Source organism: Xanthomonas sp. D-109 (assembly GCF_017746095.1).
In the GTDB taxonomy this organism is placed as follows: domain Bacteria; phylum Pseudomonadota; class Gammaproteobacteria; order Xanthomonadales; family Xanthomonadaceae; genus Xanthomonas_A; species Xanthomonas_A sacchari.
Window position 1 is genome coordinate 56,154 of record NZ_JAGHWV010000010.1, and the last position, 41,745, is coordinate 97,898.

At 69.7% G+C, this 41,745-nt stretch carries 33 protein-coding genes and 1 pseudogene (1 of these 34 cut by a window edge); 19 read left to right on the plus strand and 15 right to left on the minus strand.

Going from position 1 to position 41,745, the window contains the following annotated elements; genetic code table 11:
* Positions 1 to 921: the 3' portion of a sugar MFS transporter gene (locus J7357_RS10835; RefSeq protein ID WP_209246369.1), read on the plus strand. The gene continues 384 nt to the left of window position 1, outside the view; only the last 921 of its 1,305 coding nucleotides appear in the window; its start codon lies beyond the left edge, outside the window; the stop codon is at positions 919 to 921.
* Positions 922 to 1,138: 217 nt separating this feature from the next.
* Here J7357_RS10835 and J7357_RS10840 read toward each other — a convergent pair whose 3' ends face one another.
* The 9 genes from J7357_RS10840 to J7357_RS10880 form a co-directional block, all read right to left on the minus strand.
* The gene (locus tag J7357_RS10840) at positions 1,139 to 1,627 is read right to left on the minus strand and encodes a transcriptional repressor (protein WP_010343476.1); all 489 of its coding nucleotides are present in this window, start codon (positions 1,625 to 1,627) and stop codon (positions 1,139 to 1,141) included.
* Positions 1,628 to 1,643: 16 nt separating this feature from the next.
* Positions 1,644 to 3,050 carry a glutamate--tRNA ligase gene (gene gltX / locus J7357_RS10845; protein WP_209246371.1) on the minus strand — a complete coding sequence of 469 codons (1,407 nt, stop codon included), beginning with the start codon at positions 3,048 to 3,050 and terminating at the stop codon, positions 1,644 to 1,646.
* A gap of 165 nt (positions 3,051 to 3,215) precedes the next feature.
* Complete coding sequence (locus J7357_RS10850) at positions 3,216 to 4,100, minus strand: carbon-nitrogen hydrolase family protein (protein ID WP_209246373.1); 885 nt, start codon at positions 4,098 to 4,100, stop codon at positions 3,216 to 3,218.
* Positions 4,097 to 4,702, minus strand: coding sequence for a GNAT family N-acetyltransferase (locus J7357_RS10855; protein ID WP_209246375.1), 606 nt, complete (start codon positions 4,700 to 4,702; stop codon positions 4,097 to 4,099). Before J7357_RS10855 ends, J7357_RS10850 begins: the two co-directional genes overlap by 4 nt.
* A gap of 288 nt (positions 4,703 to 4,990) precedes the next feature.
* Positions 4,991 to 5,419: a hypothetical protein gene (locus J7357_RS10860; protein ID WP_209246377.1), complete on the minus strand. Its 429-nt coding sequence runs from the start codon at positions 5,417 to 5,419 to the stop codon at positions 4,991 to 4,993.
* A 22-nt stretch (positions 5,420 to 5,441) separates the two neighbouring features.
* Entirely contained in the window at positions 5,442 to 6,761 is a 1,320-nt protein-coding gene (creD, locus tag J7357_RS10865; protein ID WP_041500348.1) for a cell envelope integrity protein CreD, read from the minus strand.
* A gap of 220 nt (positions 6,762 to 6,981) precedes the next feature.
* Positions 6,982 to 8,424, minus strand: coding sequence for a two-component system sensor histidine kinase CreC (gene creC / locus J7357_RS10870; protein ID WP_209246379.1), 1,443 nt, complete (start codon positions 8,422 to 8,424; stop codon positions 6,982 to 6,984).
* 1 nt (position 8,425) lies between these two features.
* Entirely contained in the window at positions 8,426 to 9,136 is a 711-nt protein-coding gene (gene creB, locus J7357_RS10875; protein WP_209246381.1) for a two-component system response regulator CreB, read from the minus strand.
* Positions 9,137 to 9,193: 57 nt separating this feature from the next.
* Positions 9,194 to 11,131, minus strand: coding sequence for a GGDEF domain-containing protein (locus J7357_RS10880; protein ID WP_209246382.1), 1,938 nt, complete (start codon positions 11,129 to 11,131; stop codon positions 9,194 to 9,196).
* A 240-nt stretch (positions 11,132 to 11,371) separates the two neighbouring features.
* On the opposite strand from J7357_RS10880, the gene rlmJ reads away from it, so the two are divergent.
* A complete protein-coding gene (gene rlmJ / locus J7357_RS10885; protein WP_209246385.1) occupies positions 11,372 to 12,229 on the plus strand; it encodes a 23S rRNA (adenine(2030)-N(6))-methyltransferase RlmJ in 858 nt (285 codons plus the stop codon).
* Between the two features lie 27 nt (positions 12,230 to 12,256).
* Here the strand turns inward: rlmJ and J7357_RS10890 are convergent, their stop codons facing one another.
* Entirely contained in the window at positions 12,257 to 13,222 is a 966-nt protein-coding gene (locus J7357_RS10890; RefSeq protein ID WP_209246387.1) for a YwqG family protein, read from the minus strand.
* A 132-nt stretch (positions 13,223 to 13,354) separates the two neighbouring features.
* Between J7357_RS10890 and J7357_RS10895 the strand changes: the two genes are divergently transcribed.
* The 11 genes from J7357_RS10895 to J7357_RS10945 all read left to right on the plus strand — a co-directional run bounded on the left by J7357_RS10895 (position 13,355) and on the right by J7357_RS10945 (position 30,509).
* Positions 13,355 to 13,897 carry a GNAT family N-acetyltransferase gene (locus J7357_RS10895; protein ID WP_017909572.1) on the plus strand — a complete coding sequence of 181 codons (543 nt, stop codon included), beginning with the start codon at positions 13,355 to 13,357 and terminating at the stop codon, positions 13,895 to 13,897.
* Between the two features lie 118 nt (positions 13,898 to 14,015).
* A complete protein-coding gene (mfd, locus tag J7357_RS10900) occupies positions 14,016 to 17,672 on the plus strand; it encodes a transcription-repair coupling factor (RefSeq protein ID WP_209246389.1) in 3,657 nt (1,218 codons plus the stop codon).
* A gap of 425 nt (positions 17,673 to 18,097) precedes the next feature.
* Entirely contained in the window at positions 18,098 to 18,418 is a 321-nt protein-coding gene (locus J7357_RS10905) for an STAS domain-containing protein (protein WP_010343460.1), read from the plus strand.
* A 13-nt stretch (positions 18,419 to 18,431) separates the two neighbouring features.
* The gene (locus tag J7357_RS10910; protein ID WP_209246391.1) at positions 18,432 to 20,507 is read left to right on the plus strand and encodes a chemotaxis protein CheA; all 2,076 of its coding nucleotides are present in this window, start codon (positions 18,432 to 18,434) and stop codon (positions 20,505 to 20,507) included.
* A gap of 57 nt (positions 20,508 to 20,564) precedes the next feature.
* Positions 20,565 to 22,703 (plus strand): methyl-accepting chemotaxis protein, encoded by a 2,139-nt coding sequence (locus J7357_RS10915; RefSeq protein WP_209246393.1) that lies wholly within the window; start codon positions 20,565 to 20,567, stop codon positions 22,701 to 22,703.
* 58 nt (positions 22,704 to 22,761) lie between these two features.
* Positions 22,762 to 24,759, plus strand: coding sequence for a methyl-accepting chemotaxis protein (locus J7357_RS10920; RefSeq protein WP_209246395.1), 1,998 nt, complete (start codon positions 22,762 to 22,764; stop codon positions 24,757 to 24,759).
* 48 nt (positions 24,760 to 24,807) lie between these two features.
* Positions 24,808 to 26,724 (plus strand): methyl-accepting chemotaxis protein, encoded by a 1,917-nt coding sequence (locus J7357_RS10925; RefSeq protein ID WP_209246397.1) that lies wholly within the window; start codon positions 24,808 to 24,810, stop codon positions 26,722 to 26,724.
* A gap of 9 nt (positions 26,725 to 26,733) precedes the next feature.
* Entirely contained in the window at positions 26,734 to 27,267 is a 534-nt protein-coding gene (locus tag J7357_RS10930; protein WP_019800357.1) for a chemotaxis protein CheW, read from the plus strand.
* Positions 27,268 to 27,316: 49 nt separating this feature from the next.
* On the plus strand, positions 27,317 to 28,588 hold the full coding sequence (locus J7357_RS10935; RefSeq protein WP_209246399.1) for an EAL domain-containing response regulator: 1,272 nt from the start codon (positions 27,317 to 27,319) through the stop codon (positions 28,586 to 28,588).
* Between the two features lie 9 nt (positions 28,589 to 28,597).
* Positions 28,598 to 29,404, plus strand: coding sequence for a CheR family methyltransferase (locus tag J7357_RS10940; protein ID WP_010341212.1), 807 nt, complete (start codon positions 28,598 to 28,600; stop codon positions 29,402 to 29,404).
* A gap of 28 nt (positions 29,405 to 29,432) precedes the next feature.
* Positions 29,433 to 30,509 carry a chemotaxis response regulator protein-glutamate methylesterase gene (locus tag J7357_RS10945; protein WP_010341213.1) on the plus strand — a complete coding sequence of 359 codons (1,077 nt, stop codon included), beginning with the start codon at positions 29,433 to 29,435 and terminating at the stop codon, positions 30,507 to 30,509.
* Positions 30,510 to 30,745: 236 nt separating this feature from the next.
* Here the strand turns inward: J7357_RS10945 and J7357_RS10950 are convergent, their stop codons facing one another.
* Positions 30,746 to 31,564 (minus strand): AraC family transcriptional regulator, encoded by an 819-nt coding sequence (locus J7357_RS10950; protein WP_209246401.1) that lies wholly within the window; start codon positions 31,562 to 31,564, stop codon positions 30,746 to 30,748.
* A gap of 188 nt (positions 31,565 to 31,752) precedes the next feature.
* On the opposite strand from J7357_RS10950, the gene J7357_RS10955 reads away from it, so the two are divergent.
* From J7357_RS10955 to J7357_RS10965, 3 genes are all read left to right on the plus strand, one after another.
* Positions 31,753 to 33,156 carry an MFS transporter gene (locus J7357_RS10955; RefSeq protein ID WP_209246403.1) on the plus strand — a complete coding sequence of 468 codons (1,404 nt, stop codon included), beginning with the start codon at positions 31,753 to 31,755 and terminating at the stop codon, positions 33,154 to 33,156.
* 29 nt (positions 33,157 to 33,185) lie between these two features.
* Positions 33,186 to 35,168 carry a beta-L-arabinofuranosidase domain-containing protein gene (locus J7357_RS10960; RefSeq protein WP_209246405.1) on the plus strand — a complete coding sequence of 661 codons (1,983 nt, stop codon included), beginning with the start codon at positions 33,186 to 33,188 and terminating at the stop codon, positions 35,166 to 35,168.
* Positions 35,169 to 35,305: 137 nt separating this feature from the next.
* The gene (locus J7357_RS10965) at positions 35,306 to 36,028 is read left to right on the plus strand and encodes a 4'-phosphopantetheinyl transferase superfamily protein (protein WP_209246407.1); all 723 of its coding nucleotides are present in this window, start codon (positions 35,306 to 35,308) and stop codon (positions 36,026 to 36,028) included.
* Positions 36,029 to 36,164: 136 nt separating this feature from the next.
* On the opposite strand, the gene J7357_RS10970 is transcribed toward J7357_RS10965, so the two are convergent.
* Both J7357_RS10970 and gpmA read right to left on the minus strand, forming a co-directional pair.
* Positions 36,165 to 36,416, minus strand: a complete 252-nt coding sequence (locus tag J7357_RS10970; protein ID WP_209246409.1) for an SHOCT domain-containing protein — start codon at positions 36,414 to 36,416, stop codon at positions 36,165 to 36,167.
* A 36-nt stretch (positions 36,417 to 36,452) separates the two neighbouring features.
* Entirely contained in the window at positions 36,453 to 37,202 is a 750-nt protein-coding gene (gene gpmA / locus J7357_RS10975) for a 2,3-diphosphoglycerate-dependent phosphoglycerate mutase (RefSeq protein ID WP_010342084.1), read from the minus strand.
* Between the two features lie 223 nt (positions 37,203 to 37,425).
* On the opposite strand from gpmA, the gene nfi reads away from it, so the two are divergent.
* Positions 37,426 to 38,142 carry a deoxyribonuclease V gene (gene nfi / locus J7357_RS10980; RefSeq protein WP_209246412.1) on the plus strand — a complete coding sequence of 239 codons (717 nt, stop codon included), beginning with the start codon at positions 37,426 to 37,428 and terminating at the stop codon, positions 38,140 to 38,142.
* 29 nt (positions 38,143 to 38,171) lie between these two features.
* On the opposite strand, the gene J7357_RS10985 is transcribed toward nfi, so the two are convergent.
* The gene (locus J7357_RS10985; RefSeq protein WP_209246413.1) at positions 38,172 to 38,606 is read right to left on the minus strand and encodes a hypothetical protein; all 435 of its coding nucleotides are present in this window, start codon (positions 38,604 to 38,606) and stop codon (positions 38,172 to 38,174) included.
* Positions 38,607 to 38,867: 261 nt separating this feature from the next.
* On the opposite strand from J7357_RS10985, the gene J7357_RS10990 reads away from it, so the two are divergent.
* Together J7357_RS10990 and J7357_RS10995 are read left to right on the plus strand one after the other, a co-directional pair.
* Complete coding sequence (locus tag J7357_RS10990; RefSeq protein WP_209246415.1) at positions 38,868 to 39,737, plus strand: pirin family protein; 870 nt, start codon at positions 38,868 to 38,870, stop codon at positions 39,735 to 39,737.
* 364 nt (positions 39,738 to 40,101) lie between these two features.
* Complete coding sequence (locus J7357_RS10995; RefSeq protein ID WP_209246417.1) at positions 40,102 to 40,569, plus strand: hypothetical protein; 468 nt, start codon at positions 40,102 to 40,104, stop codon at positions 40,567 to 40,569.
* Positions 40,570 to 40,745: 176 nt separating this feature from the next.
* On the opposite strand, the pseudogene J7357_RS11000 reads toward J7357_RS10995, so the two are convergent.
* Positions 40,746 to 41,010, minus strand: a pseudogene (locus tag J7357_RS11000) (pirin-like C-terminal cupin domain-containing protein); the annotation flags it as partial.
* Positions 41,011 to 41,745 lie beyond the last annotated feature (735 nt).

Here is a 41,745-nt window from a genome sequence, read left to right on the forward strand (position 1 = left end):
AGCGGCATCACCTTGCTGCAGGTCGCTGCCAATCCCTACGTCGCGGTGATCGGCAGCGCGGACACCGCCTCGGCGCGGCTCAACCTGGTGCAGGCGTTCAACTCGGTCGGCACCACGCTGGCGCCGCTGTTCGGCGGTTACCTGATCCTCGGCCGCTCGGCCTCGGGCACCGCCAAGGGCGATGCGGTGCTGACCCAGGCCGAACGTCTTGCCGACGCGCAGTCGGTGCAGCTGCCCTATCTCATAGTCGCCGTGGCGCTGGTGGTGCTGGCCGTGGTCATCGCCCGCTTCAAGCTGCCCGCGCTCGGCCAGTCCACCCAACGCGCCACCGGCGAGCAGCGCGCCAGCCATTCGCTGTGGCGGCATCGCAACCTGGTGCTCGGCATCCCGGCGATCTTCATCTACCTGATAGCCGAGATCGGCGTGTCCAACCTGTTCATCAACTTCGTGTCGCAGCCGCACATCGGCAACCTCACCCACGAACAGGCGTCGCACTATCTGTTCCTGTTGTGGGGCGGAATGATGGTGGGCCGCTTCGCCGGCAGCGCGCTGATGCGCATGATCCGGCCGGAAACCGTGCTTGCATTGTTCTCGGTCGGCGCATTCGCGGTGATGCTGCTGACCGTGTTCAGTACCGGTCACGTCGCGATGTGGTCGCTGATCGCGGTGGGCCTGTTCCACTCGATCATGTTCCCGACCATCTTCACCCTCGGCATCAAGGGCCTGGGCCCGCTCACCGAAGAAGGCTCCGGCCTGCTGATCATGGCCATCGCTGGCGGCGCGCTGGTGCTGATGCAGGGATGGTTGGCCGATCACGTCGGCCTGCAGCGGGCGTTCCTGCTCACCGCGATTTGCGAACTGTACGTGCTGTTCTATGCGCTATGGGGCGCGAAGACGCCGTCGCCACACGCAAGCGCCTAAGACGCGCGCTCAGGACCAGGCGCGGCAGCGCTGTCCGCTCCGTCAGACCGACCCGCGTCGGCGGGACGAAGGGCCCAAGACCAACCGGAACAGCGCCGCAGGCGAAACATCTCCATCCGCAGACGCTGCCGGTCGAACAGACGCGTGAGGACAGTCGTTCGTCGCCTTCATCCGTCCTGCAGGCATCGGCAATGCGCCTCGTCGATGTCGACAGGGCTCAACCCGCGCACTTCGCGCACAGGCCGTGCACTTCCAGGGTCTGCGCCTGTGGCTGGAAGCCCAGCGCCTTGGCGCGCTGCTCCAGTTGCGCGACCACGTCGCGGTCTTCCAGTTCCACCGCGCTGTGGCAGCGGTCGCAGATCAGGAACGGCACCGAGTGCTGGGCGCTGCTCGGGTGGTGGCAGGCGACGAAGGCGTTGACCGATTCCAGCTTGTGCACGAAGCCGTTGGCCATCAGGAAATCCAGCGCGCGGTACACGGTGGGCGGCGCGTCGGCGCCCACGCCCTTGCCTTCGCGCACCCATTCCAGCAGGTCGTAGGCCTTCACCGGGCGCCCGGCCTCGGCGATCAGCCGCAGCACGTTGGCGCGGATCGGGGTCAGGCGCAGACCGCGCTCGCGGCTCACCCGCTCCACCACCTTGACGAAGTCGGCAGCGTCGTGGACGTGGTGGTGCGGCTCGGTGCAGGCGGTCTTCTTGCTGGACATGGCGGTCTCCCGGGAATCAGCTTCCCGCTGGGATCTTGATGAGCGCGGCATCGATGCGTTTCAAGGCCTCTTCACGACCGGCCAGGTAGACGGTCTGCGAGATGTCCGGGCTGACCTGGGTGCCAGTGATGGCCACGCGCAGCGGCTGCGCCACCTTGCCCATGCCGATCTCCAGGGCGGCGGCAGTGTCGTGCAGCGCGGCGGCGACGCCGTCCAGGCTCCACTGCGGCAGCGCGGCCAGCAGTTCGCGGGCCTTGCCCAGCGCCAGTTCGGCGCCCGGCTTGAAGTGCTTGGCCACCGCCGCGTCGTCGTAGCTGGTCAGCGGGCGATACCAGACTTCGGCCTTCTCGGCCATTTCCTTCAGGGTCTGCACGCGCTCGCGCAGCGCCACCACCACCTCGGCCGCGGCCGGGCCGGTGGCCGGGTCGATGCCGAGCTTGCGCAACTGGAACTCCAGCTGCGGCGCGATCGTCGCCGGGTCGTCGCTCTTGAGGTAGTGCTGGTTGACCCAGCCCAGCTTGGCCATGTCCAGGCGCGCGGCCTTGGAATTGACGTCCTTGACGTCGAACAGGTCGATCAGCTCCTGGCGCCCGAACAGTTCCTGGTCGCCGTGCGACCAGCCCAGCCGCGCCAGGTAGTTGATCAGCGCGTGCGGCAGATAGCCGGCATCCTTGTACTGCATCACGTCGGCGGCGCCGGTGCGCTTGGACAGCTTGGCGCCCTGCTCGTCGAGGATCATCGGCATGTGCGCGAACTTCGGCACCGGCGCGCCCAGCGCTTGGTAGATGTTGATCTGCCGCGGGGTGTTGTTGATGTGGTCGTCGCCGCGGATCACCTCGGTGATGCCCATGTCCCAGTCGTCCACCACCACCGCGAAGTTGTAGGTGGGGTAGCCGTCGGGACGGAAGATCACCATGTCGTCCAGTTCGCTGTTGGCGATCTCGATGCGGCCCTTGATCAGGTCGTCGAACGCCACCACGCCCTCGGTCGGGTTCTTGAAGCGGATCACCCGGTTGGGATCGTCGCGGTGCGGCAGGTTCAGTTCGCGCGCGGCGCCGTTGTAGCGCGGCTTTTCCTGCCGCGCCATCGCCGCTTCGCGCATGGCGTCCAGTTCCTCGCGGGTCTCGTAGGCGTAATAGGCCTTGCCCTGCGCCAGCAACTGCTCGGCGACCTCGCGATACCGGTCCAGGCGCCGGGTCTGGTAGATCGGGCCCTCGTCGTAGTCCAGGCCCAGCCATTCCATCGCTTCCAGGATCGCATCGATCGCCGCCTGGGTGCTGCGCTCGCGGTCGGTGTCCTCGATCCGCAGCACGAATTCGCCGCCACGGTGGCGCGCCTCCAGCCAGCAATACAGCGCGGTGCGCGCGCCGCCGATGTGCAGATAACCGGTGGGACTGGGGGCAAAACGGGTGCGGCAGGCCATGGAACGCTCGAAACGACGGGAATCGGGCGATTTTACCCTGCCGAGCAGGCGGCTGCCGGCGCGCGGGATTCGGGATTGGGGATTCGGGATTGGTACGAGCAGCATTTTCCCCAGGGACAGGACCTGCCACGCCAGGGCGGACCGCTGACGGCGCGAAATCCCGCTCTACGCGAACCCACTCAGTTCCGCGCGCACCACGGCGGGCGCCAGTTGCCCGCGCCAGTCGCGATCGTTGGCCACCTGGGCGCTGGCGCGGCTGGCCTCGAACGCGGCGAAATCCAGTTCGGCGATCGCCCAGACCTGCTCGCCGCGGGTCTGCGCGACGATGCCGTCGGCGGGGAAGCCGGCGTCCATCGGCGCGTACAGCGTGGCCTCGCCGGTGTTCACGTCCAGCGCCGGGCTCCACTCGGCGACGCCGGCGGTCACCGACTGGGCCACGAAGATGCGGTTTTCCAGCGCCCGCGCCAGGCAGCCCACGCGCACGCGGGTGGCGCCGGCCTCGGTGTCGGTGCAACTGGGCACCACCAGCAGGCGCGCCCCGGCCTCGTACTGGGCGCGCACCGGCAGCGGGAACTCGCTGTCGTAGCAGACCGCCACGCCGGCGCGAACGCCTTCGGCCTCGAACACCTTCAGCGCCTGGCCGCCGTCGATCAGGCCGGTGGCCTTCTCGAAGCCGGTCAGCTGCAGCTTGTCCTGCCAGCCGTGGCCGCCGTCCGGGGTGAACCAGTACGCGCGATTGCGGTAGCGCCCCTGGCCGTCGTCGAGCAGGAAGCTGCCGGCGACCACGTGCAGGCGATGGCGCCGTGCCAGGTCGGCGAACAAGGCCAGGTACGGCGCATGCAGCGCCTGGATCGCCGCCAGCGAGGCCGGCAGCCGCGCCGACACGGCGGCGCCGAAAGTCGCGGCCAGTTCCAGCGACAGGTACTCGGGCAGCACCGCCAATTGCGCGCCGGCCTGCGCGGCCTCGCCCAGCAGCGCGGCCTGCTTGTCGGCGAAGGCGGTGAAGTCGGCGGGCGCGCCGATCGGGTATTTGGCGACGGCGACTTTCATGCGGCAGGCTCCAGCGCGCGGGTCCAGAAACCCAGGGTATGCGGCGTTTCGCCGCGGCCGACCTCGTTCCACGGCAGGTGCATGCGCAACGCCGGTTGCGGCTGGTAGCCGCGCTTGCGCCAGAACGCGTCGTTGCCGCGGTAATCCGGCGGCCGCCGTGGATCGTCGGACGCCCGCTCCACCGAACAGAACGCGGTCAGGCGGAAGCGGCCGAGCGCGCGCGCATGCGCCTCGCGCTCGTCGAAGAAGGCATGGCCGACACCGCGGCCGCGGTACTGCGGCAACAACACCGACTCGCCGAAATAGAACACCCCGGCCGGGTCGATCTCGCTGCCGGCGAAGGCCGCAGCGAACGCCTCGGCATCGTCGAGCAACGGCAGCCCGGTGGAAGCGCCGACCACCTGGTCGCCGTCGCGTGCCAGCACGAACACGCTGTCCGGCGAGGCGGCGTAGGCGGCCAGGTAGTCGCGTTCGTAGCCCAAGTCGCCGTCGTAGAGGTACGGCCAGCCGCGGAACACCACGATGCGCAGCTGCGCGACCGCGTCCAGGAACGGCACGATCCCGGCGCCGCGCAGGCGCTGAATGGAGAGCGGAGAGTGCATCCGTGCACTCTACCGCAAGCGTTTCCCTGGCGCTGCCTGCCTGGCGGTGCCCTGGCGCGTGCGTCCTTGCCGCTTCCTTGCGGGGGCGTCCTGCCCGTCCTGTGATGCTTGCGCTTCCTTGCACTGCCTGGCGATGTCCTTGCGTGCACGTCCCTGCCGCATCCCTGCATGAGCGTCCTGCCCGTCCTGTGACCGGCGGTGGCGTCCTGCCACCGCCGGTGTTCCTGTCGTCGATGGCCGATGTCGATCCGGCCCCGCTGTAGCGGCGATCGGCACGGCCACCCGACCTCATCGCCACCAGCGGCACAGCAGCGCCGCCTGTGCCGGCAAGACCAGCAGGCGCGCGCGGCCTTGCGCCTCCCAGGTGACGAAACCCGCCGCCGACACGCCGCTGGCGTCCTCCGCGGCAGCCCGGGCCGGATCGCGGCGCACCGCGCGCCAGGGGCAGTAGCGCCACGGCGCGGCATCGCCCGGCAAGGCCGCACGCGCCTGCAGTGCGCTGGCCAGGAACGTCGCCGCGTCGCCGGCCAGGGCCGCGCGGCTGCGTTCGCTCAGGCGCAGCCACAGGGCGCCGCCGCGGTCGGCGGCGGTGACCAGTGCCGCCTGCGCGCTGCGCGCCAGCGTCGCCGGCAGGTTGCCGGGGTGCAGGCCATGGGTTTCCAGGGCGGCGGGCAGCAGCGCCTGCAGACGCCGATGCAGATGACGGTGCGCGACCATGTCCCGATCTCCTCGCGATGGCTCAGCGCAGCGACGCGCCGAGTTCGTACCAGTCGATCCGGCGGGTGATCCACATGATCGCGCCGAGGATGCCGAACAGCAGCAGCGAGCCCATCAGCAAGGCGTTGTCTTCCGAGGCCAGCAGGCCATACAGCGCGCCGTACAGCACGGTGAGCATGCTGGCGAAGCCGGCCGCGCGCAGGCGGCTGCGCAAGACCCCGGACAGGTAGAAGAACTGCAATCCGATACAGGCCACCGCCGAGACCAGATAGGCCTGCCAGAACGGGATGTGCTCGGACAGGCTGAGCAGCAGCAGGAAGAAGATCGCCAGCGCCAGGCCGACCAACAGGTACTGCAGCGGATGGATCGGCAGGCGCTTGATCAGTTCGAACAGGCCGAAGGCGACGAAGGTCAGCACCACGAACAGCAGGCCATATTTGCTGGCGCGCTCGGCCTGCGTATACACGTCCACCGGGTCGACCAGATCCACGCGCAGCGCATCCAGGTCCTCGCCCCCGGCGCTGACCTGCGCCTGTGCGCCGGTGGCCAGCGACGACAACGCCCAACTCGCCTGGAAGCCCTGCGCGCTGATGCGGCGCTCGTTGGGCAGGAAGCGCCCGCCGAACAGCGGATGCGGCCACGGCGAACTCAGCGCGATCTGGTTGTCGTCGCCCACCGGCACGATCGACAGCGCCTGGGTGCCGTCGAGCACGAACTCCATCTGCACGTCGTGCAGATCGGTCAGCCGACCCTGCTGCGGGTCGGGCAACGCCGGCAGCACGGCATGCACGCCCTTGGAGACGCCGGCCAGGCCCATCGATCCCGGCTGCAGCGGCAGCGCGCGGCCGTCGGCGCGCAGGTTGGGCGTACCGACCAGGCCGCGCACGTCCTGCAGGCCGATCGCCAGGTACGGCGTGCCGTAGCGACGACCGTCGGCAGCGGCGTAGTCGAGATCCTCGAATTCGGCCTTCAGCCGCGCATGCCAGCTGTACACCTGCACCTTGAACAGGCCGATATGGCGCTGCGAGGGCTTCAGTTCGCCCTCCACCTGCAGCCGCCGCGGCGCCTGCAGCACGTAGCCGGTCTCGGTCTCGCGCTTGGTCACGCGCTTGCCGTCGGCGTCGAGCACCGCGACGTCGCGCTCCTGGGTCCACGGGATCACCCGCAGCGGCCCAAGCAGGCGCTGCTCGCCGGCCTTGCTCTGCGACACCCGTTCGACCGCCTCGTCGCGGTAATGCTGGCGGTCCTGCACGGTGCCGCGAATCATCATCAGCGGGATCAGCAACAACAGGATCAATCCGCCGATGGTGGCGAATCGCAACAGCAGCTTCAGGGATTTCATGGCGGCCTCTCGGTTTGGGAGGGCGCCAGGATGCGACCGCTGCGTGGGCGCGGTTTGAGGCGAATTTGAAGTGGGTGTGAAGTGCGGGGAATGGGGAATGGGGATTGGAAAGCCGGCGTACTTGCGACGCGGTGTGCGCCCCACTGTGGGAGGGACTTCAGTCCCGACGCGGGAACGCCGGCAGGCCGCCTCGGCGCACCCGCGCGCGAATCGGCCCGGCTCAGGCCAGCGGCAACGCCAGGCAGGCCACCGCGCCACCGCCGTCGCGGTTGCGCAGGCTGGCGTCGCCGCCGTGCAGGCGCGCCACCTCGCGCACGAACGGCAGGCCGAGGCCGGAGCTGCGCTGGCCGGTCGCCGGACGCGCCAGCGAATAGAAGCGCTCGAACACCCGCTCCAGCGCGTAGTCGGGAACGCCCGGACCGGCGTCCTCCACCAACAGCAGCACGCGCGCATCGGCGCCGCGCTCGGCGCGTAGCACGATGCTCGCGCCCTCCGGCGAGAACGCGATGGCGTTGTCGAGCAGGTTGTGCAGCGCCTGCCGCAGCAGATAGGGATCGCCCGATACCACCAGGGTCGGATCCAGCGCCTGCACCTGCAGCTGCAGTCCGCGCGCCTGCAGTTGCGGCGCCAGCGCTTCGGCCAGGTCGGCGCACAGCGGCGCCAGCGCCACCGGTTCGCGGCGCTGCAGCCAGCCGTGCTGCTCGACCTCGGCCAGCGCCAGCAGCTTGTCGATGGTCTCGGTGAGGCGCTGCTGCTGCTCGGCGATGTTGCGCACGAAGCGCTGCCGTTCCGGCTCCGGCAGCGGCTCCTGCAGCAGCTCCGCGGCGCCGCGGATCGCCGCCAGCGGGCTCTTCATCTCATGGGTCAGCGACTGCACGTATTGCTCGACGTATTGCTTGCCCTCCAGCTTGCGGCGCATCGTCTCCAGCGCGCGGCCGAGATCGCCGATCTCGTCGCGGCGCGGCGGCGGCGGCGGCACCGGCGCACCGGCACTGACCGCCTGCGCATAGCGGTTGAGCCGGCCGATACCGCGCAGCAGGCCCCAGGTCATCAGGATCCCGATCAGCGCCGAGATGCCGATCAGCCAGGCGCCGCGCAACAGGATGCTGCGCTGGCTGGCGACGATGAACGGCTCGATGCTGCGGTTGGGCTGGGACAGGGTCAGCACGCCGATCAGCCGCTGCGGCTCGGCCGGGTCGTAGACCGGCGCGGCCACGTGCATCACCGTGTGGTTGGGGTCGCCGTCGGCCTCGGGACTGGAGCGGGCGCCGTACTCGCCGCGCAGGGTGCGGTACACGTCGTTCCAGCGCGAGTTGTCGCGGCCGATGTCCTGCCCCCGCGAATCGAACACCACCACGCCCGCCGCATCGGTGAGGGTGACGCGGTAGTCGACACTGTGCTTGGGGAAACGCCAGACCATCGCGCGCGGATCGCGCCGCTGCGCCGCGGCCAGGTCGCGGGCGAAGCGGCCGCTGGCGATGCGCCCGTCCTTCAGGTCCTGCGCGGCCATCTGCGCCAGCACGTTGGCCGCGTCCACCAGGGTCGATTCCATCGCCTGGCGCACGCCCGGCTTGACCTCGTTGACGAACACCCGCATCACGAAGAAGGCGGCCACGCCGACGATCAGGAAGAAGCCCAGGAACAGCTTCAGCCCCAGCCGCACCTCAGGCCTCCAGCGCGTAGCCGAGGCCGCGATGGGTGCGGATCGGGTCGTGGACGGCGCCGGCCGCGCGCAATTTGGCGCGCAGGGTCTTGATGTGGGTATCGACCGTGCGGTCCGTGCTGTCGGCGCTGCTGTCCCAGCCGCGGTCCATCAATTGCGCGCGGCTGAGGATGGCGCCGGGCCGCTGCAGCAGCGCCGCCAGCAGCGCGTACTCGTAGCGGGTCAGGTCCAGCACCACGCCTTGCCAGCGGATGCGGCGGCCGTCGCGGTCGATGGCGAAATCGCCGTGCTGCTGCCAGCCGGCGTCGGCATCGCCGACCACCACCGCCGGGCGCCGCAGCCGCGCCCGCACCCGTGCGACCAGTTCGCGCGGCGAGAACGGCTTGGCCATGTAGTCGTCGGCGCCCAGTTCCAGGCCGAGCACACGGTCGATCTCCTCGTTGCGCGCGGTCAGGAACAGCACCGGCACCTGGCTGAAGCCGCGCAGCGTGCGGCACACCTCGAACCCGCTCAGGTCCGGCAGGCCCACGTCCAGCACCAACACGTCGATGCCGCCCTCGCGCAGCTGCGCCAGCGCCTCGCGGCCGAGCTGGCAATGCCGCACCGCGTAGCCCTCGCTGCGCAGCGCGTACAGCACCGTGTCGGCGATGGCGGATTCGTCCTCGACCACGAGGACACAGGCGGCGGCAGGCGTGGACATGGCGCGCAGCATAGCCGCCGCGCGGGCGCCGCGGCAGCCTGTGTGGCGTGCGGCGCGTACAGGCCGGCGTCAGCGATCGCTGCCGCGCACGTTGGCCGCGCCCGGCGGCGCCGCCAGTTCCACCCGGTTGCGGCCACCGTGCTTGGCCCGGTACAGCGCCGCATCGGCGCGCGCCAGCAGCGCCTGGCTGCTCTCGCCTGCGCCGGCCTCGGCGACGCCGATGCTGACGGTCAGGCGCAGGCCCGGCACGATCGCGTCGAACGCCTGCCGTTCCAGCACCTCGCGCAGTTGTCCGGCCAGTTGGCTTGCCTCGGCGCAGGCCGCACCGGGCAGCAACGCCAGGAACTCCTCGCCGCCGGTGCGGCCGAAGCTGTCGCTCCTGCGCAGGCGCTGGCGCAGGGTCGTGGCGACCAGCCGCAGCACCTGGTCGCCCGCGGCGTGGCCGTGCTCGTCGTTGATCCGCTTGAAGTGGTCCACGTCCAGCGCCAGCACCGACAGGGGCATGCGCCCGCCGCGCGGCAGCGCCGCCAGCGCGGTGTCGAGTTCGGCCAGGACCTGGCGCCGCGAGGCGACGCCGGTGAGGCTGTCGATGCGCACTTCGCGGCGGGCGCCGCGCAGGCGCCCGAGGGTCAGGAACAGCACGCCGCCCAGCACCGCCAGCAAAAGCAGCGCCGCGCCCAGCAACGCGCGCCGCAGAGTTGCCTCGCGCTCCATCGCCTGCAGCCGGTTGCGCTGGGTTTCGGCCTTCTGCGCCAGTTGCAGCGCCGCCAGGTCGCGCTCGCGGCTTTCCGACTCGGCGATCAGGAACTGCGATTGCTCGCGCTGCATGCGCGTGTCCAGTTCCTGCTGCACGCGCATCTGCGCCTCGCGCGCATCCAGCGCCTGGCGCCAGGCGCCCAGCGCGCGCAAGGCGGTGGCCTTGAGGTCGAGCACGTCGCTGAGGCTGCGCAGGTCGCCGTTGGCGCGGTAGCCCTGCTCGGCCCGCTCGACCAGCGCCAGTGCGGCCCGCGCATCGCCGCTGCGTTCGGCGATCAGCGCGTCCACGTAGTCGCGCCGCGCGCGCATCAGCCGCGTGGCGCCCATCGCGACCAGTTGCGCCTCGGCCTGCTGCCGCTGCGCGCGTGCCTGCGGCAGGTGGCCCAGCAGCGCGTTGACCCGGGCCGCGCGCAGCAGCAACGACGCCTGCGAGCCTTCCTGCGGATGCCGGCCATGCAGTTCCGCCGCGCGCAGATAGGCGGCCAGCGCCGCCGGCAGGTCGCCACGCTGCTCGGCGACAGCGCCTTCGCGCTCCACCGCCAGCGCCTGCATGTAGCCGCCATCGCCCTGCCTGGCCCGCTGCAGGACCTCTGCGACGACCTGCTGCGACAGGTCCGGCAGGCCCATGTCCAGGTAGGCGTCGGCGATGCCGATCAGGGTCAGCAGCGCCACCCAGCCGCCCTCGCGCCGCGCGTCGAGCGCGCGCAGTTCCTGCAAGGTGCGCAGCGACTGCGCGTAGTGGCCGGCGTCGCGCTCGGCGAAGGCACGCATGCGCAGGGCCGCCGCGCGCAGGCGCGGGAACCGGTGCGCATCGGTCAGCGCCAGGATCGTGGTGGTCGGCCGCAGATAGGCCGGGCGCTGGCCGTCGTTGTACAGCGCATAGGTTTCGCACAGCAGGTACTCCAGCCGGACCTGCACATGGGTGCGCGCGATCGCGCCGCGCGCGCCGCGCCGCGCCTGCTCCACCGCCGCGGCCGGACCCTGCGGAAAATGCTGGCAGTCGAAGGCGTCCAGGCGCGCGCGCCGCACCGGGTCGCCGGCAGGCAGCAGCGCCTGCAGCCGCGCATGCGCGACGCGGTAGGCCTGCTCGTCGGCGGCCATGTCCTTGCCGTGCGCACCGACATCCTCGATCAGCGCATCGAACGCCGCAGCCTGTGCCGCGCGGGGGCTGGATGGCTCGGCACGGGCGGTGCCGAATGCGGCGAACGGCAGTGCCAGTGCAAGAACACCGAGCAACAGGGAAGAAGGCATCGACATGCAGACCGTGGCACTCGCCGACCGCCCGTCTGGCATCGGCACTGCGCACCCGAACGCTGCGACGACGCCTGCGCCCGGGTGCACAGGCCCAATCGTCCACGCCATCCGGCCCCAGGTCCGGAAAGCGCCGCGGCCGCGAGCGGCCGCCCGCCTAGTGTACCGCGGCTGCGGAGACGCCCTGCCGGCATCGCGGCAGGCGTGGCCGGCCGACGTGGCGCCCCGTACACTGCGCGGATGAATTACCGCCACGCCTTCCACGCCGGCAACCATGCCGACGTCCTCAAGCACATCGTGCTGCTGGCGCTGCTCGATGCGTTCAAGCGCAAGGACAGCCCGTTCTTCGTGCTCGATACCCACGCCGGGCGCGGCCGCTACCTGTTTGCGGCCAGCGAGGCGCGCAAGACCGGCGAGGCGGTCGCCGGCGTGCTGCGGCTGATGGGCCAGCCGACCCTGCCGGAGGTGGTGGAGCGCTATCTGCGCGCGGTACAGGCCGACAATCCGGTCGGCGCCCTGGTCGCCTATCCCGGCTCGCCGCTGCTGGTGGCACAGGCGCTGCGCACGCAGGACCGGCTGGCCGCCTGCGAACTGCAGCCCGAGGAAGCCGCCGAACTCAAGGCGTTGTTCGCCCACGACCGCCGCGTGCAGGTGCACGCCGGCGACGGCTATGCGGCAATCAAGGCGTTCCTGCCGCCGAAGTCCGGGGCCAACCGGATCGGCCGTGGGCTGGTGCTGATCGATCCGCCCTACGAGGCGCAGGACGCCGAGTACCCGCTGATCGTGGCCGCGCTGCGCGAGACCCTGAGCCGCTGGCCGCAGGCGGTGTGCGCGGTGTGGTATCCGATCAAGCAGCGCCGCAGCCTGCAGCCGTTCTTCCGCAAGGCCGCGGCGTTGCCGGTGGCCTCGGCGCTGGTCGCCGAACTGCAGGTGCGTCCGGACGATTCGCCGCTGCGGCTCAACGGCAGCGGCATGCTGCTGCTCAATCCGCCCTGGCAGTTCGAGCAGGCGCTGGCGCAGGCGCTGCCGCCGCTGAAGGCGCACCTGGGCGAGGCCGGCGCCAGCACGCGCCTGGAGTGGCTCAAGCGCGAGGCGTGAGGTGCCGGCGCCGCGGCGTGCGCGCGCTCAGAAGCAGTCCCAGTGGTAGGCGACACGGCTGAAATCGCCGCGCCGCAGGTCGTCCGGATCGATGAAGAAATTGGCGACGCCGCTGTCGCCCCACATCATCTCCTCGTCGCTGTCCAACTGCAGCAGCAGCACCTGCTTGTCCTGCAGGGTACGCGGGTCTTGCTGGGTGAACTCCGGGTAGCCGCCGAGCTTGTTGCCGCCACGGCTCAGCACGTCGTACAACGCGTCGTCCACCGCATCCTGCGACACCGCGTGGCGCCTGGCGTAGGCGGCGGCCACCTCCTCCAGCGGCGTGCCCAGCACCTGCTCGAAGCGCACATCGTTGCTGCCGATGGTTTCCTCGCCGGCGTCGAACCGCATCGCCCGCGGCCGCGCCGGATCGAACGGCAACGTGTCGGCCGCCAGCAACGGCACTTCGGCCTGCCGCGCCGACGCCTTCGGCTGCGGCCAGTACACCACGCGGAAATTGCGTTGTTCGCTCAGCGCGGCCAGGTCGCTGCGCGCACCACCGAAGTTGGCCCCGTAGAAGTCGTCGTCACCGCCGATGAAGAACTGCAGCATGCCCTGGCGCGGATAGCCGGGCAGCGGCGGTATTCGCGCCAGGTCGATCTGCGCCAGCAGCGCCAGCGGCTGGCCGTCGGCCGCGTGCGGATACGGCCTGTCCCCGGTCCAATAGGGACGCCCGCCGACCTTGCTGGCCAGGCGATCGTCCTGCGCCATCGGCTGCAGTTGCACCTGCAGCACCGGCCGGCGCGTGGCCTGCAGGCGCGGCTGGTACGGCGCCAATGCCTGCGTCGCCAGTTGCTCCGCATCGGCGACTGGAGCGGCGGTGATGGCGGTCGGCGCGTCGTGGTGCTGCGCGCGCAGCAGCCACCTGCCACCGCCCACCAGCAGCCCCACCAGCAGCGCGGCCAGGCCCAGCCCGATCGCCGCGGAGACGGCCACGGCATGCGATGTCTTCATCGTCGTGCATTCCCTTGAACGAAGCGTCACTCTAGCAAGACCACCCCAACCGCACATCGGCAGGACGCTGCGTTCACGGGCGTAAGGTTTTGGTAATGCGAGAATCCAGGCTTCGTCGAGGATCATCCGGCCATGGCTACCCGCAACCGCATGCCTCCGTGGCATGAAACCTTCACCCTGCCCAGTGGGCGCGAATTGCTGATCCGGCCGATCCGGCCGGAGGACAGCGCGCCGCTGCAGGGTGCCTTCGGCCTGCTCGGGCCGACCGAGATCCGCGAGCGCTTCCTGCATTCGACGCAGGAACTGACCGAAGACATGGCGCAACGCCTCACCCACCCCAATCCGAAGTCGGAACTGATCCTGGTCGCCGCCGAGCCGCTGCCGCCGGGCGAGGCCGTGGTCGGCGCGGTGGCGCGCGCGGCGATCAACCCCGGCACCCGCGAGGCGCAGTACGCGATCCTGGTCAGCAGCTTCGTCTCCGGGCAAGGGCTGGGCCGGCAGCTGATGCGCAAGCTGGTCAAGTGGGCGCGCCGCAAGTACCTGGACCGGCTCTACGGCGACGTGCTCGAGCGCAACGTGCCGATGCTGCAGCTGGCCGAATCGCTGGGCTTCCAGCGCATGCCGCATCCGGACAATCCGGACCTGGTGCGGGTGGTGCTGGAACTGGGTAGCTGAGTCCCCGCGCACCGAACCACTCTCCGCCATTCCCTCCCGCGCCGCCAACCGGCGCGCGGCGTTTCCCGGGTTGCGCCGCGCCGGTCGCGGCATCCGGCTTTGCTAAACTCCACGGTCCATGCCGCCCCTTCCCTTCCCCGTTCCGCCGCTGCCCAAGTCCGGCCAGCTCCGCGCGCACTGGCGCGCTCCCGCGTCCTCCACCGCCCTGGCCTGGCACATCGCCTGCGCCGCGTCCGCGCACCGCGGGCCGTTGCTGGTGGTCGCACGCGACAACCAGAGCGCGCATCAGCTCGAAGCCGACCTGCACAGCCTGCTCGGCGACGATCCGAGCCTGCCGGTGGTGCCGTTCCCGGACTGGGAAACCCTGCCCTACGACCAGTTCAGTCCGCACCCGGACATCGTCAGCCAGCGCCTGGCCGCACTGCACCGGCTGCCGACGCTGACCCAGGGCATCGTGGTGGTGCCGGTGCAGACGCTGATGCAGCGGGTGGCGCCGCTGCGCTACATCGTCGGCGGCAGTTTCGACCTGCGCGTGGGCCAGCGCCTGGACCTGGATGCGGAGAAACGGCGGCTGGAAAGCGCCGGCTACCGCAACGTGCCGCAGGTGATGGACCCGGGCGATTTCGCCGTGCGCGGCGGCCTGCTCGACGTGTACCCGATGGGCACCGACGCGCCGTTGCGCATCGAACTGCTGGACGAGGACATCGATTCGATCCGCGCCTTCGACCCGGAATCGCAGCGCTCGCTGGACCATGTGCAGGCGGTGCGCATGCTGCCCGGGCGCGAAGTGCCGATGGACGATGCCAGCGTGGAACGGGTGTTGACCGCGCTGCGCGAACGTTTCGACGTCGATACCCGACGCAGCGCGCTGTACCAGGACCTGAAGGCCGGGCTGGCGCCGTCGGGCATCGAGTACTACCTGCCGCTGTTCTTCCAGGAGACGCGCAGCAGCGGCGCGCGCGAGGCCACCGCCACCCTGTTCGATTACCTGGGCGAGCACGTGCTGCCGCTGATCGCCCCGGGCGTGGGCGCCGCCGCCGACGCGTTCTGGGCGCAGACCCAGGCCCGCTACGAGCAACGCCGCCACGACGTGGAACGCCCGCTGCTGGCGCCGGAAGAGCTGTACCAGGCGCCGGACGCGCTGCGCGAACGCCTCAACGGGCTGCCGCGCATCGACGTGTGGGCCGCCGACCACCCGCGCATCGACGAAGCACAGGCGCTGGGCGACCAGCCGCTGCCGCCGCTGCCGGTGGCGGCCAAGGACGCCGCGCCGGGCGCGGCGCTGAAGAGCTTCCTCGATCACTACCCTGGCCGGGTGCTGATCGCGGCCGATTCGCCGGGCCGCCGCGAGGCGCTGCTGGAAGTGTTGGCAGCCGCGGAATTGAAGCCGGAGGTGCTGCCGAACTTTGCTGCATTCCTCCCTTCTCCCACCGGGAGAAGGTGGCGCGAAGCGGCGGATGAGGGTGTGGCGCTCGCGCGGTCGGGGACAAGGAAGGCGGGTGCTTCGGCAAGTTCCACGGCTGCGCAAACGAGCTCCACTAGCGGTCGGACCCTCACCCCAACCCCTCTCCCGAAGGGAGAGGGGCTTGATGCTGCACGCTTTGCCATTGCCGTGGCGCCGCTCGACGACGGCTTCGCGCTGGAGGAGCCGCGCATCGCGGTGCTGACCGAGCGCCAGTTGTTCCCCGAGCGCGCCAGCCAGCCGCGGCGCAGCCGCCGCGTGGGACGCGAGCCGGAAGCGATCATCCGCGACCTGGGCGAGCTGTCCGAGGGCGCGCCGATCGTGCACGAGGACCACGGCGTCGGCCGCTACCGCGGGCTGATCGTGCTCGATGCCGGCGGCATGCCCGGCGAGTTCCTGGAGATCGAATACGCCAAGGGCGACCGCCTGTACGTGCCGGTCGCGCAGTTGCACCTGATCAGCCGCTACTCCGGCGCCTCGGCCGAGACGGCGCCGCTGCATTCGCTGGGCGGCGAGCAATGGACCAAGGCCAAGCGCAAGGCCGCCGAGAAGGTGCGCGACGTGGCCGCGGAGCTGCTGGAGATCCAGGCGCGTCGCCAGGCCCGCGCCGGGCTGGCGCTGCAGGTGGACCGGGCGATGTACGAACCGTTCGCCGCCGGCTTTCCGTTCGAGGAAACCCCCGACCAGTTGGCCGCGATCGACGCCACCCTGCGCGATCTGGCCAGCAGCCAGCCGATGGACCGCGTGGTGTGCGGCGACGTCGGCTTCGGCAAGACCGAGGTCGCGGTGCGCGCGGCCTTCGCCGCGGCCAGTGCCGGCAAGCAGGTGGCGGTGCTGGTGCCGACCACCCTGCTGGCCGAACAGCACTACCGCAACTTCCGCGACCGCTTCGCCGACTACCCGCTCAAGGTCGAGGTGCTGTCGCGCTTCAAGAGCAGCAAGGAGATCAAGGCCGAGCTGGAGAAGGTCGCCGCCGGCAGCATCGACGTGATCGTCGGCACCCATCGCCTGCTGCAGCCGGACGTGAAGTTCAAGGACCTGGGCCTGGTCATCGTCGACGAGGAGCAGCGCTTCGGCGTGCGCCAGAAGGAGGCGCTGAAGGCGCTGCGCGCCAACGTGCACCTGCTGACCCTCACCGCCACGCCGATCCCGCGTACCTTGAACATGGCCATGGCCGGCCTGCGCGACCTGTCGATCATCGCCACGCCGCCGCCGAACCGGCTGGCGGTGCAGACCTTCGTCACCCAGTGGGACAACGCGCTGCTGCGCGAGGCCTTCCAGCGCGAACTGGCGCGCGGCGGCCAGCTGTACTTCCTGCACAACGACGTGGAGAGCATCGGCCGCATGCAGCGCGAGCTGAGCGAACTGGTGCCGGAGGCGCGCATCGGCATCGCCCACGGGCAGATGCCCGAGCGCGAACTGGAAAAGGTGATGCTGGATTTCCAGAAGCAGCGCTTCAACGTGCTGCTGTCGACCACGATCATCGAATCGGGCATCGACATCCCCAACGCCAACACCATCGTCATCAACCGCGCCGACCGCTTCGGCCTGGCGCAGCTGCACCAGTTGCGCGGCCGCGTCGGCCGTTCGCACCATCGCGCCTACGCCTATCTGCTGGTACCGGACCGGCGCAGCATCACCCCCGATGCGCAGAAGCGCCTGGATGCGATCGCCTCGATGGACGAACTGGGTGCCGGCTTCACCCTGGCCACCCACGATCTGGAGATCCGCGGCGCCGGCGAACTGCTCGGCGAGGACCAGAGCGGGCAGATGGCCGAGGTCGGCTTCAGCCTGTACACCGAACTGCTGGAACGCGCGGTGCGCAGCATCCGCCAGGGCAAGCTGCCTGACCTGGACGCCGGCGAGGAAGTGCGTGGCGCCGAAGTGGAACTGCATGTGCCCGCCCTGATCCCCGACGACTACCTGCCCGACGTGCATACGCGCCTGACCCTGTACAAGCGCATTTCCAGCGCCCGCGACAGCGACGGCCTGCGCGAACTGCAGGTGGAGATGATCGACCGCTTCGGCCTGCTGCCGGATCCGGTGAAGCACCTGTTCGCGATCGCCGAACTGAAGCTGCAGGCCAATGCGCTGGGCATCCGCAAGCTGGAACTGGGCGAACACGGCGGACGCCTGGTGTTCGAGGCCAAGCCCAACGTGGACCCGATGACCATCATCCAGATGATCCAGAAGCAGCCCAGGCTGTACGCGATGGATGGCCCGGACAAGCTGAAGCTCAAGCTGCCGCTGCCGGAAGCGGCCGACCGTTTCAATGCCGCGCGCGGGCTGCTGACCGCGCTGTCGCCCCGCTGAGCGACGCGAGCGCGTTCGCCCGCGTCGTCGCACACGCGCCGCCGCCGCACACGGGCCGCGCTCGCCCGTCTCGTTCCGACCAGCGGCCACATGCGGCGGCGTACGGCGCCGCTGCAGCATGCGCAACCCCACATGCAACGGTCTTCACGTGAAGACCGACGGTGCGCCTTGCGCGGCTTTTTTGACGTCTTCACACGCTGCCGCGATTGGCACAGCACGTGCAAGAGACCTGGATGCCCACTGCACCGAAACCGTTGTGGGATGCGCATCTTGCGTTGGTCTGAACCACTCAGGCTTGCGTTCGGTGTGGGAGACAAATGCTTCACGCGCGCTAAATATTTCTAAATATTTCCTGTCCGCGCCGATATCGCTCTTACCGAAGCCGGCGACACCGGCTTTTCCCACTTCCCTGCCGGAGACCCGCCATGCGCTCGACGCCCCCCGACGAACAGGATCCGCCGCTGCAGCTGATCGTGGACGGCGACATGACCATCCGCCGTGCGGCCGAACTCAAGCCGCTGCTGCTGCCCGCGCTGGAACATCCCGGCGGGTTGCGCCTGCAGTTGCAGGAGGTGACCGACATCGACGCCACCGGCGTGCAACTGCTGCTGGCCACCCAGGCGGCACTGCGCGCACTGGGACGGCCGTTCCAGCTCGAAGGCTGCAGCACCGCGGTCGGCGATGCGCTGGCCCTGCTCGGCCTGGACGACGCGTTCGAGCGCGTCGGCGACGACACCCTTCACTAATCGGCAGCACGACATGAACATGGATCAATTGCTGCAGACCTTCATCGCCGAGAGCCGCGACCTGCTCGAGGACATGGAGCGCAACCTGTTGGAAGCCGAGCGCGGCATAGCCGGCCCCGATGCGGTCAACGCGATCTTCCGCGCCGCCCACACCATCAAGGGCTCCGGCGGCCTGTTCGACCTGGCGCAACTGGTCGGCTTCACCCACGTGGTGGAGAGCGTGCTGGACTTGGTGCGCGAGCATGCGGTCGCGCTGGATTCGGAGCTGATCCAACTGATGCTGGCCTGCTGCGACCACATCCGCGCGCTGGTGGAAGCCGCGGCCGGCGGCAAGGCCGACGAAGCCACGCTCACCGCCGATGGCGCGCCGCTGCTGCAACGCCTGCAGACCTACCTGCAACCCGCTGCCACGCCGGCGGCGAAGGCGGGCTCCGCCGCGGCAGCGCCCGCCGCGCCCGCGCACACCGGCTACTGGCGGATCTCGCTGCAGCTGTTCACCGATGCGCTGCGCTTCGGCAACTCGCCGCTGCACCTGATCCGCTGCCTGCGCAGCCTCGGCAGCCTGGAAGCGGTGCGCACCCGCCACGACCGCGTGCCGGCGCTGCCGGACCTGGACCCGGAGGCCTGCTACCTGGGCTTCGACATCCTGCTGCGCAGCGACGCGCAACAGGCCGCGATCGAGGACATCTTCGAATTCGTGCGCGACGACTGCGACCTGCAGGTGCTGGCGGTGGACCCGCAGGGCGACGCGGCCAACCTGGATCTGCCGCTGCTGGTGGCCGAGGCCGGCAGCCAGGCCAGTGCCGACGATTTCGCCGGGTTCGACAGCGCCGACGCGCCGGCTGCGGCCGCGCCCGCCGTGGCCAGCACGCCGGCGGCAGCGACCGCCACCGCCGCCAGCGCCAGCCCGGCCAAGGCCGCAGGCGCACGCGGCGAAGGCGGCTCGATCCGCGTCGACGCCGACAAGCTGGACCGCATGATCGACCTGGTCGGCGAGCTGATCATCGCCGTCGCCAGCACCGGCGCCAACGCCCAGCGTACCGGCGATGCGCAACTGCTGGAGTCCACCTCGATCCTGGCCGGGCTGGTCGAAGAGGTGCGCGAAAGCGCGCTGCAGCTGCGCATGGTCAAGATCGGCGGCACCTTCAGCCGCTTCCACCGCGTGGTCCACGACGTCGCCCGCGAGCTGGGCAAGGACATCGCGCTGGTGGTCAATGGCGAGGACACCGAGCTGGACAAGTCGGTGGTGGAGAAGATCGCAGATCCGCTGACCCATCTGGTGCGCAACGCCATGGATCACGGCATCGAACCGGCCGAGGTGCGCCAGGCGCGCGGCAAGCCGGTGCGCGGCACGGTGCGGCTCAACGCCTTCCACGATTCCGGCAGCATCGTCATCCAGATCAGCGACGACGGCGGCGGCCTCAACCGCGACCGGATCCTGGCCAAGGCGCTGGAACGCGGCCTGATCGAACCCGGCCGCCAGCTCTCGGACCGCGAAGTGTTCGCGCTGATCTTCGAGCCGGGCTTCTCCACCGCCGAGAAGGTCACCAACCTGTCCGGCCGCGGGGTCGGCATGGACGTGGTCAAGCGCAACATCGCCGCGCTGCGCGGCAGCGTGGACATCAGCAGCCAGCAGGACGTCGGCACCACCATCTCGGTGCGGCTGCCGCTGACCCTGGCGATCATCAACGGCTTCCAGGTCGGGGTCGGCAAGTCGGTGTTCGTGGTGCCGCTGGACGTGGTCGAGGAATGCGTGGAGTTCGCGCCGAACTACCAGAGCGAGTACATCGACCTGCGCGGCAACGTGCTGCCCTACGTGCGCCTGCGCTCGCTGTTCGCCATCGCCGGCGCGCCGCCGGCGCGCGAGAGCATCGTGGTGATCCGCCAGGGCTCGCAGCGGTTCGGCCTGGTGGTCGACACCCTGCTCGGCGAGTGGCAGACCGTGATCAAGCCGCTCTCCAAGGTCTTCGCCCAGGTCAAGGGCATCAGTGGCTCCAGCATTCTCGGCAGCGGTGGGGTCGCGTTGATCCTGGACGTGCCGTCGCTGCTGGGCCAGTTGCAACCCGGCGCCGAATCGCTGGCGGCCTGAGCCGCCGCGTCGCCCGCCGTCATTCCTACGTCGCGCCATCAACCAGGAATCGCCGCCATGTCCCAGAACCGGACGCCCCTTGCCACCCTGCCGACGGCCGCCGTCGTCGCCGTCGCCCTGCCCGCCGCCGCCGCTGTCGCCGCGCTGGCGCTGCCGCTGGCCAGCGGCCTCGCCTGGACCCTGGTCGCCGTGGCCACACTGGTCGCCGGCCTGCTGCTGGGCCGCAGCGTACGCGCGGCACAGCAGGCGGCCGCTGCCGCGCAGCGCGAGCTGGAGCTGGCCCGCACCGGCCTGCAGGCGCTGGCGCAGGGCGAACTGGACCGCGTGGACGCGGCGACCGGCGGCAGCGAGATCGGCCAGGCCCTGCTCGCCGCGCAGCGGCCGCTGCGGCAGTTGCAGGCCGACGTCGCGCACATGACCCGCGCACACGCCGCCGGCGACTGCGACATGATGCTGGATGCCGCGCAGTCCAGCGGCGCCTACCGCACCGTGGCCGGCGACATCAACCAGCTGGTCGGCGCCCACATCGGCGTCTGCAAGCAGGCGATCGACTGCGTGGGCGAGTTCGGCCATGGCAACTTCGCCGCGCCGCTGGCCGCGTTCCCGGGCAAGAAGGCCTACATCAACGACACCATCGAGCAGGTGCGGCGCAACATGCTCGGCCTGATCGCCGAAATGCGCCGTGTCGCCGAGGAGCACGATGCCGGCGAGATCGACGCCAGCATCGACAGCGCGCACTTCCAGGGCGACTTCCGCAGCATGGCCGACGGCATCAACCGCATGGTCGGCAGCCATATCGCGGTCAAGAAGCAGGCGATGGGCGTGGTCGCCGAGTTCGGCCGCGGCAACTTCGACGCGGGCATGCCGCAGCTGCCGGGCAAGAAGGCCTTCATCAACGACACCATCGAGCAGGTGCGCGGCAACTTCAAGCGCCTGATCGGCGAGATCGCGCGCATGTCCGAGGAGCACGACCTGGGCGACATCGACGTGCAGATCGACTGCGCGCACCTGGACGGACAGTTCTGCGCGATCGGCAAGGCCATCAACCGCATGGTCGCCGCGCACATCGCCGTCAAGAAACAGGCGCTGGGCGTGGTGGCCGAGTTCGGCCGCGGCAATTTCGACGCGCCGATGCCGCAACTGCCGGGCAAGAAGGCCTTCATCAACGAGATCATCGAACAGACCCGCGGCAACCTGCGCAGCGTCGGCGATGTGATCAAGGTGATGGGCGCGATGGCCGAGGGCGATCTCAGCCGCCAGGTGCAGGGCCACTACGAGGGCGCCTTCGCCGACATGCAGCGCTACGTCAACGCCACCATCGACAAGCTCACCAGCATCGTCAACGAGGTCAACGGCAACGCCGTCACCCTGGCCAGCGCCGCCGAGGAACTGTCGTCCACCGCACAGTCGCTGAGCCAGGCGGCCAGCGAGCAGGCCGCCGGCGTGGAGGAGACCAGCGCCTCGCTGGAGCAGATGACCGGCTCCATCGCGCAGAACGCGGAAAACGCCAAGGTCACCGACGGCATGGCCGCCAAGGCCTCGCGCGAGGCCGCCGAGAGCGGCGAGGCGGTCCGCGCGACCGTGTCGGCGATGAAGGAGATCGCGCGCAAGATCGGGATCATCGACGACATCGCCTACCAGACCAACCTGCTGGCATTGAACGCGGCGATCGAGGCCGCACGCGCGGGCGAGCACGGCAAGGGCTTCGCCGTGGTCGCCGCCGAGGTGCGCAAGCTGGCCGAGCGCAGCCAGGTGGCCGCGCACGAGATCGGCGACGTTGCCACTACCAGCGTGAACCTGGCCGAGACCACCGGGCGCCTGCTCGGCGAGATGGAACCGTCGATCCGCCGCACCTCCGACCTGGTGCAGGAGATCACCGCCGCCTCCGAGGAACAGAGCACGGGCGTCGGCCAGATCAACGCCGCGGTCGTTCAGCTCAGCCAGACAACACAGCAATCCGCTGCCAACGCTGAAGAATTGGCCGCCACGGCCGAAGAAGTAAGCAGCCAGGCAGAACAGTTGCAGACCATCATGAGCTTCTTCACCACCAGCGGCACCACGACGCCGGCGCAGGCCCCGCAACCGCGGCGCCTGCCGTCGTCGATGCAGCGCGCACCACGCGCCCGCAGTTTCGGCGGACCGGCGGCCACGGCCCAGGCCGCGCGCCTGGAAGAAGCGGCGTTCGTTTCGTTCTGATCCCTCCGTCCCGGCCGATCAGGCCGGGACCTCTCCGCACCCGCATAGGTACCATGGCATGTCCAACTCTCTCTCGCTGTCCTCCAAGCTGTGGACCGGCTCGACCATCGCCGTCGTGCTGCCATTGGCTGCTGCGGCGGGCGGGTTCGCCCTCGGCCTGACCGCCGGGCAAACCCTGGCGCTGGGCATCGGCGCCGCGGTGCTGGCCGCCGCGGTGCTGGCCTATACCGTCCATGCCATCACCCGCTCGCTGCGAATCGCCACCACCACCCTGGCGCGCTTTGCCACCGGCAATTTCGAGGTGGTGATGCCGACCATCCGCAACGACCAGGCCTGCGAGGTATTGCTGGCGCTGCGGCAGGTGCAGACCGGGGTGCGCCAGATCAACGACGAGATCGTGCGCATGTCGCGCGAGCACGACGCCGGCGACATCGACGTGGTGATCGACAGCCACCGCTTCGAGGGCGAGTTCAAGGTCATCGCCGAGGGCATCAACCGCATGGTCGGCGACCACATCGCCACCAAGAAGAAGGCGCTGGCCTGCGTGGCCGAGTTCGGCCGCGGCAATTTCGATGCGCCGTTGGAGACGTTCCCGGGCAAGAAGGTCTTCATCAACGAGATCATCGAGCAGGTGCGCCGCAACATGCAGGGGCTGATCGCGCAGATGCAGCACATGTCCGCGCAGCACGACGCCGGCGACATCGACGTGGTGATCGAGAGCCACCGTTTCGAAGGCGACTTCCGCAGCATGGCCGACGGCATCAACCGCATGGTCGGCGACCACATCGCCACCAAGAAGAAGGCGATGACCTGCATCGCCGAATTCGGCCGCGGCAACTTCGACGCGCCGCTGGAGGCCTTCCCGGGCAAGAAGGCGTTCATCAACGACACCGTCGAACAGGTGCGCGCCAACCTGCGCGCGCTGATCCGCGACACCAGCCTGCTCGCCGACGCGGCCGCGGCCGGCCGCCTGGACGTGCGCGCCGACGGCAGCCTGCACCATGGCGACTTCCGCCGCATCGTCGATGGCATCAACCTGACCCTGGATACGGTGATCGGGCCGATCAACGACGTCGGCGCCGTGCTCAAGGCCATCGAGGCCGGCGACCTGACCCGGCTGGCGGACGTGCAGTGCCAGGGCAAGCTGAAGGAACTGTGCGACAGCATCAATGCCACCGTTGCGCGCCTCGCGCAGGTGGTCGGCGAGGTCAACATCAACGCCGACGCCCTGGCCAGCGCCTCCGAGCAGGTCAGCGCCACCGCGCAGTCGCTGAGCCAGGCGGCCAGCGAACAGGCCGCCGGCGTGGAAGAGACCAGTGCGTCGCTGGAGCAGATGACCGCCTCCATCGCGCAGAACACCGAGAACGCCAAGGTCACCGACGGCATGGCCGCCAAGGCCGCACGCGAAGCCAACGAAGGCGGCGATGCGGTGCGCTCGACGGTGGTGGCGATGAAGCAGATCGCGCAGAAGATCGGCATCATCGACGACATCGCCTACCAGACCAACCTGCTGGCGCTGAACGCCGCGATCGAGGCCGCGCGCGCCGGCGAGCATGGCAAGGGCTTCGCCGTGGTCGCCGCGGAAGTGCGCAAGCTGGCCGAGCGCAGCCAGGTCGCCGCGCAGGAGATCGGCCAGGTCGCCGAGTCCAGCGTGGAGCTGGCCGAGAACGCCGGCAAACTGCTGGAGCAGATGGTGCCCTCGATCCGCCGCACCTCCGACCTGGTGCAGGAGATCACCGCCGCCTCCGAGGAACAGACCTCCGGCGTCGGCCAGATCAATGCCGCCGTCGGCCAGCTCAACCAGACCACCCAGCAGGCCGCGGCCAACTCCGAGGAACTGGCCGCCACCGCCGAGGAAATGAGCGGCCAGGCCGAGCAGTTGCAGCAGTTGATGAGCTTCTTCCGTACCAACCAGGTGGTGGCGCCGCGGCGCCCCGCCGCTCCGCAGGCGCTGCCGCGCAGGTCGGCACCGGTGCGCAAACGCGGTTTCGGCTTCGGCGAGACCGGCCTGGCGCTGGTGCCGGCGCCGGACGAAGCGCAGTTCGACACGTTCTGACAACCACACTTCCGTACATCCAACAGGGGGATCACGGTGTTCAAGCAAATGAAGATCGCTACCAGAATCGGACTCGGCTTCGCCGCCGTCTTGCTGCTTATGGTGGGCATGGGCGTGTTCACGGTGGACAAGCTGGCCAAGGTCAACCAGGCCTCCACCGACATCGCCACCAACTGGATGCCCAGCATCCATTACGTGCAGGCGATGAATACCAACCTGTCCGACCTGCGCGTGGCCGAACTGCAACACGTGGTCACCGAAAACCCGCAGGAAATGCGCAACTTCGACCAGCAGATGGAGCAGATCCTGGCCGAGTACGCGAGTAACCGCGACCATTACGTCAAGCTCATTTCCTCGGAGGAGGAAAAAGGCATCTATACGAACTTCAATGGCGAGTTCGAAAAGTATCTGGCCCTGCACAAGCAGGTCCTCGACCTGTCGCGAACGCTGAAGACCAGCGAGGCGCTGGCCTTGTTCAACGGCGACCAGCGCAAGCTGTACGACGATGCGTCGACCATTCTCGACAGCCTGGTGGTGCTGAACACCAAGGGCGGCGAAGCCGCCAGCGCAGAGGGCGATGCGCTCTATGCCAGCTCGCGCCAGTGGATCATCGCCGTGATCGTGGCGTGCGTGCTGCTGGGCGCCGGCATTTCGGTCTTCATCGTGCGCGGCCTGATGCGCCTGCTCGGCGGCGAGCCGGCCTACGTGGCCGAGATCGCCAACAAGGTGGCGCAGGGCGACCTCAACCTGGAGGTGGCGGTGCGTGCCAACGACAGGGGCAGCGCGTTGTATGCGATGCGGACCATGGTCGAGCGGCTGAAGCTGGTGATCGACGGCCAGCGCCGCGTGGTCGCCGCCGCCAACCGTGGCGACTTCTCCGAGCGCATCGCCCTGGACGGCCTGTCCGGGTTCCAGCGCGACATGGGCCAGGGCCTGAACGAGTTGGCCACCACCACCGGCGACAGCATCCAGGACGTGGTGCGGGTGATGGGCGGCCTGGCCGAGGGCGACCTGACCCGCAGCATCGACAAGTCCTACGACGGCGCCTACGCCGAAATGAAGAACTACGTCAACGACACCATCGCGCGCCTGTCGCAGGTGGTCAGCGAGGTCAACAGCAATGCCGAGGCGCTGGCCAGCGCCTCGGAGGAAGTCAGCGCCACCGCGCAGTCGCTGAGCCAGGCGGCCAGCGAACAGGCCGCCGGCGTGGAAGAGACCAGCGCCTCGCTGGAGCAGATGACCGCCTCGATCTCGCAGAACACCGAGAACGCCAAGATCACCGACGGCATGGCCAGCAAGGCGTCCAGCCAGGCGCTGGACGGCGGCGAGTCGGTGCGTGCGACCGTGCAGGCGATGAAGCAGATCGCGCAGAAGATCAGCATCATCGACGACATCGCCTACCAGACCAACCTGCTGGCGCTGAACGCGGCGATCGAGGCCGCACGCGCCGGCGAGCACGGCAAGGGTTTCGCCGTGGTCGCCGCGGAAGTGCGCAAGCTGGCCGAGCGCAGCCAGGTGGCCGCGCAGGAGATCGGCGATGTGGCCAGTTCCAGCGTGGAACTGGCCGAGAACGCCGGCAGGCTGCTGGACGAGATGGTGCCGTCGATCAAGCGCACCTCCGACCTGGTGCAGGAGATCACCGCCGCCTCCGAGGAACAGACCTCCGGCGTCGGCCAGATCAATGCCGCGGTCGGCCAGCTCAACCAGACCACGCAGCAGGCCGCGTCCAACTCCGAGGAACTGGCGGCCACCGCCGAGGAAATGAGCGCGCAGGCCGAACAGCTGCAGCAACTGATGAGTTTCTTCAAGCTGGAAGTCGCAGCCGCATCCAGGACCGCGACGCGGCGCCCGGCCGCGGCGCGCGGCCGCAGCGGGCAGGCCGGGGCCAAGCCGATCGCACGCGTGGCCGGCGGCAAGCTGGTGCTGGCCGATACGCTGGACGAAACCCACTTCGAAACCTTCTGAGACATGGCCATGAACGCTCCCGCTTCGCTCTCACCCTCCGACGCCGGCGACCTGGCGACGGACCAGTTCCTGACCTTCCTGCTCGGCAAGGAAATGTTCGGCGTCGGCATTCTCGGCATCAAGGAGATCATCGAGTACCGCACGCCGACCGACGTGCCGATGATGCCGCCCGCGCTGCGTGGGGTGATCAACCTGCGTGGCGCGGTGGTGCCTGTGGTGGATCTGCAGCAGCGCTTCGGCCGCGCGCCCAGCGAGATCAGCAAGCGCACCTGCATCGTCATCATCGAGGTCGCCAGCGGCGAGGAGCGCCAGGTGCTCGGGCTGCTGGTGGATGCGGTGAGCGAGGTGCTGGAGATCGCCACCGCCGACATCGCCCCGCCGCCGGCGTTCGGCACCGGCATCCGCCGCGATTTCATCCATGGCATGGGCAAGGTCGGCGAGCGCTTCGTCATCCTGCTCGCCGCCGATGCGGTGCTGGCGCCCCAGGAGTTCGCCAGCATGGCCGCCCTCGACGCCCACCTGGAAGAAGGCATCGCCGCCTGAGCGGCCTTTGCCGCGCAGCGCCCTGCCCCTCCCTCGAAACGGATTTCGCATGCCCACGCCCCCCGACACCGCCGCCCTGCACCACTTCGGCACGGTCCTGGTGGTCGACGACAGCCAGGTCCAGCGCGAACACGCGCTGGCCCTGTGCCTGCGGATGGGCGCCGTGGCAGTGGAAGGCGCGGCCGACGGCCATGCGGCGCTGGCGCGAGTGACCGAGGGTTCGCCGCTGGGGCTGCTGATCGTGGACCTGGAAATGCCCGGCATGGACGGCGTGCAGTTGCTCGAGGCGCTGGCCCGCAGCGACGTGCGCGTGCCGATCGTGGTCGCCTCGCAACGCGGCGCGGCCCTGATCGACTCGGTGTTGCAGGTCGGCCGCAGCAACGGCCTGCAGGTGCTGGCGGGCCTGGAGAAGCCGCTGCGCGCCGCCCAGCTCGCGGCCGCGCTGCGCGCCCATGCGCCGCCGACGCCGGCGCCGCGGAACGAGGCCGAAGCGCCGGGCGAGGCGACCATGGCGGCGATGCTGCGCGAGGCACTGCAGCGCGGCGAGATCGAGGTCGCCTACCAGCCCAAGGTGGACATGCGCAGCGGCCGGGTCGGTGGCGTGGAAGCGCTGGCGCGCTGGCGCCATCCCAGCGCCGGGCCGATCGCGCCGGACCGCTTCATCGCCGTGGCCGAGCGCGAAGGCCTGATCCATGCGCTCACCGCCTGCGTCGCCGACCAGGCGCTGGCGCGGCTGGCGGCCTGGAAGCAGGACGGGTTCCAGCTGACCCTGGCGTTGAACCTGTCGCCGCGCATGCTGCAGGACCCGAATCTGCTCGACGAACTGCTCGGACTACTGCGCAAGCATGGCCTGGCACCGTCCGACCTGGTGCTGGAAATCACCGAAAGCTCGCTGGTCTGCGGCAGCGCGCTGGGCATGCTGGCGCGGCTGCGGCTGCAGGGCTTCGGCCTGTCGCTGGACGACTACGGCACCGGCTTCTCCTCGCTCCAGCAACTCACCCGCATTCCCTTCACCGAGTTGAAGATCGACCGCATCTTCGTCCACGACGCGCACCGCAGCCGCAACCTGCGCACGGTTCTGGAATCGGCACTGGGCATGGCCCAGCGGCTGGGCCTGAGCACCGTCGCCGAGGGCATCGAGACGGTGGAGGACTGGACCCTGCTGCAGGAGCTGGGCTGCGACTTCGGCCAGGGATACCTGCTGGCGCGCCCGCTGGGGGGCGGCGCGCTGCACGCCTGGCTGCTGGAGCACCAGCGCCTGCTGCAGGAACACGGCCCCACAGGCACCGCCAGCGCCCCCGCTGCCGCCTCCACCCACTGAGCCGACACCATGACCAGCCACGACACCATCACCGAGCAGGAATTCGGCCGGTTCCAGCGTTTCATCTTCGACGCCGCCGGCATCACCATCTCGCCGGCCAAGAAGGCCATGCTGTGCGGACGCCTGGGCAAGCGCCTGAAGGCGCATTCGCTGCAGACCTACACCCAGTACCTCAAGCTGCTGGAAAGCCGCGAAGGTAGCGGCGAGGTGCAGACCGCGATCGACCTGCTGACCACCAACGAAACCTACTTCTTCCGCGAACCCAAGCACTTCGACCTGCTGCGCAGCGTCGCCGCCGCGCATACTGGCAGTGCGCCGTTCCGCTGCTGGAGCGCGGCCAGTTCCAGCGGCGAGGAGGCCTACAGCATGGCCATGGTGCTGGACGACACCCTGCAGGGCCGCCCGTACGAAGTGGTCGGCACCGACATCAGCACCCGCGTGCTGGCCAAGGCGCGCACCGGCCACTATCCGCTGCTGCGCATCGAGCACATGCCTCCGGCCATGCTCAAGCGCTACTGCCTCAAGGGCCGCGGCGAGTACGAAGGCAGCATGCTGATCGATCGCCGCATCCGCGACCACGTGCGCTTCCTGCACGCCAACCTCAACGCGACGCTGCCCAACCTGGGCCAGTTCGACGTGGTGTTCCTGCGCAACGTGATGATCTACTTCAACGGCCAGACCAAGCGCGAAGTGGTGGCGCGGGTGCTCGGCACGCTCAAGCGCGGCGGCATCTTCTGCATCGGCCACTCCGAGAGTCTCAACGACGTCAACGGCGACGTGGTGCAGATCGCGCCGTCGGTGTACCGCAAACCATGAAGGCCGACGTGCCAGGAGGGAACCCCGCATGACCACGATCAAGGCCATGGTGATCGACGATTCGGCGGTGGTGCGCCAGGTGCTGGTCGCCGTGCTCAACGACGCGCCCGGCATCGAGGTCATCGCCGCCGCGGCCGACCCGCTGCTGGCGATGGACAAGATGCGCCAGCAATGGCCGGACGTGATCGTGCTCGACGTGGAGATGCCGAAGATGGACGGCATCACCTTCCTGCGCAAGATCATGAGCGAGCGCCCGACCCCGGTGGTGATCTGCTCCACGCTCACCGAGAAGGGCGCTCGGGTGACCATGGACGCGCTGGCCGCCGGCGCGGTGGCGGTGGTGACCAAGCCCAAGCTCGGCCTCAAGCAGTTCCTCACCGATTCGGCCGAGGAAATGATCGCCACGGTGAAGAGCGCCGCGCGCGCCAACGTCAAGCGCCTGTCGGTGCGTGCGGCACCGGCGCCGGCGGAGCCGGAGATCAAGCACACCGCCGACGTGATCCTGCCGGCACAGGGCAATCGCCCGCTGTCGCAGACCACCGAACGGGTGGTGGCGATCGGCACGTCCACCGGCGGCACCCAGGCGCTGGAGGAAGTGCTGACCGCGCTGCCGCGGGTCAGCCCCGGCATCGTCATCGTCCAGCACATGCCGGAAAAGTTCACCGCCGCCTTCGCCGCGCGCCTGGACACGCTGTGCCAGATCTCGGTGAAGGAAGCGGCCAACAACGACCGCGTGGTGCCGGGACGCGCGCTGATCGCGCCGGGCGGCAAGCACATGCTGCTGCGTCGCAGCGGGGCGCAGTATTTCGTCGAGGTGCTGGACGGACCGCCGGTGAACCGGCACCGGCCGTCGGTGGACGTGCTGTTCCGTTCCGCCGCGCGCGCCGCCGGCGGCAACGCGCTGGGCATCATCATGACCGGCATGGGCGACGATGGCGCGGTGGGCCTGCTGGAAATGCGCCAGGCCGGCGCGCGCACCGTGGCCCAGGACGAACACAGCAGCGTCGTCTTCGGCATGCCCAAGGAAGCGATCAAGCGCGGCGGCGCCGAAAAGATCCTGCCGCTGAGCGCGATGGCGCGCGAGATCGGCCAGCAGCTGAGCTAGCGCAGCCAACGCGGCGTTGCGCGGACCGTAGGCGCGGCTTCAGCCGCGACCGCGCCTTTCCATGAAAGCCCTGCGCTAGAGCCGAAAGCCGCTTTTATCGTAGGAGCGGCTTCAGCCGCGACGAAGCGTTCCGATGAAAGCGCGTCGCGGCTGAAACCGCTCCTACAGCACAGCCGAGCGATACGCGCGCACCTGCAATCAAAATGCGCGGCGTGCGCCTCAGATCCGCAACACCCTCACCCCGAATTGATGTGCTCCTTGCAGTACAGGCGCCGGTAGGCGCTGGGGGTCATGCCCAGGCGCTGGCGGAACACGCGTCGGAAGTAGCCGCTGTCGCTGAAGCCGGCGCGCTGCGCGACATCGTCGACCGCGCAGGTGTTGACCAACAGCAGCTTTTCGGCGAAGGCGATGCGCTGGCGGTGGATCGCCTCGGTCAGCGTGGTGCCGAAGCTGCGCCGGTAGATACGGCCCAGATAATCCGGATTGCAGTGCAGTTGCGCGGCCAGCGACGAGGCGGTGAGCGCGGTATGGAACTGCGTGCCGATCAGTTGCTTGGCGCGGTACGCCAGCGCCACGCCCGCGCGCTCGGAGTCGTGCGGATCCGGCCAGGCGCCGGCCACGCATTGCAGCATCGACAGCACGATCGGCTCCAGCATCGGCAGCGTGCGCCGTTCCTCCTGCTCGGCCAGGAACCAGCGGAACAGGCCGACGAAACGCTCCGGATCGCGGATCGCGGTGCGCTGCGGCATCGACAGCGCCACCGCGTTATCCGCCCGCGTCGCGCCCGGTTCCAGTTCGAAATGCACCCAGTAGAAGCGCAGGTCGTCCGGGAACTGGCCCAGGCCGGCATGCGCACGGCCGGGCCACAGCAGCAGCGTCTCGCCGGGACCGACGTGGAAGTCGCTGTCCTGTTCGCGAATCGACAGCATGCCGCGCTCGACGAAGATCAACTCGTAGGACTGGATCACCCGCGCCGGATGCGCGCCCACCCCGCGGGAAATGAACAGGCCCCCGTTCTGCACCCGGATCGGATAGGCGACGGCGAGTTCGAGCATGTCGGAAACGTCTCCCCTTGCACACAACACGCTGCACTGCAGCAATCACATGAACGCCACCGCACGCACGCGGCCCGGCGACCATGGTCGGAATCGTACCGGTTTTATACCGCACAGACTCTTGTCGCGGTTACGCGGCCGTGCGACTTTGCGCTGGCGCCGGACCGCGCGCGCCAGGAGCCGCCCCGTTGACTGCGACCGCCATCGGCCACGCCGCCGCAGACGCCGCGCCGGCCGCGACCACGCCGCGGCTGTCGCGCCTGGAGAAGTTCGGCTACGGCCTCGGCGATGCCGGCGGCACGGTGGTCACCTGCCTGATCGCCAATTTCCTCACCTTCTTCTACACCGACGTGTTCGGCCTGACTCCGGCGTTGGTCGGCACCCTGTTCACCGTGCTGCGCGTGGCCGACGCGGTGTCCGACCCGGTGATGGGCCTGATCGCCGACCGCACCCGCAGCCGCTGGGGCCGCTTCCGCGCCTGGCAACTGTGGGTCGCGGTGCCGATCGGCATCGCCTGCGTGCTGACCTTCAGCGCGCCGCAGCTGAGCGCCGGCGCCAAGATCGCCTATGCCTTCGCCAGCTATTTCCTGCTGTCGCTGTGCTACACCGCGATCAACGTACCCTACTGCGCGCTGATCAACAGCATGACCGGCGACCACCGCGACGTGGTCTCGGCGCAATCCTGGCGCTTCGTGCTGTGCGGCATCGCCGGCTTCCTGGTGTCGGTGGGGTTGCCGTGGCTGGTGCGGGAACTGGGCAACGGCGATGCCGCGCGCGGCTACCAGCTCGGCGTGGGCGTGCTGGCGGCGCTGGCGGTGGCGATGTTCCTGTGCTGTTTCTTCGCCGTGCGCGAGCGCGTGCCGGTCAGCCTGCTCGGCGGTGCCGGCATCGCCGAACACCTGCGCGGCCTGCTGCGCAACGACCAGCTGCGGCTGGTGCTGCTGATGTCGTTCCTGCTGATCAACGTGTACAACATCCGCGGCGGCGCCTATCTGTACTTCATCACCTACGTGCTCGGCGGCAGCAGCGGCTACGCCTCGTTGTTCTTCGCGATGGTGGCGCTGGCCACGGTACTCGGCGCGATCGTGGTCAACGCCTTGTGCCGCCGCTTCGACCCGCTGGCGCTGTACCTGCACACCAACCTGGCGCTGGCCGCGTTCGGCGTGGCGCAATGGTGGCTGCCCACCGGGCCGGCGCAGCAGACGCTGTGGCTGGGGGTGATCTTCGTGCATTGCCTGGTGCTGGGCTTCGCGCTGCCGCTGCACTTCTCGCTGATGGCCTTCGCCGACGACTACGGCGCCTGGAAGAACCGGGTGCGCTCCTCCGGGATCAACTTCGCCTTCAACCTGTTCTGCATCAAGCTGGCCTGGGCCTCGAGCGCGGTGGTGATCAGCGCGCTGTTCGTCTACGCCGGCTACCGCGCCGGCGCCGCGCAGCAGAGCCCCGCCTCGCTGCAGGCCATCACCCTGCTGGAAACCCTGATCCCCGCCGGCCTGCACCTGCTGCTGGCCGCGGTGATCCTGCGCTGCCGGCTGCGCCGGCCGCTGCTGGCGAGCATCGCCGACGACCTGGCCGCACGCCCGGTGCACTGACCTTCCCCACCCTTCAGGATCTCCGCTCCATGCCGCATTCGCCCGTGCCGTCCCCGGAACTGCCGCTCGCCCACCTGCGCATCGCCGATCCGTTCTGGCAGCGCTACCAGCGCCTGGTGCAGGATGTGGTGCTGCCCTACCAGTGGGACGCGCTCAACGACAACGTCGCCGATGCCGAACCCAGCCATGCCATCGAGAACTTCCGCATCGCCGCCGGCCGCAGCGACGGCACGTTCTACGGCATGGTGTTCCAGGACAGCGACGTGGCCAAGTGGCTGGAAGCGGTGGCCTACCTGCTGGCGCAGCATCCCGACCCGGCGCTGGAGCGCGATGCCGACGCCACCATCGAACTGATCGGCGCCGCGCAGCAGGCCGACGGCTACCTCAACACCTATTTCACGGTGAAGGCGCCGCAGGAGCGCTGGACCAACCTGGCCGAGTGCCACGAGCTGTACTGCGCCGGGCACATGATCGAGGCCGGCGTGGCCTACTACCAGGCCACCGGCAAGCGTGCCCTGCTCGACATCGTGTGCCGGCTCGCCGACCACATCGACGCCACCTTCGGCCCCGGCCCGACGCAGTTGCACGGCTACCCGGGACATCCGGAGATCGAACTGGCGCTGATGCGCCTGTACGAGGCCACCGGCGAGGCGCGCTACCTGACGCTGGCGCGCTACTTCGTCGAACAGCGCGGCACCACACCGCATTACTACGACGAGGAGTACGCCAGGCGCGGCCATACCTTCTTCTGGGGCGGACACGGCCCGGCCTGGATGATCCAGGACAAGGCCTACAGCCAGGCGCACCTGCCGGTGGCGCTGCAGGACACCGCCGTCGGCCATGCCGTGCGCTTCGTGTACCTGTACGCCGGCGTGGCGCACCTGGCCCGACACAGCGGCGATGCCACCCTGCGTGCGGCCTGCGCTCGGCTGTGGGACAACGCCACGCAGCGGCAGATGTATCTGACCGGCGCAATCGGCGCACAGAGCTACGGCGAGGCCTTCAGCGTCGACTACGACCTGCCCAACGACGCCGCCTACAACGAGAGTTGCGCCTCGATCGGGCTGATGATGTTCGCCAACCGCATGCTGCAGCTGGCGCCGGACGGCCGCTACGCCGACGTGATGGAGCGCGCGCTGTACAACACCGTGCTGGGCGGCATGGCCCTGGACGGACGCCACTTCTTCTACGTCAATCCGCTGGAAGTGCACCCGCCCACCGTGCACGGCAACCACACCTTCGATCATGTGAAGCCGGTGCGCCAGCGCTGGTTCGGCTGCGCCTGCTGCCCGCCCAACATCGCCCGAGTGCTGACCTCGCTGGGCCACTACCTCTACACACGCCACGACGACACGCTGTACGTGAACCTCTACGTCGGCAGCGACGCGCGGTTCGAGGCCGGCGGGCAGACCCTGACCCTGCGCCAGCGCGGCGAGTACCCGTGGCAGGACACGATCGACTTCGACGTGGCGTGCAGCGCCCCGATGGACGCGGCGCTGGCGCTGCGCCTGCCGGACTGGTGCCAGGCGCCGCAGTTGCTGCTCAACGGCGAGCCGGTGGCGATCGAGGCGCACCGCCAGCATGGCTATTGCGTGCTGCGCCGGCGCTGGCAGTCCGGCGACACCCTGCAACTGCGCCTGCCGATGCCGCCGATGCGGGTCAGCGGGCATCCGCGCGTGCGTCACCTGGCCGGCAAGGTCGCGGTGCAGCGCGGGCCGCTGGTGTACTGCCTGGAGCAGGCCGACAACGGCGCCGACCTGCATCAGCTGCGCCTGCCGGCCAGCGCCGCGCTGCAGGCCGTGCCCGGCAGCGGCGCGCTGGACGGCCAGGTGCTGCTGCAGGCCACCGGCGAACGCCTGCATGGCGATGTCGACGCAGCCGCGCCGCTTTACCGCTACGACGCCCCTCCGCCGGCGCGGCAGCCGCAGACCCTGACCTTCGTGCCCTACTTCGCCTGGGCCAACCGCGGCGAAGGCGAGATGCGGGTGTGGGTGGACGCCAGCGACGGTTGAAGCCAACGCTGCGGGACATATCGCTGCATCCGGCTCGATCGTGGCGGACGCAGCTCACCGAAGCGACGACTCCTGCGGCGCCTCACTGGCCGCAGCGCACGCATCGCACCGGCCAACGCAGGCTCTAAGCTAGGGCCATGGATGCCCTGGCCCTCGCCGCCCCGCCGTTCGCCAGCCTCGCCCTCGGCGCGCATCGCATCGCCGTGCCGGATGCCTGGCTGCTGGCGTTCGAGGTCGATGCCTTCGACAGCGGCGATTTCCAGCGCCACGGCCTGCAGCGGCCGCCATCGATCGCGCGCAGCGTGCGCAAGCGCCAGGCCGAGTACCTGGCCGGCCGTCGCGCGGCGCTCGCTGCACTGCGCGCCGCAGGCAGTACCGCAACCGACCTGCCGATCGGCGCCGACCGCGCGCCGCTCTGGCCCGCTGGCTTCCTCGGCAGCCTCTCGCATACCGATGGCCTGGCAGTGGCCATCGCCCTGCCTGCGTCCGCCGGCGCCAAGGGCATCGGTTTGGATATCGAACGTGTGGTGGCGGCAGACCAGCTCGAGGCGATCCGCAACGTGGCCCTGGACGCCAGCGATTGCGACGCGCTGGCCGCGCTCGCACGCGCCCGCGGCTGGCCGTACGCGCTGACCCTGGGCTTCTCGGCGAAAGAGAGTTTCTACAAGGCCGCGGCAGCGACGGTCGGCCGCTTCTTCGATTTCGACGCCCTGCGCATCGAAGACTGCGACCCGGCCAGCGGGCACGTGGACACGCGCATCGCCACGCCGCTGGCCCCGGCGTTGACGGTGGGGCAGCGGCATCGCCTGCACTGGGTGGACGTGCAGCCGGGACTGCTGCTCACCAGTTGCGTCTGGTAGCGCGTCCGGCGCGATCGCATGGCCGCGCGAATGCGCCAAGGCGCGCCAGGTGCGCCACGCCGCGCAGTGCACGCCATCGCTCTGCGCGATGTGTCGGCAGGCGCGACGACGCGCCGCCTGCCGCTGGGTCATGCCCTTACAGGGTGGCCAGGATCTGCTCGCGCCGGCGTGCGTACTCGGCCGCGTCGATCAATCCCTGCGCCTTCAACTGTTCCAGCGCGCGCAGGCGCTGCTCCACCGAGGCGGCAGACGGCAATGGCGGCGGTGCCACGGCCGCCGGCCGGCGCCGCTGCGCGCGGATCGCCATCCACACCACCCCGCCGATCAGCAGCGGAATGCCGAGCATGACCATCAGCACCAACCAGTGCCAGATGCTGAATCCACCCATCGCGTTCTCCTGCCGGTTGCGCGCCGATCCTGGCGCTTACTTCGCCTTGCCCTGGTTGGCCACCGCTTCGGCCGCCTTCTTCGCCGCTTCCGGATCGCCCAGGTAGCGGTAGGACTGCACCTGCAGGCTGTCGTCCAGTTCGAACAGCAGCGGGATGCCGGTGGGGATGTTGAGTTCGAGAATCTCTTCGCGCGACACGTCGTTCAAATATTTGTACAGCGCGCGCAGCGAATTGCCGTGGGCGGTGACCAGCACGGTCTGCCCGGCCTTGAGCTGCGGCGCGATGGCGTCGTGCCAGTACGGCAGCACGCGCTCGAGCGTAGTCGCCAGCGACTCGGTGGCCGGCAGCGCATTGCGGTCCAAGGTGGCGTAGCGGCGGTCGTGCAGCGGATGGCCCGGATCCTCGGCATCCATCGGCGGCGGTGGGATGTCGTAGGAGCGGCGCCAGATCTTGACCTGGTCCTCGCCGTGCTTGGCCGCGGTCTCGGCCTTGTCCAGGCCCTGCAGGCCGCCGTAGTGGCGCTCGTTGAGGCGCCAGCTCTTGTGCACCGGCAGCCAGTCCTGGTCCAGTTCCTTCAGCGCGCCCTGCAGGGTGTGGATGGCGCGCTTGAGCACCGAGGTATGGGCGACGTCGAACTGCAGGCCCTCCTCGCGCATCAGTCGGCCGGCGGCCACGGCTTCCTGGCGGCCCTGTTCGGTCAGGTCGACATCGACCCAGCCGGTGAAGCGGTTATCCAGGTTCCACTGGCTCTGGCCATGGCGCAACAGTACGAGTTTGCGGGTCACTGCGACGGTCTCCGTTGGGGGATGCGTGGATGGTGCAGCCCTGGATTGTAGCTCTTGGCTGGGAATGGGGAATCGGGAACGGGGAATCGTTGAAGCGGTTCCCGCGCGGCTCTGACCAACAGGCGACGCTTGGCCGTTCGGCTTACTGGAGAGCCAAGTCGTCGCGATTCCCGATTCCCGCCCCTCCACACGCCAACCACGAACACGGCGCGATCATCAGCGGATGGAACCTTCCACGCACCCCGTGTTCGGCGACTGGGACGGCAGCATCGTGCAGGCGCGCGCGCTGCAGGCGACGCTGGCGCGCCAGGTCAGCCTGCAGGACGAGGTGTCCGACCCGCCGCGCTGGCTGGCCGGTTTCGATGTCGGCTTCGAGGACGATGGCCAGGTCACCCGTGCCGCCGCGGTGCTGCTCGATGCGCAGACCCTGCAGCTGCACCAGGCCGAGATCGCCCGCGTGCCCACCTCGATGGCTTACGTGCCCGGTCTGCTGAGTTTCCGCGAACTGCCGGCGCTGCTGGCCGCGCTGGACCTGCTGCGGCAGCGCCCGGACCTGGTGTTCGTCGACGGCCAGGGCATCGCCCATCCGCGCAGGCTCGGCATCGCCGCGCACTTCGGCGTGGTCACCGGGCTGCCCAGCATCGGCGTGGCCAAGACCCTGCTGGCCGGTCGCTTCGAGGAACCCGGCGCGCAGGCCGGCGACCACAGCCCCATCGTGCACCGCGGCGAGGTGGTCGGCTGGGCGCTGCGCAGCAAGCTGCGTTGCAATCCGCTGATCGTCTCGCCCGGCCACCGCGTGGCGGTGGACAGCGCGCTGCACTGGACCCAGCGCTACCTGCGCGGCTATCGCCTGCCGGAACCGACCCGGCTGGCCGACCGGCTGGCCTCGCGCCGCGGCGAGATGCCGGCGCCGGCCGCGCAGACCCGGTCGCTGTTCTGACCGGGCGCGGCGGTCGGCGTCCGCGTCGATCACTTGTTGCTGACGACGATGCCGTTGTCGACGATGTGGATGTACATGCCCGCCGGACGCGGCCGCGCGAGGAATTGGAGATTGACGCTGGCGATGCCGCTGCCGGAGGCGCAATCGGCGCTCGCCATGCCGATCGCCGTGTAGCGGATATTGGTGCGCAGGGTCGGGCCGGCGACACGATGGCCGTTGGCGACCGGATAGCAGCCGGCGCCTTGTCCACCGGTGACCAGCAAGGCTTTCGCGCCCCACAGATCGTTGATGATCTCCGTGGGCACGTTCATGTTCGGCACGCCTTGCGCTTGCGCCGCAAACGCCGCGCCTGCGAGCAGGACCAGGCCAAGGCGCGGCCAGGCGGCGCGGCGACAGCGGATGTGCGATGCGACATTCTTCATGTGTGTGCTCCTTCGGGGGAAGAGGAATCGATGCAGCGCCATGTGCTGTGCGCTGGTGCGCGCGACCGGCCGCGACGGGCCGATTATTCACAGGCCCACCGCTGCGTCGCAGACAAGAAGTGCGCGCACTTCGCACTATGCGATTCCGGGACGCCGGCATCACCGCGCGACATGGCGCGAATGCTTCGGATCGGCCCGCCGCACATATGCGCATGCGGGACAGTCCGTCTTGCCATGGCGCCGCACCGCGACCGTCCGCGCATGCGAAGCTTCGCTTCCGTTTTTGCGACTGCGAGCGTCCGCATGCCCACCCTCATCGCCCCCCGCGTCCACGATATCGGCGGCTTCGAAGTGCGTCGCGCCGTTCCCAGCGTGCAGGCGCGCAGCGTCGGCCCGTTCGTCTTCATCGACCACATGGGGCCGGCGGTGTTCGAGCCGGGCCATGGCGTGGACGTGCGCCCGCATCCGCACATCGGCCTGGCCACGGTCACCTTCCTGTGGTCCGGCGAGATCGGCCACCGCGATTCGCTCGGCTCGGACCAGGTGATCCGCGCCGGCGACGTCAACTGGATGACGGCCGGCCGCGGCATCTCCCACTCCGAACGCACGCCGACCGCGTTGCGCGAGCACGCGCACCCGCTGCACGGCATGCAGACCTGGGTGGCGCTGCCGAAATCGGCGGAAGAGACCGCGCCGGCGTTCTACCACCATGCCGCCGCCAGCCTGCCGCAGCAGCGCCGCGACGGCGTGTGGCTGCGGGTGATCGCCGGCCGCGCCTACGGCGAGGAATCGCCGGTGACGGTGTTCGCCGACACCCTCAACGTGGCGCTGGACCTGGAGGCGGACGCGGAGCTCGACCTGGATGCCCGGCACGCCGAGCGCTCGCTGTACATCCTGGAGGGCGAGGCGCAACTGGACGGCGTGGACATCCCGGCGCGGCACCTGGTCCTGCCCGAGCCGGGCGCGCGCGGGCGGCTGCGCGCCAAGACCCCGCTCAAGGCGATGCTGATGGGCGGCGAACCGCTGGATGGCCCGCGCCACCTGTGGTGGAACTTCGTCTCCAGTTCCGTGGAGCGCATCGAGCAGGCCAAGCAGGACTGGCGCGAGGGCCGCTTCGGGACCATCCCGGGCGACGACCAGGAATTCATTCCGCTGCCCGAACCGGGCCGCTGACACACCGGCCGCCGCCACATCGGGCGGCCAGGGCGAGCGGTCTGCGCGGCCGCTCGCCCCTTCTCCTGTCCCTGTCACCGTCGCCGCATCCCCGTAACGACCTGCGTGGCGGCGCAGCCGGGCGGGTGCTGCCATGCCATACCACGCGTACGGATATTCCGGAATCCGCATCCCAATTGTCAGCGCGGCCACGCTGGGCTATGGTGCAGGCGCGGCCGCGTGCGCGTGGCCGCACACGGGACACGCACTGCGTCGGGGGATGCACTGCCGGGATCCCGCACAGGATGGGCGCTCCCGCAGACGACGCCGCAGGCGTGCGTATGGAACGAACGCGTCGCATCGCGGCGTATGGGGAACATCGCGAATGAAGACACTCTTGCGCAAGGCGCTGCTGACCGCTGCGGCGGCGTTGCCCGCCGCTGCCGCCACCGCGCAGCAGGCCCAGAACTGCCCACCGCTGCCGCCGCAGAGCAAGCTGCAATGGAGCGAGCGCAGCGACAAGGGCTTCATCGTCTGCCGTGCCAGCGATGCCGACGGACGTCAGGTGCTGGGCATGATGCTCACCGCGCGCGACCCGAACATTCCGCTGCAGCGCACGCTGCGCGAGGAAAAGGGCGCCATCGCCGGCGAGCAGGTGTACTGGTACCGGCCGGATGTGGGCGGCGTCGAGTTGCCGAACCAGGCCACACGCCGCATCACGGTTGCGGAACTGAAGAAGGACCAGTATGCACAGGTGTGGATCGATGCAGCCGACGCCCAGGAACTGCAGACCCTGCAGTCGCTGGTGCAGGGCCTGGACATGCGCCAGTCGAGCCTGGCGTTGGAGCGCTGAAGGCCGCAGGTTGGAGACATGACGCAGGAGCGGCTTCAGCCGCGACAGGTGTTCCCGGGAACGCCCGTCGCGGCTGAAGCCGCTCCTACCAACGGACGGCACGACGCCGTAGAGAAGGCGCGCGACGCGCGCCCTAAGAAGCGCCCTTCCTGGAAATCCACGACGGCCTGCATCAGTTACTGCCGGGTGTTCATCACGAACGGCCCATGCCGCGCCACCGGCTCGCGCAACGGCCGGCCGGCGACCAGGACCAGCCGCGCGCCCTGCGCACCGGCCTGCAGTTGCAGCAGGTCGCCGCCACCGAGCACCGCCAGCGTCTGCGCCGGCAACCGGCGCTGGCTGCGCAACCGGGATGGGTTCGGTCGCGAACTTCTAGTAGCGCGGCGTGGTCATCTTGTCGCGCGCTGGCACGCTCCCCCACAGCTGGAAGCCGCGCATTCCGACAGCACGGGATGGCTTTGCGAGGGCTTCGCCCCGTACCCTCACCCCAACCCCTCTCCCGGAGGGAGAGGGGCTAAAGCGCGCTGCGACGGCTCCTTATCTGTCCGAAGCCATGGACCTCCCTTCTCCCCTCGGGAGAAGGTGCCCCGAAGGGGCGGATGAGGGTACGGACGCAGCCTCGTGCAGCGTCCGAAAGCCCAAGCTGGATTCGCGAGGGCTTCGCTCCGTACCCTCACCCCAACCCCTCTCCCGGAGGGAGAGGGGCTAGAGCGCGCTGCGACGGCTCCTTATCTGTCCGAAGCCATGGACCTCCCTTCTCCCCCCGGGAGAAGGTGCCCCGAAGGGGCGGATGAGGGTACGGGCGCAGCCTCGTGCAGCGTCCGAACGCCCAGGCTGGATTCGCGAGGGCTTCGCTCCGGACCCTCACCCCACCCCCTCTCCCTGTGGGAGAGGGGCTAAAGCGCGCTGCGACGGCTCCTTATCTGTCCGAAGCCATGACCTCCCTTCTCCCCTCGGGAGAAGGTGCCCCGAAGGGGCGGATGAGGGTGCGGGCGCAGCCTCGTGCAGCGTCCGAAAGCCCAGGCTGGATTCGGGAGGGCTTCGCTCCGGACCCTCACCCCAACCCCTTTCCCGGAGGGAGAGGGGCTAGAGCGCGCTGCGACGGCTCATTATCCGTCCGAAGCCATGCACTCCCTTCTCCCCCGGGAGAAGGTGCACCGCAGGGGCGGATGAGGG

What these genes read in the sequence shown, in the direction of transcription:
- J7357_RS10840 (WP_010343476.1), bottom strand. Translation starts at nt 1,627, where the DNA reads ATGTCCAGCAAGAAGACCGCCTGCACCGAGCCGCACCACCACGTCCAC.
- gltX (WP_209246371.1), bottom strand. Translation starts at nt 3,050, where the DNA reads ATGGCCTGCCGCACCCGTTTTGCCCCCAGTCCCACCGGTTATCTGCAC.
- J7357_RS10850 (WP_209246373.1), bottom strand. Translation starts at nt 4,100, where the DNA reads ATGAAAGTCGCCGTCGCCAAATACCCGATCGGCGCGCCCGCCGACTTC.
- J7357_RS10855 (WP_209246375.1), bottom strand. Translation starts at nt 4,702, where the DNA reads ATGCACTCTCCGCTCTCCATTCAGCGCCTGCGCGGCGCCGGGATCGTG.
- J7357_RS10860 (WP_209246377.1), bottom strand. Translation starts at nt 5,419, where the DNA reads ATGGTCGCGCACCGTCATCTGCATCGGCGTCTGCAGGCGCTGCTGCCC.
- creD (WP_041500348.1), bottom strand. Translation starts at nt 6,761, where the DNA reads ATGAAATCCCTGAAGCTGCTGTTGCGATTCGCCACCATCGGCGGATTG.
- creB (WP_209246381.1), bottom strand. Translation starts at nt 9,136, where the DNA reads ATGCTGCGCGCCATGTCCACGCCTGCCGCCGCCTGTGTCCTCGTGGTC.
- J7357_RS10880 (WP_209246382.1), bottom strand. Translation starts at nt 11,131, where the DNA reads ATGCCTTCTTCCCTGTTGCTCGGTGTTCTTGCACTGGCACTGCCGTTC.
- rlmJ (WP_209246385.1), top strand. Translation starts at nt 11,372, where the DNA reads ATGAATTACCGCCACGCCTTCCACGCCGGCAACCATGCCGACGTCCTC.
- J7357_RS10890 (WP_209246387.1), bottom strand. Translation starts at nt 13,222, where the DNA reads ATGAAGACATCGCATGCCGTGGCCGTCTCCGCGGCGATCGGGCTGGGC.
- J7357_RS10895 (WP_017909572.1), top strand. Translation starts at nt 13,355, where the DNA reads ATGGCTACCCGCAACCGCATGCCTCCGTGGCATGAAACCTTCACCCTG.
- mfd (WP_209246389.1), top strand. Translation starts at nt 14,016, where the DNA reads ATGCCGCCCCTTCCCTTCCCCGTTCCGCCGCTGCCCAAGTCCGGCCAG.
- J7357_RS10905 (WP_010343460.1), top strand. Translation starts at nt 18,098, where the DNA reads ATGCGCTCGACGCCCCCCGACGAACAGGATCCGCCGCTGCAGCTGATC.
- J7357_RS10910 (WP_209246391.1), top strand. Translation starts at nt 18,432, where the DNA reads ATGAACATGGATCAATTGCTGCAGACCTTCATCGCCGAGAGCCGCGAC.
- J7357_RS10915 (WP_209246393.1), top strand. Translation starts at nt 20,565, where the DNA reads ATGTCCCAGAACCGGACGCCCCTTGCCACCCTGCCGACGGCCGCCGTC.
- J7357_RS10920 (WP_209246395.1), top strand. Translation starts at nt 22,762, where the DNA reads ATGTCCAACTCTCTCTCGCTGTCCTCCAAGCTGTGGACCGGCTCGACC.
- J7357_RS10925 (WP_209246397.1), top strand. Translation starts at nt 24,808, where the DNA reads ATGAAGATCGCTACCAGAATCGGACTCGGCTTCGCCGCCGTCTTGCTG.
- J7357_RS10930 (WP_019800357.1), top strand. Translation starts at nt 26,734, where the DNA reads ATGAACGCTCCCGCTTCGCTCTCACCCTCCGACGCCGGCGACCTGGCG.
- J7357_RS10935 (WP_209246399.1), top strand. Translation starts at nt 27,317, where the DNA reads ATGCCCACGCCCCCCGACACCGCCGCCCTGCACCACTTCGGCACGGTC.
- J7357_RS10940 (WP_010341212.1), top strand. Translation starts at nt 28,598, where the DNA reads ATGACCAGCCACGACACCATCACCGAGCAGGAATTCGGCCGGTTCCAG.
- J7357_RS10945 (WP_010341213.1), top strand. Translation starts at nt 29,433, where the DNA reads ATGACCACGATCAAGGCCATGGTGATCGACGATTCGGCGGTGGTGCGC.
- J7357_RS10950 (WP_209246401.1), bottom strand. Translation starts at nt 31,564, where the DNA reads ATGCTCGAACTCGCCGTCGCCTATCCGATCCGGGTGCAGAACGGGGGC.
- J7357_RS10960 (WP_209246405.1), top strand. Translation starts at nt 33,186, where the DNA reads ATGCCGCATTCGCCCGTGCCGTCCCCGGAACTGCCGCTCGCCCACCTG.
- J7357_RS10965 (WP_209246407.1), top strand. Translation starts at nt 35,306, where the DNA reads ATGGATGCCCTGGCCCTCGCCGCCCCGCCGTTCGCCAGCCTCGCCCTC.
- J7357_RS10970 (WP_209246409.1), bottom strand. Translation starts at nt 36,416, where the DNA reads ATGGGTGGATTCAGCATCTGGCACTGGTTGGTGCTGATGGTCATGCTC.
- nfi (WP_209246412.1), top strand. Translation starts at nt 37,426, where the DNA reads ATGGAACCTTCCACGCACCCCGTGTTCGGCGACTGGGACGGCAGCATC.
- J7357_RS10985 (WP_209246413.1), bottom strand. Translation starts at nt 38,606, where the DNA reads ATGGCGCTGCATCGATTCCTCTTCCCCCGAAGGAGCACACACATGAAG.
- J7357_RS10990 (WP_209246415.1), top strand. Translation starts at nt 38,868, where the DNA reads ATGCCCACCCTCATCGCCCCCCGCGTCCACGATATCGGCGGCTTCGAA.
- J7357_RS10995 (WP_209246417.1), top strand. Translation starts at nt 40,102, where the DNA reads ATGAAGACACTCTTGCGCAAGGCGCTGCTGACCGCTGCGGCGGCGTTG.